At 32.2% G+C, this 48,259-nt stretch carries 33 protein-coding genes and 12 pseudogenes; 14 read left to right on the top strand and 31 right to left on the bottom strand.

Annotated elements, in window-relative coordinates:
• A pseudogene (locus AC1RYN_RS03690) lies at positions 1–686 on the top strand (nicotinate phosphoribosyltransferase); the annotation flags it as partial.
• 261 nt (positions 687–947) lie between these two features.
• Here AC1RYN_RS03690 and nadD read toward each other — a convergent pair.
• From nadD to AC1RYN_RS03665, 5 genes and pseudogenes are all read right to left on the bottom strand, one after another.
• Positions 948–1,531 (bottom strand): annotated as a pseudogene (nadD, locus tag AC1RYN_RS03685) (nicotinate (nicotinamide) nucleotide adenylyltransferase).
• A 118-nt stretch (positions 1,532–1,649) separates the two neighbouring features.
• Complete coding sequence (locus AC1RYN_RS03680) at positions 1,650–1,847, bottom strand: DoxX family protein (RefSeq protein WP_481805880.1); 198 nt, start codon at positions 1,845–1,847, stop codon at positions 1,650–1,652.
• Positions 1,848–2,107: 260 nt separating this feature from the next.
• Positions 2,108–2,712: pseudogene (gene gmk, locus AC1RYN_RS03675) on the bottom strand (guanylate kinase).
• A 17-nt stretch (positions 2,713–2,729) separates the two neighbouring features.
• Positions 2,730–3,648 (bottom strand): annotated as a pseudogene (locus tag AC1RYN_RS03670) (YicC/YloC family endoribonuclease).
• Positions 3,649–3,705: 57 nt separating this feature from the next.
• The gene (locus AC1RYN_RS03665) at positions 3,706–4,062 is read right to left on the bottom strand and encodes an arsenate reductase family protein (RefSeq protein ID WP_481805877.1); all 357 of its coding nucleotides are present in this window, start codon (positions 4,060–4,062) and stop codon (positions 3,706–3,708) included.
• Between the two features lie 73 nt (positions 4,063–4,135).
• Between AC1RYN_RS03665 and AC1RYN_RS03660 the strand changes: the two genes are divergently transcribed.
• On the top strand, positions 4,136–4,300 hold the full coding sequence (locus AC1RYN_RS03660) for a hypothetical protein (RefSeq protein ID WP_481805876.1): 165 nt from the start codon (positions 4,136–4,138) through the stop codon (positions 4,298–4,300).
• 284 nt (positions 4,301–4,584) lie between these two features.
• Here the strand turns inward: AC1RYN_RS03660 and AC1RYN_RS03655 are convergent.
• The 16 genes and pseudogenes from AC1RYN_RS03655 to AC1RYN_RS03580 form a co-directional block, all read right to left on the bottom strand.
• Positions 4,585–5,095: pseudogene (locus tag AC1RYN_RS03655) on the bottom strand (septal ring lytic transglycosylase RlpA family protein).
• A gap of 85 nt (positions 5,096–5,180) precedes the next feature.
• Positions 5,181–5,601: pseudogene (locus AC1RYN_RS03650) on the bottom strand (hypothetical protein).
• A gap of 672 nt (positions 5,602–6,273) precedes the next feature.
• A complete protein-coding gene (locus tag AC1RYN_RS03645; protein WP_481805875.1) occupies positions 6,274–6,501 on the bottom strand; it encodes a hypothetical protein in 228 nt (75 codons plus the stop codon).
• 751 nt (positions 6,502–7,252) lie between these two features.
• Positions 7,253–8,563 (bottom strand): annotated as a pseudogene (locus AC1RYN_RS03640) (TonB-dependent receptor); the annotation flags it as partial.
• Positions 8,564–8,885: 322 nt separating this feature from the next.
• Positions 8,886–10,529: a glucose-6-phosphate isomerase gene (gene pgi / locus AC1RYN_RS03635; RefSeq protein ID WP_481805874.1), complete on the bottom strand. Its 1,644-nt coding sequence runs from the start codon at positions 10,527–10,529 to the stop codon at positions 8,886–8,888.
• A gap of 118 nt (positions 10,530–10,647) precedes the next feature.
• Complete coding sequence (locus AC1RYN_RS03630; RefSeq protein ID WP_481805873.1) at positions 10,648–10,980, bottom strand: hypothetical protein; 333 nt, start codon at positions 10,978–10,980, stop codon at positions 10,648–10,650.
• A 45-nt stretch (positions 10,981–11,025) separates the two neighbouring features.
• Positions 11,026–11,646, bottom strand: a complete 621-nt coding sequence (locus AC1RYN_RS03625; RefSeq protein WP_481805872.1) for a hypothetical protein — start codon at positions 11,644–11,646, stop codon at positions 11,026–11,028.
• Positions 11,647–11,682: 36 nt separating this feature from the next.
• Entirely contained in the window at positions 11,683–12,903 is a 1,221-nt protein-coding gene (locus AC1RYN_RS03620) for a peptidoglycan DD-metalloendopeptidase family protein (protein WP_481805871.1), read from the bottom strand.
• 19 nt (positions 12,904–12,922) lie between these two features.
• The gene (locus tag AC1RYN_RS03615; RefSeq protein ID WP_481805870.1) at positions 12,923–13,864 is read right to left on the bottom strand and encodes a tryptophan 2,3-dioxygenase family protein; all 942 of its coding nucleotides are present in this window, start codon (positions 13,862–13,864) and stop codon (positions 12,923–12,925) included.
• Positions 13,864–14,631, bottom strand: coding sequence for a DUF3108 domain-containing protein (locus AC1RYN_RS03610; protein ID WP_481805869.1), 768 nt, complete (start codon positions 14,629–14,631; stop codon positions 13,864–13,866). The genes AC1RYN_RS03615 and AC1RYN_RS03610 overlap by 1 nt, the downstream gene beginning before the upstream one ends.
• Positions 14,632–14,924: 293 nt before the next feature.
• The gene (gene hppD, locus AC1RYN_RS03605; RefSeq protein WP_481805868.1) at positions 14,925–16,085 is read right to left on the bottom strand and encodes a 4-hydroxyphenylpyruvate dioxygenase; all 1,161 of its coding nucleotides are present in this window, start codon (positions 16,083–16,085) and stop codon (positions 14,925–14,927) included.
• Positions 16,086–16,261: 176 nt separating this feature from the next.
• On the bottom strand, positions 16,262–17,419 hold the full coding sequence (locus AC1RYN_RS03600; protein ID WP_481805867.1) for a homogentisate 1,2-dioxygenase: 1,158 nt from the start codon (positions 17,417–17,419) through the stop codon (positions 16,262–16,264).
• A gap of 252 nt (positions 17,420–17,671) precedes the next feature.
• A complete protein-coding gene (locus tag AC1RYN_RS03595; RefSeq protein WP_481805866.1) occupies positions 17,672–19,930 on the bottom strand; it encodes a patatin-like phospholipase family protein in 2,259 nt (752 codons plus the stop codon).
• Between the two features lie 189 nt (positions 19,931–20,119).
• On the bottom strand, positions 20,120–20,617 hold the full coding sequence (locus tag AC1RYN_RS03590; protein ID WP_481805865.1) for an XAC2610-related protein: 498 nt from the start codon (positions 20,615–20,617) through the stop codon (positions 20,120–20,122).
• A gap of 4 nt (positions 20,618–20,621) precedes the next feature.
• Positions 20,622–22,421: pseudogene (uvrC, locus tag AC1RYN_RS03585) on the bottom strand (excinuclease ABC subunit UvrC).
• Between the two features lie 95 nt (positions 22,422–22,516).
• Positions 22,517–23,056, bottom strand: coding sequence for a hypothetical protein (locus AC1RYN_RS03580; RefSeq protein ID WP_481805864.1), 540 nt, complete (start codon positions 23,054–23,056; stop codon positions 22,517–22,519).
• Positions 23,057–23,155: 99 nt separating this feature from the next.
• On the opposite strand from AC1RYN_RS03580, the gene AC1RYN_RS03575 reads away from it, so the two are divergent.
• Positions 23,156–24,136, top strand: coding sequence for a succinylglutamate desuccinylase/aspartoacylase family protein (locus AC1RYN_RS03575; protein WP_481805863.1), 981 nt, complete (start codon positions 23,156–23,158; stop codon positions 24,134–24,136).
• On the top strand, positions 24,126–24,692 hold the full coding sequence (locus AC1RYN_RS03570; RefSeq protein WP_481805862.1) for a 5-formyltetrahydrofolate cyclo-ligase: 567 nt from the start codon (positions 24,126–24,128) through the stop codon (positions 24,690–24,692). The genes AC1RYN_RS03575 and AC1RYN_RS03570 overlap by 11 nt, the downstream gene beginning before the upstream one ends.
• 192 nt (positions 24,693–24,884) lie before the next feature.
• Here the strand turns inward: AC1RYN_RS03570 and AC1RYN_RS03565 are convergent, their stop codons facing one another.
• The 8 genes and pseudogenes from AC1RYN_RS03565 to AC1RYN_RS03530 form a co-directional block, all read right to left on the bottom strand.
• Positions 24,885–25,634, bottom strand: a complete 750-nt coding sequence (locus tag AC1RYN_RS03565) for a tetratricopeptide repeat protein (RefSeq protein ID WP_481805879.1) — start codon at positions 25,632–25,634, stop codon at positions 24,885–24,887.
• Positions 25,635–25,724: 90 nt separating this feature from the next.
• On the bottom strand, positions 25,725–27,479 hold the full coding sequence (locus AC1RYN_RS03560; protein ID WP_481805861.1) for a BatD family protein: 1,755 nt from the start codon (positions 27,477–27,479) through the stop codon (positions 25,725–25,727).
• Positions 27,480–27,582: 103 nt separating this feature from the next.
• A pseudogene (locus AC1RYN_RS03555) lies at positions 27,583–28,360 on the bottom strand (tetratricopeptide repeat protein).
• Positions 28,361–28,411: 51 nt separating this feature from the next.
• Positions 28,412–29,446: a VWA domain-containing protein gene (locus AC1RYN_RS03550; protein ID WP_481805860.1), complete on the bottom strand. Its 1,035-nt coding sequence runs from the start codon at positions 29,444–29,446 to the stop codon at positions 28,412–28,414.
• 74 nt (positions 29,447–29,520) lie between these two features.
• Positions 29,521–30,522: a vWA domain-containing protein gene (locus AC1RYN_RS03545; RefSeq protein WP_129540547.1), complete on the bottom strand. Its 1,002-nt coding sequence runs from the start codon at positions 30,520–30,522 to the stop codon at positions 29,521–29,523.
• Entirely contained in the window at positions 30,522–32,153 is a 1,632-nt protein-coding gene (locus AC1RYN_RS03540) for a hypothetical protein (RefSeq protein ID WP_481805859.1), read from the bottom strand. The genes AC1RYN_RS03545 and AC1RYN_RS03540 overlap by 1 nt, the downstream gene beginning before the upstream one ends.
• A 147-nt stretch (positions 32,154–32,300) precedes the next feature.
• Positions 32,301–33,164, bottom strand: a complete 864-nt coding sequence (locus tag AC1RYN_RS03535; protein ID WP_481805858.1) for a DUF58 domain-containing protein — start codon at positions 33,162–33,164, stop codon at positions 32,301–32,303.
• A gap of 77 nt (positions 33,165–33,241) precedes the next feature.
• Positions 33,242–34,247, bottom strand: a pseudogene (locus AC1RYN_RS03530) (AAA family ATPase).
• Positions 34,248–34,459: 212 nt separating this feature from the next.
• On the opposite strand from AC1RYN_RS03530, the gene AC1RYN_RS03525 reads away from it, so the two are divergent.
• The 3 genes from AC1RYN_RS03525 to AC1RYN_RS03515 all read left to right on the top strand — a co-directional run bounded on the left by AC1RYN_RS03525 (position 34,460) and on the right by AC1RYN_RS03515 (position 37,468).
• Positions 34,460–35,332 (top strand): aldo/keto reductase, encoded by an 873-nt coding sequence (locus tag AC1RYN_RS03525; RefSeq protein WP_481805857.1) that lies wholly within the window; start codon positions 34,460–34,462, stop codon positions 35,330–35,332.
• 119 nt (positions 35,333–35,451) lie between these two features.
• Positions 35,452–36,204, top strand: coding sequence for an SDR family NAD(P)-dependent oxidoreductase (locus tag AC1RYN_RS03520; RefSeq protein WP_481805856.1), 753 nt, complete (start codon positions 35,452–35,454; stop codon positions 36,202–36,204).
• Between the two features lie 121 nt (positions 36,205–36,325).
• Complete coding sequence (locus AC1RYN_RS03515) at positions 36,326–37,468, top strand: DUF5929 domain-containing protein (RefSeq protein WP_481805855.1); 1,143 nt, start codon at positions 36,326–36,328, stop codon at positions 37,466–37,468.
• Between the two features lie 97 nt (positions 37,469–37,565).
• Here the strand turns inward: AC1RYN_RS03515 and AC1RYN_RS03510 are convergent, their stop codons facing one another.
• Entirely contained in the window at positions 37,566–38,309 is a 744-nt protein-coding gene (locus AC1RYN_RS03510; RefSeq protein ID WP_481805854.1) for a DUF3298 and DUF4163 domain-containing protein, read from the bottom strand.
• A gap of 186 nt (positions 38,310–38,495) precedes the next feature.
• Between AC1RYN_RS03510 and AC1RYN_RS03505 the strand changes: the two genes are divergently transcribed.
• Positions 38,496–39,638, top strand: a complete 1,143-nt coding sequence (locus AC1RYN_RS03505) for a cystathionine gamma-synthase (RefSeq protein ID WP_481805878.1) — start codon at positions 38,496–38,498, stop codon at positions 39,636–39,638.
• A gap of 70 nt (positions 39,639–39,708) precedes the next feature.
• On the opposite strand, the gene AC1RYN_RS03500 is transcribed toward AC1RYN_RS03505, so the two are convergent.
• On the bottom strand, positions 39,709–40,503 hold the full coding sequence (locus AC1RYN_RS03500) for a THC0290_0291 family protein (RefSeq protein ID WP_481805853.1): 795 nt from the start codon (positions 40,501–40,503) through the stop codon (positions 39,709–39,711).
• Positions 40,504–40,826: 323 nt separating this feature from the next.
• Between AC1RYN_RS03500 and gdhA the strand changes: the two genes are divergently transcribed.
• The 6 genes and pseudogenes from gdhA (at position 40,827) to AC1RYN_RS03470 (ending at position 48,138) form a co-directional block, all read left to right on the top strand.
• Positions 40,827–42,170 (top strand): NADP-specific glutamate dehydrogenase, encoded by a 1,344-nt coding sequence (gene gdhA, locus AC1RYN_RS03495; protein WP_481805852.1) that lies wholly within the window; start codon positions 40,827–40,829, stop codon positions 42,168–42,170.
• Positions 42,171–42,298: 128 nt separating this feature from the next.
• Positions 42,299–44,596: pseudogene (porZ, locus tag AC1RYN_RS03490) on the top strand (type IX secretion system anionic LPS delivery protein PorZ).
• A 75-nt stretch (positions 44,597–44,671) separates the two neighbouring features.
• Positions 44,672–45,386 (top strand): annotated as a pseudogene (gene recO / locus AC1RYN_RS03485) (DNA repair protein RecO).
• 124 nt (positions 45,387–45,510) lie between these two features.
• Entirely contained in the window at positions 45,511–47,403 is a 1,893-nt protein-coding gene (locus AC1RYN_RS03480; protein WP_481805851.1) for an outer membrane protein assembly factor BamB family protein, read from the top strand.
• Positions 47,404–47,722: 319 nt separating this feature from the next.
• A complete protein-coding gene (locus tag AC1RYN_RS03475) occupies positions 47,723–47,917 on the top strand; it encodes a hypothetical protein (protein WP_481805850.1) in 195 nt (64 codons plus the stop codon).
• 44 nt (positions 47,918–47,961) lie between these two features.
• Positions 47,962–48,138: a hypothetical protein gene (locus AC1RYN_RS03470; protein WP_481805849.1), complete on the top strand. Its 177-nt coding sequence runs from the start codon at positions 47,962–47,964 to the stop codon at positions 48,136–48,138.
• Positions 48,139–48,259 lie beyond the last annotated feature (121 nt).

Here is a 48,259-nt window from a genome sequence, read left to right as displayed (position 1 = left end):
TGTACCCTAAAGGGATCGTTTCTATAGTTGCAGATACTTGGGATTTGTGGAAGGTATTAACGGATTATTTGCCTCGATTAAAAGAAGAAATTATTTCGAGTAGAAGGAACAGAAAATTAGACCAGATAGTGGAGATCCTGTTGATATTATTTGTGGTAATCGAAACGGGAAACAGAAGAAGAAAAGAAAGGTGTTATTGAGTTAATCTGGGACGTTTTTGGAGGAACTACAAATAGCAAAGGATATAAAGAATTAGTACCTCAAATTGGGGCAATATACGGTGAAGAGCATCTACTGTAGCCAGAGCAACTCAAATTTGTGAAAGATTAAAATCTAAAGGCTTTGCTTCTACAAATGTGGTTCTAGGAATTGGTTCGTTTACGTATCAATACAATACTAGAGATACATTTGGATTTGCAATGAAAGCAACTTACGGTGAAGTAAACGGCGAAGGAAGAGCTATCTTTAAAGACCCAATTACAGATGACGGTACTAAGAAATCTGCCAAAGGATTAATGAAAATTGACTTAGTAGATGGCGTATATCAATTAACTGATAATGTTTCTTGGGAGGAAGAACGTAAAGGAGAATTAAAAGAAGTTTTTAGAGATGGTAAATTATTAATCGACCACTCATTATCAGAAATCAGAAATAACGTAAAAAAAGAAGAACTTACTATTAGCTAATCAATAAAGAAAAAGCCTAAATGAATTAACATTTAGGCTTTTTTCTATTTTATAATGGCGAGTTATATACAATTGTTTTTAACGCATAGAAACATAGTTTTTGTACTCTTAAAAATAGGCGTTTCACTTATTTTGAATGCACAGAGTTAGCTATGTGAGAGAAATATTTTTCTTTTTGCTTTCTTTTAACGACACATAAAATCTATGTTTCTATGTGTTAAATAAGATTTTTCGAATTATATATAAAACAAATTAATGTTATTACTTCTTGTAGAAATTATTGTGATCGATATATTCCCAGACTTTTTCTGGTAATAGTGGTTGAATATTTTTTCCTTCTTTAATATTGTTACGAATAAAAGTAGAAGATATTTCTACAATAGGCGCATCTATTAAATGAATTTTAGGATGGTTTTTTAACTCTAAATTCTCTACTTCAGATGAAATTAAAGGGTAAACATAAATGTCATAATTTTGAAGGAATTATTTTCATAGTTTTTCCATTTGTGAAGAGTCTTCAAGTTGTCTTCGCCCATAATCAATGAAAACTCATGATTAGGATATCTTTCTTGTAAATGAACTAATGTATTTACAGTATAATTAGGCTGAGAGAGTTTAAAGTCAATATCCGAAGGTTTTAATTTTTCAAAACTATCAGTAGCCAAATGAACCATTTGCAAGCGATGATAGTCATCGAGTAAAGTATTCTTCTTTTTAAGAGGGTTATGAGGTGTGACTACCATCGGTACTCTTACTAATTCGGCATGTTCTGCCATGTGATTGGCAATGATTAGATGCCCAACATGTATGGGATTGAAAGTTCCGAAATAAAGACCAATTTTCATAAAAAAGGTAATTTTTGTTTGATAGATTAAATAGCTTTAACTACAACAGTATTTAACTGGATGAGGTAGTTTTGTCTTTTTTCACTTTCAAATTGTTCTAAAATAATAGCGATTAAGCTTAAAAACGACTCTTTTTACTAATGAAATTGTCTATTGAGAATTTACCACTTCCAGTTACAAAAAGGAGTAAATAAAATAATAGATATAAAATAGCCATTTCTTTAACATCGATAGGGTCGGCTCCATGAATAACAAATACTGCAACTAACATTGTTATTATTAAAGGGATTGAAGCTAATCTTGTGCCTAATCCTATTGCGATAAGAAATGAACATACAACTTCTGCAAAAACAGCAAGGCCTAAAGAAAGCGTGTTTCCCTACTCCAAGAGGATCAGGAAATTGAATTTCACCTCCTGCTAAAAGTGTATTTAACTTTGGTAAACCATGGAAAATCATCAATGTTGCAATCGATAATCGGATTATAAGAATAATAAAATCTACGTTGTTTTCGTTTCTTTTTACTTGAAATAATCTATTCATAATAGTACTTTTTTCTTTTAAAATAATTTGGGTTTTATATTGCTTTTTGTAGCGTAGGAATGTTATCTTTATTAATGAATTCTTTTACCAGCTGGTACGCTTCTTCTTTGGCAGTATCTAAATCATAATTCTTGATAATCTTGTCAAATTGAGGAGCAGTTGCTAAATTGACAGATGCTTTTGCAATACGCATATTAATTTTATCTTCACTTTCGGTAGAACGTTTTTTCAAGCGAATTTTTAGTTCATCTATACTTGGAGGTTTTACAAAAACAGCAAGAGTTTCTTCTGGAAATTTATGTTTGATACGTAATCCCCCAGACAACATTCTCAATGTCAAAAATAACATTTTTACCTAATGCCCAAATGCGTTCGATTTCGCTTTTTAGTCCCGTAAAAATTATCACGGTATACTTCTTCCCATTCTAGGAAATCTTCAGCTTTGATGTGTTTTTTAAACTCTTCTAGGAAATAAAATAATAATCAGTTCCATGTACTTCTTCTCCACGAGGCTTCGCGAGAAGCTGCTGAAATAGAAAACTCTAAGTTTAAATCTTCTTTACTTAATAAATGTCTAACAATGGTTGTTTTTCCTGAACGAGAAGGTGCTGAGAATACGATTAATTTCCCTTTTTTCATTACTTATGCTTTTGACTTTAAGCATGATGCTTTAAGCTTATATTGATCATATCTTTTCTAGTTTCAGTTTTTACAAAACATTTAAAAACCTGTTCTTTGATTTTTTCTAATTCATCTTTCATCATCACAACCAATTTTTGCATTTGGGCATGATTAGATTTGGATCCCATGGTATTAATTTCACGGCCCATTTCTTGAGTGATAAAACCTAATTTTCTACCATTAGCTTCTGGTACCTTTTATAGTTTCCAGGAAATAATCAAGGTGATTGGTTAGGCGTACTTTTTCTTCAGTTATATCTAGTTTTTCAAGATAGATAGATTACTTTGTTCAAAACGATTTTCATCAACATTTACTTTAAGTTCTGAAATAGCAGTTTGTAAACGGCTTCTATTGCTTAACACGTTCCGGATCCAGAGCTAGGGCATCTGCTCATTGCTTGACGGATAATATTAGCTATTCTTAACTGGATTCTTTTTCAAGAGATTCGCCTTCATCTTTTCGTGAAGGCTTAAAGATATTTTGTAATGCCTCTTCAATTACAGTTTGAATTTGCTCCCAATCATTTTCATCAATTTCTTCGCGTTCTGTTTTTAATGTGTCTGGCATACGAATAGCCATTTTCATCAATTCAGTTTCGTCAGCTTCAGGATAAACCTCTTTTAATTGGTTGATATAAATTCTCACGATAGGAACATTTACTTTCGTAGATGTTTGTTCAGAAGTACTTTCGATAAAAATAGAAAAATCGACTTTACCTCTTTCTAGTTTTAATGCAATTTGATTGCGTAAACCCAACTCCATTTCTCTGTAAAGTGAAGGCATTCTAACATTGAGGTCTAAGCCTTTGCTGTTTAACGATTTTACTTCTACAGTAATTTTTTTTGTTGGTAATTGCAAAGAAGCTTTGCCAAACCCTGTCATGGATTGTATCATATAATTGGATATAAAGGGGCAAAGATAATGAAGATTTTGCTGTAATTCCGTTGAAGGTTATTTGGTTAAAACCTTCATTACCTGTAAGATATTTTGTTGCGAGTTGCCAATGTATATTTTTTCATCAATAATAAAGACAGGGCGACTTAAGAAAGTATAGTGTTCTAGTATATATTTTTTGAAATCAGCTTCGGTCAATGATTTATTTTTTAAATCCATTGATTTATACAATTGTGCTTTTTTGCTAAAAAGTGCTTCGTAACTGCCGAGAACAAGACGGTACATTTCTTCAAGTTCAGTTTCAGTAATTGGATTTTGCTTGATGTTATGAAGTACCAAATCTATATCTTTAGGTAGTCCTTTTATTATTTTGCGACAAGTATCGCAAGAGGCGAGGTAGTATATTTTATTCATAGTGTCGGAATTTTGAGTACAAAGAAAACTATTTTAATATTCAAAATGTTTATTTTTATAAAAAAACAAAATCATGAATCAAACATTTGAAACAATTATAGTCAGTAGAAAATTGACATCACAATTTTTAGAGAATTATTCATTAGAGCAATTAAATAAAATCCCAGAGGGTTTTAATAATAATAGAATTCTGGAATATTGCACATATTGTTGTTACACAACAACTTCTGGTTTATAAATTATCAGGGTTGCCAATGATGGTTTCAGATGAATTGGTGGAAAAATATAGAAAAGGAACCAAGCCTGAAGGAGATATATCGCAAGCAGAACTTGAGGGAATTAATCGTTACTTTTTGAAACTATAAATAAAACCGAGGAAGATTATAATGCTAAAGTATTTAAATCGTACAATGAATTCACGACAAGTCTTGGCTTTACTATTAAAGATATTGAGGATGCGTTATCTTTTAATAACTATCATGAAGCGTTACATGTTGGAATTATGGATGAGTATTCGAAAGTTTATTTAATTTTTTCTATTGTTTCAATAGTTACTTTCATTGCACCTGCACCTTTGTTTTTGGTAATATCCATAAAAGCACGTTTAGATAAATCGATATCACGTGTTTTTACAAATGGACCTCTGTCAGTGATTTCTACAATTACAGATTTTCCATTGGCTTCATTTGTTACTTTTACTTTGGTGCCAAAAGGGAGTTTTTTGTGAGCAGCAGTATATTTATTGTTATTGAAAGCGATTCCCGTTTGCAGTTTTTCGTCCATTAAAACGATCAGCATAGTAGGAAGCGTGAGCGGATTTTTTGTATATTTTTAATTTGGAATTTTTATCTATAGTTATAGAGTCTTTTTCTGTATTAGTAGGAGAGGCAACTGTTTTGTTCTTTGGATTTTTTAAGCTATCCTGTGTTATTTTAGGATCAATGGGTTTGGTTTGACTCGTAATATATGAAAAACCACAACTTAAAAAAGTAATGATAAGGATAGAAAGTATGATAGTTGTTTTATTACTCATAAATTTTATTTTTAAGGTGATGACGTACACAAATAATATGCCGAAAATAAAAAAAAGCCCTGTAATTAGGGCTTTACTTGTGTTTTTAGAACCATAAATTCCACGGTAATCTACTTAAAATCAGTAGTAATCCTAAGCCGAAAATTAAAATGTTTTGAATTTAGATTCACTTGTGATTAAATTTTTGTGTTTTGACCAACCAATAGTTATCAAAATGATTGCTATTATATTTATTAATGGGTGCTCTAATGAAGTAAGTCTAAGTTCTGCGTTTGACATTTGTCCAAAAGCAGCTTTACCAAGTGGAGAAATAAAATAAAGAATCAAACCTATTAATAATTGTGTATGAGTTGCAATTAAAGCAAAAAGACCAATCTTACGATCTGTAGATGTGAATTCTTTTTTTGAAGAAAAACCATCTTATGGCATTTACAACTGCAACTAATAGAAGGATTAAAGACAATATATGCCCATCCAGAGTGGAATTTTTGTATGAAATCGTACATAGAACTTGAGTTTTTTAAACAAATATAAACAAAATTATGACATAAAAAAACGGCATTAAGCTAAAAGCCAATGCCGTTTTTGATAATTATTTTGATTCTAAATATTAGAAATTATAACTTAATGTAAAGTTCCAAGTTCTTCCGAAACCAAAGAATACTTGGTTGGTAGTTGCAAGTCCGTCATAAACCATTCCATTAGAAGCGGTAAGTTCCTTTAGAACCTTCTGGCTGACCTGCAGCTACAGGTAAGTTATCGCTTGCGAAAGGATCAGTTCTAATATTCAGCAACGTAAACTTTGTCTAAAACGTTGTTTACGTTTAATCTAAAGTTCATTGATTTGTCTTTGTCTTTACCTAAAAGCATTTTCTGGTAAGAGAAACCAGCATCCAATATTCCGTAAGAAGGTAATTCTAAAGCTCCTTTATTGTCTGGAGAAGTAAAATCTACTGGGCTTAATCCTGCGTATAATTTGTCATTAAAATTGTAGTTTGCATCTAATGTTACTCTTGTTAGTACTTCGTAAGATGCACCTAAAGAAGCTGTTATTTGTGCAGCATCACCAACTTTTACTTTGTCAATGTAAACTGTAGTCCCTGTGAATTCTGGAATTGGAGTATTGTCTGCCTGTAAATAAGCATTTACAGTTGCATTTCCTTTGTATTCCCAAATCCCTAATAATATTGCATTATTTTTAATTTTTCAGTCAAATTTGAACTTCCTTCAAATTCAATTCCTGAGTGAACTTCATTAAGACCTACGTATTCTGTATAAGTAGTATTTGAAGGGTATTTGACACTAGTTGGAAGAGCTTTACCTTTTAAGTATCTATCATTCCAAGTTGTGTTATAAACGTTAACAGTAGCATTGAAGAAACGAGAACGAATCGTATCCAGCTTCAAAACCAATGATTTTTTCGTTAGTAAGGTTAGGGTTTACTGTAGATTCGTTATTTGGGTAAACTGCGTTGAAAAACGGTTGTTTTGAGTAGTAACCTGCATTCACATATACATTGTTTTTCTCATTAATGTTGTAATTTGCTCCACCTTTCACGTTTCCACCTACTATATTTTTGTAGTCTGTTGAAGCTAATTCAGGATTTACAGCTGGATCGTATAAGAAGTTATCTTCTCTTTTGTATCCTTGTTCTTATATTGTCCCAACAAATGCAGTTAAGTTATCTTTAGAATACTCAAGTTGAGTAAAAGCCCCGTACCATCTTACATTTCCAGTACTATTGAATGAAATTTTCTCATAGTCTACTTTTTTGAAAACATTCCATTGAACGTCTGTAGAGTACTCAGTTGTAAGGCGTCTACCTCCTGGCTGTAAGCTTTTGATTGATGTATCGTAAAATTCATCTCCACCTAATAGGTCATTTAATACAGTAAAATGATATCCTTTGTAAGTTCTAGCATCAACTCCAAAATCTAAAGTTAATGTGTTGCTTAATTTTTTATTTAAATTAATTACAGCACCAAACCAGTCATGTGAGTTGATAGATGCAGTTTGTGAGATTCCTGAAGTTCCTGAGCTTGCAGCACCAGGAGTGGTAGCACTTGATCCTGAAGAGAATGTGTTTTGGTAAACTTTACTACCATCAGCAAGTGTAACTTGAGCTCTAGTTTGAGGTCCAGTAAAGCCATTAATGAAAACTGGTTTTCCAGAGTTGTAAGCTACAATTTTATCGTAATCTACTAATCCATTAGCAGTTCTGAATGCTGTTGCATCACTGTAAGCTTTTCCTCTAATACCACCTGCTGCACTTGCTCCAGCACCACGACCCATTGAAGCGTACAATACACTAGAAAGTTTTGTAGTTTCGTTTATTTTGTAATCCCAGTTGATAGAAGCAATTGGTTTATGATAGTAGTTTTTTCTAATATTGTACGATTCTCCATCTAAATATCCTGCATCTGCATTATATCTTGTGTTTGGGTTGTCAACAGAACCATATTTTTGGTAAGTTTCAATTGATATGTTTGAAGATCTCTGGTTGTGCCATTGTGGTGCACCGGTTAGAGTAAATTGGAAATCATGTTTGTTGTTTTTTGTAGAATATCCTAAAGCTACATAATAATTAGTACCTTCAAATTCTGTTCCATTTACATATCCGTCTCCACGAGTTTGTGACAATAAAACAGAAGCAGAAAGACCGTTGTCTAATTTTCCAGTATTGTAAGAACCTTGTAGTTTTAAATAATTTGCATTACCAAATCCTGAAGAAAAAGATCCACCTTCTTTCATATCAGAAGATTTAGTTACAATGTTTATTGTTCCTCCTACAGAAGATACGGCAAGTTTAGATGAACCTAAACCTCTTTGTACTTGCATTGCTGAAGTTACATCTGAAAGTCCAGCCCAGTTACTCCAGTAAACAGTTCCGCCTTCCATGTCGTTAATTGGCATACCATTTACCATTACAGCAATATTCTTTTGGTCAAATCCACGAATGGTAATTCTTGAATCTCCGTATCCACCACTACCTTTTGTAGCGTATACTGAAGGTGTATTTCTCAAGATCTCAGGAAATTCTTGAGTTCCTAATTTTGCTTGAATTTCTGAAGCTTTTATAGTAGAAACAGCAACAGGAGTTTTTCTGTCCTTAGCAATATCAACTATAGTGCTTTTTACAACAATCTCATCTAATTGGTTAGAGTTTGAAGTTAAAATGATAGTTCCTAAATTAACAGTTCCTCCTTTAGAAAGAGAAAATTTAACTGTTTTAGAATCGTAACCTAGGTAAGAAATAACTACTTCTCCAGATGCTACTGAAGTTGTAATCGTAAATTTACCATCAAAATTGCTAGAACCAGCATCAGTTGACCCTTTAACAACAGCGTTAGCTCCTGGTAAAGAATTTGAACCATCGGTAATAATACCAGTGATTTTTCCTTGAGAAAATACGGTTGAAACTATCATGAACAATAGTCCTGTGAGTAACCAATTTTTCATTGTCTTCATTTGTTATTTAGTTAATTGTTTTTGGCAAAATTATAACAAATTAATCGGATTATGTTATCAAAACGTTAAGAAAATAATGTTTTGCGTAATCTCTTGAGTATTAAAACGATTTTATTGGTTTATAATAAGAAAATTAATGTTTTTTTGAATTTTTGACCTGATTATTTGTTAAAATGCTAATATGGTAAGGTAGGAAATTGGGAGCTGATGTTAAATTTAGATAAACAGAATATACTGAGGATTAGTATTATAAGAAAAAGCTTATTGATTACATATGAATCAATAAGCTTTTATGTATTGTGAACTATAATCTTTCTAGTGCTTACTTATTTTTCAAGAAATGATTTAGTAAGAAAGAAGTAGAGCTATCGTGATTCTTCACTGTTTTTGTATTGATTTCATCAAGTATAGAGTTAGCCAATTGCTTTCCTAATTCAACTCCCCATTGATCAAAGCTGAATATATTCCATATAACTCCTTGAACAAATATCTTGTGTTCATACAAGGCAATTAATGAACCTAAGGATTTTGGAGTTAATTTCTGGATCAATATTGTGTTTGTGGGTTTGTTACCTGTAAATACTTTAAAAGGTAGTAAAAATGCTGCTTTGTCTGCAGGAATACCTTGTTTGTCAAATTCGGCTTGAACTTGTGCTGCAGTTTTTCCATGTAATAAAGCCTCAGTTTGTGCAAAGAAGTTAGACATCAATTTATCATGGTGGTCTTCATTGCCGTATAATGGTTTTATGTATCCGATAAAATCTGTTGGGATTAATTTTGTTCCTTGGTGTATTAATTGGAAAAATGCATGTTGTGAGTTTGTTCCAGGCTCTCCCCAAATAATAGTTCCGGTTTGGTAGTTTACTGGTTTTCCGTCACGGCCAACACTTTTTCCGTTACTTTCCATAGTTGCTTGTTGTAAATAAGGAGCTAGTTTTTGTAAATATTGTGTATAAGGAATTAAAGCTTCACTTTCGGCTCCGAAAAAATTATTGTACCAAACGCTTAATAAAGCTAATATTACAGGAATATTTTGGTCAAATTCAGCTGATTTGAAATGTTCGTCCATTTCATAAGCACCATTTAATAATTCATCGTAGTTATCAAATCCAACAGCTAAGCTTATACTTAAACCAACTGCGCTCCATAGAGAAAAACGTCCTCCAACCCAATCCCACATTGGGAAAATGTTATCAGGATTAATTCCGAATTCGGTAACTTTTTCAATATTAGTTGATACAGCAACAAAATGCTTAGCAATATCTTCCTGACTAGCCGATTTTAAGAACCATTCTTTTATAGTTTCTGAATTGGTTAGCGTTTCTTGAGTAGTAAATGTTTTAGAAACAATTACAAATAATGTTGTTTCAGGGTTTAGTTTTTTGATAACTTCATTAACGTGATCACCATCTACATTTGAAACAAAATGGGTTGTTAAGTGATTTTTGTAGAATTGTAAAGCTTCAACAGCCATTACGGGGCCTAAATCAGATCCGCCAATACCAATGTTTACAATATCAGTAAAGTCTTTTCCTGTGTATCCTTTTCTAATGCCTGAAGTAACTTCTTGGGTAAATGCTTTTATTTTGTTCTTCACATTATAAACTTCAGGAATCACATTTTGTCCATCTGCTTTTATTACTGCTGATTGCTTGGCGCGTAAAGCAGTATGTAAAACAGCTCTGTTTTCAGTTTGATTAATGGTTTCTCCACCAAAATATTGAGAAATAGCATCTTTTAATCCAATTGAATTCGCTAATTCTAATAAAAGGGAGATAGTTTCCTGATTGATGTTATTTTTAGAATAATCTAGTAGAATGTCATTCCATTGTAAATTGAATTTTTCAACACGAGCAACATCTTGTTGAAATAATTCTTGTATCGTTGTTTCGCTAATTGCGTTATAGTGGTTTTGTAGATTTTTCCACGCTTCAGTCCCAGTTGGGTTTGTTGTGTTTAAAGCCATTTTTTTGTTTGAATTGAAAATTTGGTTATTAAACAACAAAAATACTGAAATTAGTTTCTAATAGAGTACCCCTTCACAATTATATAGCAATAAGTTACGAAAACGATTTATATGCTTATTAGTCTTTAATTCTTGCAGTTATTATGATGGCGCCAGCATTTTCTTTTTCATTATATATTATGCGGCTACTATTTTGGTTTAAGAATTCTAAATTTAGGATATCGGATTTCTTAAGAGGTAATAATATAGTATCTTGTTTTTTGTTGTATTCAAAAGGAATTCCATTTATTACAATCAAAGGAGATTTATCAATCTGATTTTCTTTAATAGCATGGTAGATTGATTCTGAAACAAAATATTTGTTTGCCTCGGTATCATTTAAAATAAAAGTTTGATGATTGGAACATCCTAATACAATTATAGAATAAACCACTAATAAAACTTGTTTCATTAATTAATATGATTTAGCGAATTGTTATTTTTTAGGTGTGAAGTTTTACCATATTTTCCACCAAGGTTTTTTATTTACCTCAATTGTTTTCTTAGTCATATCTATTTCTATTCTTTTTGGTGATTCTGTTTTGATTTTAGAATCATTAAAAAACATTTCACCAGTATCATCTATTCCAATTGGAGTTTTTGTTTTTTCTTTCCAGTCTTTAGTTTGTAGTTCTGGAATCAACAGATTGTTTCTTTTGTTAATAAAACTATCTCTTGCTTCTTCTGTAATTTCTTCTTCTAGGTTTGAAGATGAATTTTTAAAAAGCGTTAGTGAATTGTCAGGAATGTTTAAAAGAAAAATTTGCGTTTTGTCATCGATTGTCTGGATGTCTAATACTTTAAAATAAGCAATAGTGTCTAGTAGGAAATGCCCGATCTTTGCTGAATCGGAATTGAATATAGATAAGTCTTTCGCATGAGCACTTGCAATTATATATCTACAATTTCCAGAAAGTCCACCGCTTAAAGAGCTCATATCAGTAAATCCTTTTTCTTGAATTATTTGACCAACTTTATAATTTAAAATTAAGCTTTCAGGCAAGTCTGTATCTCTGTAAAATAGTTTTAAACCTGAAAAAGTTTCATTATAAATAGATTTAAGACGAGAATTTTTCATTGTTTCCTGTTTTAAAAGATGAGATTTTAATAAAAACTACAAATTCCCAATGCTATCCAGTTCTCTTTTTAGAGGTTCTATTTGGTTTAAAAAACGTTCTCTGTTTCTACCAGTCAATGATTCTCCTGTTGGTAGGTTTAATTTTAAAGCATCTACCTGTACACCGTTTTTCCAGAAACGATAACAAACATGAGGGCCAGTTGCTAAACCTGTGCTTCCTACTAGTCCAATAGTTTGGCCTTGTGTAACACGCTGTCCGCGTTTTACTAATATCCGGGACATGTGTAAATATTGAGTAGAGTAAGTGCCGTTGTGTTTTACTTTAACAAAATTTCCATTCCCAGCTGTATAGCCTGTAGTTTCTACAATACCAGCTGCTGTTGTAGATATAGGAGTCCCTGTAGGAGCTGCATAATCAGTTCCTTTGTGCGCTTTCCAAGTGTGTTGTACAGGGTGAAATCTATTGCTAGTAAATCTAGATGTGATTCGGCTGAATTTTATTGGTGTTTTTAGAAAAAGGTTTTTAAGAGTTTTTCCTTGGTCATCATAATATTCTATTTTTCCAGATGTTGTGTCTTGTTCAAAAGGGAAGGCGTAAACTATTTTTCCTTTATATTCAAAAAAAGCAGCTTCTAGTTCTTCTACACCATCATAAATAGAGTCGTTTATGAAGCGTTCTTTGAAAATTAGAGCATAGCGGTCTCCTTTTTTTAATTTGAAGAAGTCAATAGACCAAGCAAATATTTTAGTAATTCGACTTGCAAGTGCAGCTTCGACACTTTCATTCCCTAGAGTTTCTGATAAAGAACTTTTTAAAACGCCACCTATTGTTTTTCGTTTAAGTGTAACGGGTTTTATTTTTCTGTATGCTTTTGCAATACTATCTCGTAAATCAATTACATAATAAGTTAGTGCATCAGGTTGGTATATGAAAACTTGTAGATCATTTGTTTTATTCTTTGATCTAAGAAGTGTGTATGGTTTGTGGTATCTAATGTTTCTAACGTTAAATGAGTCTTTAATTTGTTCTACAATGTTGTATACTTGTTTGTAGCCAATGTTTTGTCCTTGTAGAATAGTTCCAAAGGTTTCCCCTTTTTCTATAGTGTCATTAACTACATTGTAGTCAGCATAATTAAATCCAAATTCAGTTTTTGGTGGTTTTGGTTTGGTAATTTTAGTTTCAATTTTATCCGTTGTTTTATTACATGATATTATTAAAAATAATAGTATTATAATTGCTGATACTTGTTTCAAACTCTTCCTTTTTTATTAATTAAACTTCTTTTTCATTTCCCCAGTTTGCTAACTCTTCTGGGGTCCATAATTCTGGAAAAAATATCCTGCGTTGGTATTTTGGATGCATGTATTTTTGCCAATCGCTTCCGCCAGTTGCTTCTCCATTTCCTTTTCCACTTTCAAGAATGTATTTTCTAGCAGTGTTTAAATGTTGCATTACCCATGTAATATTTACAGTATGGTCATAATGGCGCATTGCTTGAATTAATGCTGGTTTTTTTTTGTCTTCTTCAGGGAGTTGTTTGAATTTTTGCCAAATATTTTTGGTCTTGTATTCCTTCATTTGTGATAGAAATTGAGCCTTGTATTTTTTCTCAAATTCTTGTAGTAAATATGATTTTTGACCTGTTTGATAATCTTTTCCAGCTGCTTGCCAGTATAAATGTTCAAAGCTAGTTTCTAGATCGGTATTCGCATCAAAGCGATCTTTGTATCTGCGGTCTGTTAGATTAATTACATCTGTCGAAGAGAATTCAATTAATCGATATTGTGCACTCTGAAAACCGCTCGCAGGAGTTAAAGTATTTCTGAATTTCATATATTGCTCGACTTCCATGCCATTTTCCATAATGCTAAATGAGTTGGTTAGCATGTCAAAATACCGTGTAATTCTAGAAAGACGTTCGCTGAAAAAATCAGTTTTAATTTTTTCTACTTCTGAAATCTGTTCAATCTCCCAAAGAATCATTTTAAAAATTAATTCATTTACCTGATGATACATGATAAATACCATTTCGTCAGGGAGTGTTGTTCTTTGTATTTGTAGGTTTAAAAGAGCGTCAGTTTGAATGTAATCCCAATATGTAATAGGTTTTGACCAAAGCAGACCTTCTAATTGTACATCAGTTTTTTGGTTGATGGCATGGTATTTTTTATCAATTTCTTTTAAAATTGATTCTGAATTATCAGTGAGATTCATTATTTTTTTACTTTAATTGGATTCTTTAATCCTTTGAATGCATCCAAATCGGCTTTTATTGAGCCAACAGCAAGTTCAGCTTTTATTCGAACAGGTAATTTGTTGTTGTCGTCTGTTATCCAGAGTGTTACGCTTTCTTTTTCTTTAAAAACTCGCCCCGATTGTACTAATGGTTTAAAAATCATAGTTGGAACGGTTCCAAATTTAGTTGTAATATCTTCACGACCTACGAATTTTAACTTAAATTTTGTTGTTTCGTTGTCAAAAAACATATCAATCGTTATTGAGTCACCCGATTTTAGTTTGTCTATATTAGGATGATTCCTTAGATAATAAAATGCAGATATAATATCTTGTACATTTTTACCAACAGCGACTGTTTTTTCGGTTTTGTGCTTGTAATCTTTTACTAGAACTCGACCATCTTGACCAAAAAAACCTTCTTGATTCTTGGTGTATCCGCCTTCGTTTATTTTTCGTACAAATTGATATGGGTTTCCTGTTTCTTTGTCAAAGTAACTTTCGTATAAGTCATCTACTTTGAAAAAAAATCGGGACATACCAGTTGTGTATCCTTTACCTACTGCGTGAAATACCTTTTTATTGTTTACTGTAGCTTCTTTTACTTCGAGAGTTGCATATCCAGCATTTATAATACCATAATGTATTCTAAATTTGAACCATTCACCCACATCAAAGGCGTCTTCTTTTTGGGTATCGAAGCTAAGTGTGAGGATTACGAATATGGAGAGGATTAGTTTTTTCATAAGTTTCTTTGACAATTTATAAAAATAAATGCAAATTCTATTCCAAATGTATTAAAACAAAAAAACTCAGTCAAGGAATGACTGAGTTTTTATGCTATTAACTAACCAAAAAACTATAAATTATGAAATTTATATCAATTTAGGAAGGAAACCACCCCCTCCTGTTTTGCGAGTGCAAAGATAGATACAAACTCCTTAAAAATAATAGTAAAAAAGTTAGTTTAACATAACATTTGTAAAAAAAGCATCAGTTTAAAGGGAATTTTTTCGCATAATGCATAAAAAAAGCCTTTTTATAGTGTTCCTCGCAATTCTTGCTCTCTTTCAATTGACTCGAAAAGGGCTTTGAAGTTACCTGCGCCGAATCCTTTAGCACCCATTCTTTGAATTATTTCGAAAAATAGAGTAGGACGGTCTTGAACTGGCTTTGTAAATATTTGTAATAAGTATCCATCTTCGTCTGCATCGACCATAATGGCTAGTTTCTCAATTTCATTGATATCTTCTTTCATCATTTCCATATGAACACCTAATCTTTCAGGAATTGCTTGGTAATATGTGTGCGGTGGAGCAGATAAAAACTCTACGCCACGTGCTTTTAATTGTGATACTGTTTTTATTATATCATCGGTGGCGATGGCAATATGCTGAATTCCTGGCCCGCCATAGAAATCTAAATATTCTTCGATTTGAGATTTTTTCTTTCCTTCGGCTGGTTCATTGATTGGGAATTTAATTCTTCCGTTTCCGTTAGACATTACTTTACTCATTAAAGCAGAGTATTCTGTAGTGATTTGTTTGTCATCAAACGATAAAAAATTCACGAATCCCATAACGTCTTCGTAGAATTTTACCCATGTATTCATTTCGTTCCAGCCTACATTTCCTACCATGTGGTCGATATATTTTAACCCTGTTGGTTCTGGATTATAGTCTGATTTCCATTCTTTGTAACCAGGTAAGAAAACACCATTATAATTTTTTCTTTCTACAAAAATATGAACTGTTTCTCCGTAAGTGTAAATTCCGGAACGGACTACTTCTCCAAATTCATCTTTTTCGACAGTTGGTTCCATAAACGAACGTGCACCGCGTTTCATGGTTTCTTCATAAGCGCTTCTTGCATCTTCAACCCAAAGGGCAGCAACTTTTACACCATCACCATGTTTTTTAAGATGCTCATGAATAGGAGAGTCTTGTGTTAATGGGGTGGTTAAAACAATTCTGATTTTATCTTGTTTTAATACATATGATGCTTTGTCTCTTACTCCTGTTTCTAATCCTGCATAAGCTAATGATTGATAACCAAACGCTGTTTTGTAATAATGTGCCGATTGTTTTGCGTTTCCTACGTAGAATTCTACATAATCTGTTCCTAATAATGGAAGGAAGTCTTGTGCTCCTTCAAAGATTTTTTCTAATCCGTATTCTACTGGTTTTACTTCTTTACTCATTGTGTTTATTTGTTTAATCGGTTAATCGCTTATTAGGAAAAACCGAAGTGTTGTTTTTAAGTTTTATTTTTTTACCGCAAAAGGTGCTAAGTAAAAGACGCAAGGTTCGCAAAGTTTGTCATGGCGATCTTTGCGTAAAATTCTTGCGAACTTTGCGGTTAGATCTAATGGACTAATTATTCCGTCCAGGATTTGTAATACTGTCCATCGTCTAGTCCCATTGCTTCTTCGGTTACCATTAATGGGCGGAAAGTATCGACCATTACAGCTAATTCATGGGTTTCTTTATGACCAATACTACGCTCCATTGCTCCTGGTGCTGGACCATGAGGAATTCCTTTTGGGTGTAAAGTGATATGACCTTGTTCAATGTTATTACGGCTCATAAAATCACCATCTACATAATATAACACTTCATCAGAATCGATATTACTATGATTGTATGGAGCTGGAATTGCTTTTGGGTGATAATCGTAAAGCCTTGGACAGAACGAACAAACAACAAAAGTGGCTGTTTCGAAAGTTTGATGTACTGGTGGTGGTTGGTGTACACGCCCAGTTATAGGTTCAAAATTATGAATCGAGAATCCGTAAGGGAAATTATATCCGTCCCAACCCACAACATCAAAAGGATGTGTTGCATAAACCACTTCGTGAATCATGCCTTCTTTTTTGATTTTAATTAAAAAATCACCTTTTTCATCGTATGTTTCCAATTCATTTGGCAATATAAAATCACGTTCGCAAAAAGGAGAGTGTTCTAAATGCTGACCTGATTGGTTTTTGTAGCGTTTAGGAGTATAAAAAGGAGCGAACGATTCAACGTAAAAAAGTCGGTTTTCTTCTGTCTCGAATTCTATTTGGTAAATAATACCTCGAGGAATGATTAAATAATCACCATATTCAAAAGGAATATTTCCTAACATGGTTCTTAATTTTCCTTTTCCTTTATGGATGAAAAGCATTTCATCGGCATCGGCATTTTTATAGAAATACTTTGTCAGTGATTTTTTTGGAGCTGCCAATCCAATAATGCAGTCTTTATTGACTAGCATTGCTTTTCGGCTATCTAGAAAATCATTTTCTGGTTTTAATTCAAAACCTTTAAAAAGTAATGATTTTATGTTTTTGCCGATTGCAATTTTCGGTTCAACAGAGTAAGAGTTTAAAATTTCTTTAACTTGTGTTGGTCTGTGAACATGATAGGATAATGACGAATGCCCATGAAAACCTTCAGTTCCAAATAATTGTTCGTAATAAAGTCCACCGTTCGGTTTTTCGAACTGAGTATGTCTTTTTTGAGGAAAACTCCCTAGTTTATGATATAATGGCATGGCTTTTCAATTAGATAATTGATAAATTAGATAATTAGAAAATATGAATTGTGCGAACAGATAATTAGTATATTTCCTAATTGACCAATTACCCCAATTCGAAACCATTACTCAGGATTTCTCTTTATGAGGAATTGAAGATGTTCTAATAAACCTGTCCATTTTGTTTTCATTATGACAAATATCGTAATTTATATTAATAAAAATTACACATTATATTATTTATAACACAAATTATTTCTAAAATCTGAATTAGAATACAAATCCTATTTTAAACCAGGTGTAGCCTTTTGTGTTTTCTGGTGACCAAGAATATTTTACTTCTATAGGGCCTAACATTGTTTCTAGTCCATAACCTACAGCATAACCTGTATATTTTGGTACTGATATCCATTCGACACCCTCGAAAATATTGTTGCCAAGATTTGCAAAGTTTGCAGCAAAATTAATATGATTTTTTTTGAAAATTTCATAATCAAATGTTATGTCAGTCTTTATAAGGCTATTTCCTGAAACGCTTAAAAAGTCATATCCGTAGAAATAATTAAAATTATCTAACTTTTGATAGCCATATCCTCCTAATAGATAATTAAAAAAAGGTACGCTTGTTTGACCAAAAGTTAGCCCTGCATTGGCTTTAAGCACGATTGTAGCCCTATTAAATATGGTTTTTGCTAAACCAATTTCGGCTTTTGCAGTAGAGAAGGGTTCAAATGCTTGTGTGTAATTTGAAGAGAATAAATAAGATTGAATATTACCCGAAAAACCCCACCCTCTTTTAGGGAAGTCTTTATTGTCAAAATTGTCGTAATTCAAATATCCGAATAAACTAAAGTAGCTACTTTTGTCGATATTAGGATCTGTATTGACAGATGTATTAGAATTTATTTTTAAATATTTATATTCGACTCCTCCTCCTATTAAAAACTTCTGAACAAAAATACTTTGAAAATAAGCCTCATTCGTAATATCAAGAAAATCAACATTAACTAAGTTTGGGTCTATGCTTTTGTTAAGTGGATCGCTTAATTCACTCGATATGTTTCGATTAAATTGGGTTAATCTTGATTTGAATCCAAAACTAATATTAAAACCATTCTCGATGTAATAATCTAGATTATATCTAAAGTTATCTCCTAAAATTATATCTAATGAAGTAATGTCGTTTTTAAAGAGTGTTTTTTTGTGTGTTAGATTTACTAGTATTGCACTTTTATACAAGCCATCATAGTGTAAGCCAAATTTTAAATATGTTTTTGTTGGATTTTCTTTTAAAACTAAATTTAAGTCGTCGCGAGAATCATTAGAATCTAATGAATAGGAGATGGCGCTGAAGTTTTGAGTAGCGTTAATGTTGTTGACTCCTTTAATTAGATCTGCATAGGTTATTTTTGAACCAGCTTTAAAACGTAGTTTACTTGTTATGTATTCTTCAGTATAATTGTCTAAATGATTGTTGTTTATGTTTTTTATTTTTAGTGTGTCTGAAGCTACTTTTAATGCAGGTTTTTTATAATAGCCTTGTTTTTCGACTAATGCTTTAATTTTTTCATAAACCGAGAATGTAGCATCTTCTCCTCTGCGGATAATTTGTTCTCCTTTATCAAACGAGATTACGCCATATTCTTTAATATCTGGTTTGATATAAATATCGGTGTTTTTTACTTTTCTCTTCATTTTATCGATAGATTGAAGATTGGTAATTTGTACCAAAATACGAGTAGCATCTTTAAGTTTGTGTCGGTCTAATAAGTCATCTTGTACATCGACTCCTATGATAATATCCGCTCCTAAATTTCGAACTTCTTTTATTGGATAATTATTTACAACTCCTCCGTCTACAATAAGTTTTCCATCTATTTCTATAGGAGAAAACAAGGAAGGAAATGCGGCACTTGCAATCATGGCTTGAGCTAAATTACCTTTGTTTAGCAATATTTCTTCACCAGTTTCAATATTGGTTCCAATACACAAAAAAGGAGTAGGTAATTTATTGAAATCTCGAATGTGCCTTACGTTTCGAGTAAGACTGCTTAGTAAATTATAATTATACATCCCTTTTGAAAGTGCTTCGGGAATACCAATTTTAAAATTGCTGAATGGTAAAATTACAGCATATAATTCGTCGTTTCTTTTTTCGTAAAAGTTTTTAGATGATCTTGGGATATAATCATTTATTAAATCATCGAAATTGGTTCTTTTGAAAATAGAATCAATCTGAGCGGCGTTATATCCTGATGCGTATAAACCACCGATTATTGATCCCATGCTGGTACCGCCTATAAAATCTATTTTTACTCCAGCTTCTTCCAGTACTTTTAAAACTCCGATGTGTGCAAATCCTTTGGCGCCGCCGCCACTTAATACTAATCCTATTTTTGGTCTATAAGACTCATCTGTATTTGTTTTTTTTATGGTGTCTTGTGCAAATATGTTTTGAGTGAAGCCTAATGCTATTAAAATAACTAATGGTTTTATGCCCCAGATGGAAATGAAAAACTGCGAGTACATAAAAACTATTTTTTCTTGTAGAAAAAGAGCGACCCAAGAAGCTCCTTTTTTTACAATAGAAAAAAAGTTTTTTAATCGAGTATTTGTAATGGACAGCTGGATGAGGCTCATAGAAATAGCTGGTTTGTTTTGTAAAAGTCGGAAATATTATTGGACTTTCATATGTCAAATTTGTTTTAATAACATTATTTATTTTAATAGTATTAGGTTTTTGTTTTTGTCGAATTTCCAAACATCGGTATGCCATTGTGCACCACCTCGACAACTAGATTGGATTGTTTTCTTCTTTTTGTTTATTTGTATATCGCAAAATTCGTCGCATTCTGGCCCGAAGTTTCGGGGTATTTTCAATTGTTTAAATTGACTATTTATTGGTTCGTAAATGAAGAGTTGAAATATTGTATAAACTCCCATACCCTCGTCTAGATGGTAAGTAGCAAAATCTTGATAACCATCAAAATTGTAATCTTCAATTGCAAAATGCATTTCTCTGTCAGAGATTGATGTTTCAATGCTATCTATAACTTGTATTTTATTACTCTTAGAGGTAGTGATTTCTAATTTTTCGAAATCATTGACTGCTTTTATTTTTATTTGTGTATTGTCTTTTTGATTAATTTCAATATTTTTTTGACTATAACTATGGTATGAAAATAGTAGGAGAATGTTTAAAAGAGTTATTTTCATGGTATTATTCTGGGGTGTTGTTATTGTAAAATGTTGTTATTTTTTTGGCTTTGGATGGGCCTATAACATCTGATATTTCTTTTTCGGAAGCCAATTTTAATCGTTTAACACTTTTAAAATGCTGTATTAATGTTAACATGGTTTTTTCGCCTATTCCTGGAATATTTTCTATAGACGAATTTAATGCAGCTTTACTACGTTTGTCACGGTGAAATGTGATTCCGAATCGGTGTGCTTCATTCCGCAATTGTTGTATTATTTTTAATGTCTCGGATCTTTTATCTAGATATAACGGAACTGAATCTCAGGATAAAAGAGTTCTTCAAGGCGTTTGGCAATACCTATTATTGTGATTTTGCCACGTAATCCGAGTTCATCTATACTTTTTAAAGCCGCTGATAACTGTCCTTTTCCTCCGTCAATAATTATTAATTGTGGTAATGGTTCGTTTTCATCTAATAATCTTTTATAACGACGATAAACTATCTCGGTCATAGATGCAAAGTCATCTGGGCCTTCAACAGTTTTTACATTAAAGTGGCGGTAATCTTTTTTACTTGGTTTTCCATCTTTAAAAACCACACAGGCAGCAACAGGATTAGTTCCTTGTATGTTGGAGTTGTCAAAACATTCTATATGACGTGGTTCAACAGGCAAGCGTAAATCTTTTTGCATTTGTGCCATAATACGTTTGGTATGACGGTCTGGATCTACAATTTGTAATTGCTTGAGTTTGTTCGATTCGATAAAATTTAGCATTCCTAATTGATAAATCAAGAATTTGTTTTTTATCACCCAATTGGGGAACTGTAATTTTAATGTTTTCTCCCAAATCGACTTCAAAAGGCACAATTATTTCTTTGGAGAGTAATTGAAATCGTTCACGAAGTTCGATTATAGCCAGTTCGAGTAATTCGGCATCAGTTTCGTCTAGTTTCTTTTTTATTTCTAAAGTATGTGAACGAATAATTGAACCATGCGAAATTTGAAGAAAATTAACATATGCGGCACTTTCATCTGATATTATTGAAAACACATCAATATTGGTGATTTTCGGATTTATAATGGTTGATCGTGATTGATAATTTTCGAGAACTTCTATTTTCTCTTTTATTTTTTGAGCTTCTTCAAAACGTAAATCTTGTGCCAATTGGGTCATGAGGCGTTTAAAGTCCTTCATGCTTTCTTTGAAGTTTCCTTTTAGGATTTCGCGAATGGCATCGATTTGTTTTTGGTAATCTTCTAATGTTTCTAATCCTTCACATGGACCTTTACAATTTCCAATATGAAACTCTAAACATACTTTGAATTTTCCGCTATTGATATTAGATTGACTCAAATCGTAATTACAGGTTCTAAGAGGATAAAGTTCTTTAATAAGATCTAAAATTGTATGTACGGTTTTAAAGCTGGTATAAGGACCAAAATATTCTGAACCATCTTTGACCATTCTGCGTGTAGAAAAAATACGAGAAAAAGGTTCTTTTTTTATACAAATCCAAGGGTAGCTTTTGTCATCACGTAATAAGACATTATAGCGTGGCTGTAAGGTTTTTATAAGATTGTTTTCTAATAAAAGCGCATCTGTTTCTGTAGGAACTACAATGTGTTTTATTATTACAATTTTTTTTACCAAAACATTGGTCTTGGCTGTATCATGAATTTTGTTAAAATATGAGGAAACTCTCTTCTTTAAATTTTTGGCTTTGCCAACATATAATATTTTTCCGTCTTTATCATAATATTGATATACGCCAGGATTATCTGGTAATGTTTGAATTTGGAGTTCGAGAGGAGTCTGCATACAACAAATTTAAACTTTTGAGTTTGAATTTTATAATTCTTTTGAGTTTCTTCTAAAAAAAGAGCCCGTTTTTCATTGAAAAACGAGCTCTTTTTTTATTGTGTATTTTTATTTAATTGTAAAGTATTCGGTTTGTAGCAAATGCGTTTTTCATCAAATGAGAAGTCTACATATTTTGCATCATCTTTTTTGATAGAAACTTCTAAACTGCTTCTTCCAATTTCTTTTTTATCAGCATCAAAAGCTTTTAAAACTAGTTTTCCTTTAAAATCATTTTTAGCGATTAAGTAAATCGTTACTTTTTTTTGTTTATCGGTATCTGCTCCGTATATTTTTTCGGCTTTACATTCCTCAAAGTTTGTCCTAAAAGTTGGCTCAGAAATTATTTTGGAAGTGTTGATGCTTTCGCTCACCCCCGAATTTATTCCTTTTATCACATCTCCAATTCCTTTTGAAGCGCTTTTAGCAGCTTCTTTTCCTTGTTCTTGGAGGGCTTTTCCCGCACCTTCTATTAACTTAGATTTTACAGCGATTGCTTCATTTCCATCTGCTTCTGCTTCTTTCATTTTTTCTTCTTTACTCATACAGGAAATGAGTAAGGTTAATGCGCCAAATAAAACTGCTATTTTTTTCATTTTAAATTTTGTTGTGGTTAGTTGGTTAAGAATATAAGTGTTAAAGTCAAAGATATAAATTTAAAATATAATTTCTATATTTAGCTTTTATTATTGAATATGAGAAATAGTAAACCATTGGTGATTTTTGGGGAATCCATTTTACCAGGTGAGAGTAAAACCGTTAATGTCGAAATTGCCCGACTGCACACTACAACCAAATTAAATATTCCTGTTATTGTAAGACGTTCTAAGGTCGAAGGGCCTGTGGTACTTTTTTCGGCAGGAATTCATGGTGACGAGATTAATGGTGTTGAAATTGTTCGTCAGATAATAAGCAAGAAAATAAATCGGCCGCAAAAAGGAACTATCATTTGTATTCCAGTTATAAATATGTACGGTTTTGTAAATAAAGCACGAGAATTTCCAGATGGACGCGATTTAAATCGAGTTTTCCCAGGAAGTAAAAAAGGGTCTTTAGCAAGTCGTTTTGCCTATCATATAGTCACGGATGTTTTACCCATTGTAGATTATGCAGTCGATTTCCATGCTGGTGGTGCAAGCCGTTTTAATGCACCACAGATTAGGATTTCTGAAAACAATCATGACTTAAATATTTTGGCAGATGTATTTAGTGCGCCTTTTACGTTGTATTCTAAAAATATTGCTGGTTCTTTTAGGAGTATTAGCGAAAAATTAAAGGTAAAAATGTTGCTTTTTGAAGGGGGAAAATCATTAGATATTAATCATGAGATTGCAAATATCGGTATTGATGGGGTTAAGCGTTTGTTGGCTCATTTAGGAATGTTAGATTCTAATCATATTGTTGCAGCTCCAGAAGTACCGTCTATTTATATCGAAAAATCGGTATGGCTAAGAGCTAAATGTTCGGGGTTATTACATGATTATAATACAATTGGTAGGTTTGTGAAGAAAGGAACTATTCTGGCAATTATTACTGATCCATTTGGTAAGTTTGAAAGAAAGGTAAAAGCACCACATGATGGTTATATTATAAATGCTAATCATTCGCCAATTGTTTACGAAGGAGATGCTATTTACCATATGTCCAAAAACAATTTAGAGGAAGATGACAACTAAGAAAGAATTACGCTTACAAAAAAAAGGATTGAGGAAACAAATTACTGAAACTGATATTGATGAATTGAGTTTGGTTATTGCTAATAAAGTACTTTCATTACCAATTTGGGGGAAAACTTATTTTCATGTTTTCCTGCCAATTGTAGAGCATAAAGAAGTTAATACAGAATTTATCTTGCACTTGCTTGCAGGAAAAGACAGGGAAATTGTGATTTCTAAAAGCGATTTTGAAACTAGAGAGATGACACATTTTTTGCTTACAGACAATACCAAAATAAAAAAGAACGAATATAATATTCCTGAGCCTTTGGATGGTTTAGAAGTTCCATCGAGCAAAATTGATGTAGTCTTTGTTCCTCTTTTGGCTTTTGATACTTTTGGAAATAGAGTAGGATATGGGAAGGGATTTTATGATAAATTTCTATCTGAATGCAAGCCAGAAACTATAAAGATAGGATTGTCTTTCTTTGAAGCTGAAACTGAAATTATAGATGTTTTTGAAGGGGATGTAAAATTGGATTATTGTATCACGCCTAAGAAAATTTATAAGTTCTAGGTTTATTTATTGAAAAGTTTCTCGGTTTGGGACTTTTACCGCAAAGCTTTGAAATTCTCTGTTTGATATCATTTGAGTTTCCTGACATCAGAAAAGGCAGGATTGTGTCTGGTTCTATAAAAAAATAAGACTCATGAAGAGTCTTATTTTTGAAAATCTTATATTTTTTATTTAACTAATATGTTTAAAAAACTATTTTACCTCTTTAACAGCCGAGGATTCTATCCAGCCTTCAGTTCCATCAGTTAATTCTATTTTTTTCCAGTTTTGTAATGACTGTTTTACGTATACTTTTGCTCCTTCATGAAGTATAAAAATAGGTGAACCTGCTTTTTGAGGTTCGCTACGCACTTCGGCAATTTCTGCAAATACGATAGCGGGTCTTTCATTATCAAAATGACTTTTTTCTAAAAATCCTGCTGTTAAAGTTACAAGTAAAACTAGTAATATTAAAAACATACCAATAAAATACACTCTTTTAGCACGAGTACGTTGGGAGAAATAATACCCAATAAAGCAAAGCAAGAATGCTGATGCCATTCCTACAGAGATCCATGCCCAAGTATTGTAATGATATATTCCTGTAAAGTTTCGAATGAGTTTTGCAAAACCAACTTTAGGAACTTCCTTTATTTCGTCGATAGTTAGTTTCTTGGCAAATTTTAAATTATTTAAAGCCTCTGGATGATTAGGATTTAGAGCCAGAGCTTTTTCGTAATTGTATATTGCAGGAGCTACTTTATTAAGTTTGTAATAGCAATTACCTAAATTATAATATAATTCAGCCGATTGTTTTTTATCGACTTTTATAACGTTTTCATACTCTTGTGCTGCTTGTTCGTATTTAGATTCTTGGTATAAAGCATTCCCTTTATCAAAGCTATTTTGAGCAAAGAAAATTTGTGATAATAATAAGAATAGGTATAAAAGAATATTTTTCATTTTATCGATATGTAATAAGAGTTTCATTTTTTTGAATTTCAATTCAATAGTAATTAAAATTCTTAGCGGGCTTTGCGGTTAGAAACCATATTAAACAATTTGTTTTTCTAATTCTGAAATTATCAATACTGCTTTATCAAAATCTTGCTGGATAGAAGCACTAGATGCTGGTGCATACCTTGCAAACTCACAGTTTTCTGTCAAGTTAATGAAATTCTGAACTGATTCTGGATTTGCTTTTCTAGATAATAAAAGCTCTTTGATATTATCCTTACTCATTTCTGAAGTTTCAATATGTAATTTAGCTTTTAAGAAATTGTGCATTGCTTTTTCAAGTGCAATATAAAATGCCTCTTTATTATTGATTTGTTTTTTAGCTTGTGATAAATATTTCTTGGCTAATTTATTATTCATTCTAATTCTGTTTCCAGTAATATCACCATCAAGTGCTTCTTTTTTCTTCTTAGCTAAAACAATAATTGGTAAAATCAAGAATGGTAAAAATAATAATGTATAATATAAGTTAGAACCATAAAAATCATCTTTTATGACTGAGGTGAAATTACTTTTTAGTTTAATGTACTTGAATTGTTCACTAGCCGATATTTTGTTTTTTGCAGTTGGACCAGATGCTACATTAGCGTCTGATGGCGTTGGACCATCAAGAACATTCACCATTATTTCTGGAGAAGTAATTGTTTTGTAGCTTCCTGTATTCAAATCGAAATACGAGAATTGCATTGGTTTTATAGCATAATTCCCTTTGTATTGAGGAATAATAGTATAGGTATCAGAAACTTTTCCAGACATACCGCTAAGAGTTGTATTTACTTTTTCATCATGTACAGGGTCATACATTTCTAAAGCATTTGGTACAACAGGTTTAGGTAAAGTAAACAATTTCATGTTTCCGCTACCAGCGGCACTAACAACTAGTTCTAGACTTTCTCCATTTTTCAGAGTTGTTTTGGATGGAGTTACTTTAAAATCAAATCGGCCAACAGCCCCTGAAAATCCCTCTGGTTTATTAGTCTCAGGAAGTGCTTTTACGGAAATTGTTTTTGAACCAGCAGATACGCGCTTGCTACCTTCTGTGATTATTACCTGACCAAACATATTTCTTCGGTTGGTTGGTAATTGTACATCAATGTCTAAGGACAGAGGTTCAATTACTAATTTCCCTGATTTTTGAGGATATAATACAGTTTTTCTAAGTACTACATAACGATATCTTTCTCCTTTAAACATTCCTTCCTCGGCGACAAGTTGTTTTATATCGATGTTCTGACTCCAGAAATCATTGTATTTTGGTTTGTTTAATTCTCTCCAACTTGTGATACCAATATTGTGGCTGAAATATAATTTATATACCACTGTAATTGGTTCGTTTATATATGGTGTCGTTTTAGAAATGTCTGCAACTAGATATAAATTATCATCTGCAGATATCTGTTGCGGATCATTAGGATCTCTTTCTTGTGCCACAGCTGCTGTGACATTTATTTTTATTGGTGAAGTTTTGTAAATCTGACCATTATATTCTATTGCAGCCTGTCTTATGACAAGGCTTCCTTTTTGGTTTGGTAATAAAAAATAGGAATATACTTTTTCGAATGAACTTCTTCCGTTCACCCATGACTGGCTTACTTGTTGACTTGGTCCTGCAACAATTCGAAAACCATCAAATGAAGGCTGAACAAAGTTATCGCCATCAACGTTCATAATGAAGTCAATTCGAAGTCTTTCGTTTAGACCAAGCGTAGTTTTACTTACTCTGGCTTCAAATTGAACTTGAGCCATAAGCCCTTGGAAACTTAATAGTAATAGAATTAAATATCTTTTCATTACCTGTTTAATCGTTTTTTTTAAATCGTTTAACTGTTTAATCGTTTAACCGTTTGTTGTCTATCAAATAAACAAATTAACAGCTAAACGATTCAACTTTATTTTACCAGTCTTTTTCCGTTTTTTTAGGAGCTCCTTTTACTTTTTGGGCATTTACTTTATCCTGAATTTTCTTTTCCCTCATTATTTACAGCATCTAAAAGATTTTGTAAACGTTCTTTTGATATTCCGCCTGGAGTTGGTTTTGGTTCTCCTTTATTGTCATCTTTTTTAGGATCCCCTTTATCATCTTTTCCGTCCTTTTTATCCTTATTAGGATCGCCCTTGTCATCTTTTTTATCTTTGTCCTTGTCTCCTTTGTCGTCCTTTTTATCTTTATCGCCGTCTTTCTTGTCGTCTTTTTTATCCTTGTCCTTGTCTTTCTTTTTGTCTTTGTTTTTATCTTCTTTAGGAGGATTTTCTTTTAGCATTTTCTTTGCTAATGCATAGTTGTAACGGGTTTCATCGTCTGAAGGATTGTTACGTAATGCATTCTTATAGGCTTCAACCGCTTGGCCATAATCTTTCTCTTTCATAAAGACATTACCTAGGTTGTGAAAGGCTTTGTGTTTTTGAGATGGTGTTTTGGCATTCTTTATGGCTTTTGCATAAGCAAATTTAGCTTCGCTTGCTTGGTTTTGTTTATAAATAGCATTCCCTAAGTTATAAGGCGCAACAGTACGATTTGGAAATTTAGATTGCGAAATTCTATAATTAGCTTCGGCATCTACAAATTTATTCTGTGTATATTCTTCATTAGCTTTTGGCAACGCTTTATCCTTTTCTTGAGCCGAAACGGTCAAAGAAAGCGTTAATAAAATATATAGAAGTAAATTTCTCATTCTAATTTTTTTTTATTTTTATTTCAAACGATACGAACGATCTTGAAATAATTATTTTTTCTCGTTAAATAAATTCAACTCTTTTATCCAATTTGTTTTTCTTTCTAATAAGAATAGATCAATGAACAATAAGACAAAAGCAATACCAATAAACCATTGAAATTGTGATTGAAAATCGGCCATTTGTGTAGCTTCAAATTCTGTTTTTTGGATATTGTCTAAAGCATTTTTTACATAATCTAAAACCTCTTTGGTATTGCCACCATAAACATAACCACCTTTGGTTGCTTTTGCAATAGCTTTTAAACCTTCTTGATTTAGTTTTGTTATAACTATTTCGTTATTGTTATCTCTTTGGAAGCTCTCGACAAGACCATTTTTTTTCAATGGAATTGTAGCTCCTTTTTCAGTTCCAATACCGATAGTAATGATTTTCATTCCTAGTTTATTGGCCTCTTCAGCAGCAGCTTCAGCTCCTTCTGAATGATCTTCTCCATCAGAAATCAAAATTAGCAGCTTACTCGTCTTGCTTTTTTCGTCAAAATAAGTTGCGGATAGTTTTATAGCTTCGTCAAGAGATGTTCCTTGCGATGAAACCATATCTGGGCTCATACTTTGCAAGAACATTTTAGCAACGCTATAATCTGTGGTAATTGGTAAAACAGGGAATGCACTTCCTGCATAAGCTACTATTCCGATTCTATCATTTCCTAATTGGTTAACAATTTGGGAAACTAGTTGCTTGCTTTTTTCTAAACGGCTTGGTGCTACATCTTCTGCAAGCATACTTTTAGAAACGTCTACAGCAAACACAATATCGATTCCTTCTCGTTTTACGGTTTCCATTTTTGTTCCAATTTTCGGATTAACCAATCCTAAAATCAATGCAGCTAAAGTGAAAAGAATAACTCCTAACTTTAAAAATGGTTTAAAAACAGAATGTTCCGGAGTTAGTTTTTTTACTAATTCCAAATCTCCAAATTCGCGTTGTTTTTTTCTTTTCCAATACATATTGAAAAAGAAAATGCAAGCCAAAATGGGAAGCAGTATAAGAAGGTATAAATATTTTTTTTCGTCTAATTCCATTTTCTAATTCTAGTTTTCAGTTTCTAGTTTCAGCTTCCAGTTATTTACTGTGACTGTAACTGAATACCGAAATATTATATAAAGCTTCTGTAAACAGTATTTCGTAATCCAACTTCCAATAATAACAATAAACCTGCTAATATTACAAAAGGGCGGAATTTTTCATCGTAATCATAAAATTTTAGTTCTTCGATTTCGGTTGTTTCCAGCTTATTAATTTCATTATAGATAGAGGCAAGCTTTTCATTACTTGTGGCTCTAAAATATTTACCCCCTGTTTTGTTTGCAATGGTTTTCATCATTTGCTCATCAATTTCTACCTTCATCATTCTAAATAAAAATTGACCATTAGGAGCTATTGCATATGGAAATTCAGCCATTCCGTTGGTTCCAATTCCAATTGTATATACTTTGATTCCGTATTGTTTCGCTATATCTGCTGCAGTATCGGGTTCTATAAATCCAGCATTATTAACACCATCGGTCATTAATATAATTACCTTACTCTTGGCCTTACTGTCTTTGAGCCTGTTTACGGCAGTTGCTAATCCCATTCCTATTCCTGTTCCATCAACCAAAACATTATCGTATTTTATGCTTTTAATGGCTTCAAGGATAATTGCTTTGTCACTTGTTACAGGTATTTTTGTATAAGCTTCAGATGCGTATAAAACGATTCCAATTCTGTCATTTGGCCTTTCGTTTACAAACTCAGCAGCTAACTTTTTGAGGGCTTGCATACGATCTGGTTTTAAATCTCTTGCGAGCATACTCCCAGAAACGTCTATTGACATTACTATATCTATTCCTTTTGTAGTTTTAGTTTTGTTGCTCACATCTACTGTTCTAGGTCTTGCAAGTGCAATTATCAGAGAGCTTAAAGCTAGAATTCTAAATACGCCCAAAAAAGGTTTTAGTTTTGCTAATAATGATTCAGAAGATTTAAAACCTTGCAATGAACTCATTTTTAATGTTGCCGATTGCTGATTTCTTTTCCAGAATAACCAAGCAATTGCAATGGGAATCAAAAGAAACAACCAGAAAAACTCAGGGTTTAAAAAAGTTATTTTATCCATTAATTAGTTGCTTTTTTTAGTTCTACAGAGTTTAATATGCGGTCTGCAATATCATTTGCATAAGTATCTCCTTCTTCATGAAAAATCATTATTTGCTGTAATCCGCCTTCTTGGCTAAATAAAAGAATTTCGTAATACATTTTGGTACTTGATTTGGTGCCTTCGTTTATACTAGAGAAAGTTCCATATCCTTTAATTCCGCGAATTCCTTCTTTGGTTTCAAAATCTTCTTCTTTTACGATCATATTTCGAGCTCCTTGTGCTTCGATAGTTTTGATAGTAACTTCTAATGATTTTGATAAATCAATTTGAGTTTCTTGTTTATATTTTAAAGTAGAAATCATCAATGAGAAATTGTCAACCAAACTTCCGTATCCAAAAGACTGCATCTCTTTAATTAGTGCTAGACCTTCTTTAGGTAGGGTTTTGGTTAAATCCATTCGTTTAAGAACCTTAGGAGTTTCTATTAAGATGCCAGGATTTCCATATTCACTTTTCACCCATTCTCCCTCTAATAATTCTTTAGATGGATGTCCGATGATATTATCTTTTACATAAGTAAAACCTTTGGTAGCTATAAAATATCCAGTAACAACAATAATTAGGAATAAAACGGCTGCAATAGACAAAGCAATACGTTTGTTGCGTTTCTTTAATAATTGAAGTTTTATTTGTTTTTGTCTTTGAGCTTCGTTTAATAAAGTATCTTCTTCAGCGACTACTTCTACAGGAATTGCATTATCAAGAGTAAGAATTACCTTTTGTATTTTATTTCGGTCTTCGGTAATTTCAAAATCTAGTGGTTTAGATTTTGCAAATTTTACTAAATCGGCTTGTTTTAATACGCGTTCTAAGTTCTCGACAGTTTCTGGCGTTAGTGTCATTTTCTTTTTTACAGAAGCTGCTCTAATACCTTGGATTAGCTCAGATGTAGTGCTTTCCATTGCAGGAATTTCTATTGCTTCTTCGATATAATTCCTAGCAATATCTGTCAATTCACTATAATAAGCTTTGACTTCACCCTTTTGCCAAAGCTCTTTTTTCTCCAATGTATTAAGCAAGCTAGTTGCTTTTTCGATAGGAGTTTTATAAATTTCTTCTTCTATTTTTTTCTGTTGTCTTTTTTTAATCAGCCAATATATTAAAGCGCCAATTCCTAAAATTAAAACGAGAGCCAAGAGGTATTTCCACCAATCGCCAATCTGATCTTCAACTTTAGTAATGTCTTTAATATCATACATCTTTTGTTGCAATGTATCTACTTTCACATTAGCAACTTCTACTCGAATTGAATCGGTTAGATATGGTTTTTTATCGATAAGAATTTGAATGCTTGGAATGGTATATCTTCCAGAATCAAATTGTGTTAAACCATATTTTTTAATCAATTCATAACGGTCGTCTTTTTTGACTGTATCAATTGGATACGATTTAATTACCTCAAGAGGTCCGATATTTTTAAGTTTAGGGAAAACTACTTTCGATTTAGAATCGACCGTAGTTTTAAGTATTAACTTAAACTCAGCTCCAATTTTATTTTTAGTAGTATCTATGCTAGTCTCAATTTGTTTTTGTTGCCCAAAAACAGTTGCAGATAGCAAGAATAAAAATATGTAAAGTTTTAATTTCATTTGATTAATGATTTCAGATTTTAGTCTAAAATGAATGCTTAAAAAGGAACATTGAAGGTACAGATTTAAGCGAATTTTATTTTTTAATTTATGTCTTCAGATTTTGTTTAAATCCAATAATCTAAGAAGTCTAATAATCTAATTTCTTTATCTCGATTTAAAATAGCCTAATAATTTGGTTACGTAACTTTCATCGACACGAGTGTTCACAACACCAGCTCCTGATTTGCTAAAAGTTTCTTTAAAATAAGCTACTTTGCTGTGATAGTGCTTTTCGTAATTCGCGCGTATTGTTTTAGAACCAGTATTAATTAATTGTGTTTTACCAGTTTCGGCATCAAGCATAGAAACCATTCCGATATTTGGTATTTTTTCTTCTCGAATATCATATACTCTGATACCTGTAATATCATGTTTCTTGGATGCGATTTTCAATGTATGCTCATAATCATCTGACATGAAATCGGAGATTACAAAAACGATAGCTTTCTTTTTTTGTGTACCTGATAAAAACTTTAATGCTTGAGCGACATCAGTTTTATTGCTTTTAGGTTCAAATTCGATTAATTCACGAATGATACGTAATACGTGAGATCTTCCTTTTTTAGGAGGAATATACAATTCGATTATGTCCGAAAATAAAATCAACCCTATTTTGTCATTATTTTGGGTTGCAGAGAAAGCCATTGTTGCAGCAATTTCGGTAACAATATCTTTTTTGAACTGACTTTTTGAACCAAAATTTTCAGAACCCGAAATATCTACCATAAGAACCATGGTAAGTTCGCGTTCTTCTTCAAAAACCTTTACATGAGCTTCATTATAACGTGCTGTTACATTCCAATCAATAGCACGAATGTCATCGCCATATTGATATTGACGTACTTCGCTAAAAGTCATTCCTCGCCCTTTAAATGAAGAATGATATTCTCCCGAAAAGATATGATTACTCAATCTTTTGGTTTTTATTTCTATTTTACGTACTTTTTTTAAGAGGTCTTTTGTATCCATTTTATTTGTTTAAAGTTTAAAAGTTTCAGGTTTCAGGTTAGTTATCCCAACATGAAACTTGAAACATTAAACAAATTTTAAGGTACTTCAATTTCGTTTACAATTTTATTGATGATGTCTACAGAAGTTATATTTTCTGCTTCTGCTTCGTAAGTAATACCTACTCTATGACGTAATACATCATGTACAACAGCACGAACGTCTTCTGGTATTACATATCCACGACGTTTAATAAAAGCGTAACATTTAGCAGCATTGGCTAAGTTGATACTTCCACGTGGAGATGCTCCAAAACTGATAAGTGGTTTTAAGTCGGCTAATTTATATTTTTCAGGGTAACGTGTTGCGAAAATAATATCTAGAATGTATTTCTCTATTTTTTCATCCATATAAACCTCACGAACAGCTTCTTGTGCGCGTAAAATTTGATCTACAGAAACAACAGCATTTACTTTTTCGTAACTTCCTTTTAGATTTCTGGCGAATTACTAAGCGTTCTTCATCCATTTTAGGATAATCAATTACCGTTTTAAGCATAAAACGATCGACTTGCGCTTCTGGAAGCTGGTATGTTCCTTCTTGTTCAACAGGGTTTTGAGTTGCAAGTACTAAAAATGGACGATCTAGTTTAAAAGTAGTGTCTCCAATAGTTACTTGCTTTTCTTGCATCGCCTCCAAAAGGGCCGATTGTACTTTGGCTGGAGCACGGTTAATTTCATCGGCAAGGACGAAATTAGCGAATATTGGTCCTTTTTTGATAGAAAATTCATTTTGCTTTATGTTGTAAATCATCGTACCAACAACGTCAGCAGGTAATAAGTCAGGTGTAAATTGAATACGGCTGAATGAACCTTGCACTGCTTGTGACAGCGTATTTATTGCAAGTGTCTTTGCTAATCCAGGAACTCCTTCTAACAAAATATGACCTTGACCTAGAAGTCCAATCAATAAACGTTCGACCATATGTTTCTGGCCCACAATAACTTTGTTCATTTCCATTGTAAGAAGGTCTATAAAAGCACTTTCTCTTTCAATTTTTTCATTGATCGCTCTAATGTCTAAAGTCGTTGTATTTTCTTCCATATAAATATTTTTAAAACCTTGAATTTAATGCCTTACTTTTGAGAGTGCAAATTGAATATTTTTTGAGAAGTAAGATGTTAAAGAATGGTTAAAACTTCGAGCAAAGATCTAATTTTAAGGATGAATTGTGAATCTATTTTTATATTTTTAAGAACTTTGATGATTATGCTTTAGAAAGCAAGATTTATTACTACAAATAATGTTATATTACCATGAGCAAAACACTATTATCGCCTATAATTGTGGGCACTATGAATTGGGGAGTTTGGGATAAAAATCTAACTCCCAACGAAATGGAAAACCTTATCCAAATATGTTTAGAGAATAAAATAAGCACTTTTGATCTTGCTGATATTTACGGCTCTTATACTACTGAGGCTGATTTTGGAAAAGCATTCGCAGCAAGTAAGATTTCAAGAGAGAAATTACAACTGATTTCGAAGTGTGGAATTCAGATGATTGCCGAAAACAGAAAAAATACAATTAAACATTATGACTATTCGAAAGAATATATCATCTGGTCTGTAGAGAATTCTTTAAAGAAGCTAAAGACAGATTATTTAGATGTTTTTTTATTACATAGACCTAGCCCCTTAATGCAAGCTGATGAAATTGCTGAAGCTGTCGAAAAGCTTAGAACGGAAGGGAAAATTATTGATTTTGGATTGTCAAATTTTACAACTTCGCAGACAGAATTAATTCGTCAAAAAATTGATGTTAGTTATAATCAAGTACAATTTTCAGCGACAAATTATGAGCCAATGGTTGATGGTAGTTTTGATTATATGCAAATGCATGGAATTCGACCAATGTCATGGAACCCGTTAGGAACTATTTTTAGAGAAGATGATAAAAAAACAAGAAGATTAAAGAAATTATTAGCAACATTGGTTTCTAAATATAGTTTAGGCTCAGATACTATTTTATTAAGTTGGATTTTAAGCCATCCTGCAAAAGCTATTCCTATTGCTGGAACAGTAAATGTAGCTAGAATTCAAGCGTTGATGAAAGCGGTAGAATTACAATTAGAAAAAGAAGATTGGTTTGCTATTTGGACAGAAAGTATGGGAGATGATGTGCCTTAATTTTTAGTGTTTAGTTTACAGTTTTTAGTATTCAGCTAAATCGATTAAAAAAATATTTGTCAGAGATTATAAGAAATAATTTTAATCTTCTGATCTGTGGCAATAAAATAAAAACAAGAATGAGAAAAACAGTTTTAATTACTGGAGCCACAAGTGGTATAGGTAAAGCCACAGCACAATTAATGGCAAAAAACAACTACAAAGTGGTGCTTTGCGGACGACGTATTGATCGATTGACGGAATTGGAAAAAGAGCTTTCGCAATATACTGAAGTACATATATTAGCATTTGATGTTCGTGATAAAAAAGCTGTTTCAGAATCTATTGGTTCCTTGCCAGAATCATTTTCTGCTATCGATATACTTATTAATAATGCAGGAAATGCGCACGGATTGGATCCAATTCAAACAGGTGATTTAGACGATTGGGATGCTATGCTTGATATAAATGTAAAGGGACTTTTGTATGTTTCTAAAGCAATTATACCGCAAATGACTGAAAGGAAATCGGGACATATTATTAATATTGGTTCAACAGCTGCGAAAGAAGTTTATCCTAATGGGAATGTGTATTGTGGTACAAAACATGCTGTTGATGCGATTAGTCAGGGAATGCGGATCGATCTAAATCCATTCGGAATTAGAGTAGGTGCAATTCATCCAGGAATGGTTGAGACTGAATTTAGTGAAGTGCGTTTTAAAGGTGATACCGATAGAGCTTCAAATGTTTATAAAGGGTTTACTCCTTTGCAAGCAGAAGATATTGCTGATATTATTCATTTTGTGGTTTCAAGATCTTATCATGTAAATATTGCTGATTTGGTTGTTTTGAGTACCGCTCAAGCTTCATCAACAATAGTTAAAAGAAATTAATTTAGTTAGACTTCTTAGATTTTTGGATAATTAGACTTATAGATGTCTAGATTAATAAATATTACAACAGTCTGAAAATCTAAGAAGTTTAAAAGTTTAAAAATCTAAGAAGTCGATATAAATGATAAATAAACGCCTTTTAATAAAAAATCTACTCGCGCATAATGATGAGAGTAGTTTTTATGATAAAAAAAGGCAATTAAATTTGCATTCTCGCGAGGGGAAGGCGAAGTTTTTAAAACATATATGTGCGTTATCTAATTCTAACCCAACTAATAATTCTTATATAGTAGTAGGAGTTGAAGATCAGGATAATGAGATTGTAGGAGACGATTTTTTTGACGATAGTCGGATTCAAAATTTGGTCAATGCTTTTCTTGAAAATCCACCAAAAATTCAATATGAAAATGTTCCTTTTCCAAATCTTCCAAAAGATAAAGTGATAGGATTGGTTACAATTAAACCGAAAAGCAAAATATCATATTTCAAAAAAGGAATTCACACTATTATTGCCAATAGTGTTTTTATTAGGCGAGGAAGTAATTCGGTTCCAGTTGAAGAAAGAGAAGTTGAGAAAAATTATCAGAATACCGAAACAGTAATCGGGATCGAAAATAATTCACGTAATAGTATAGAATATACACTAGATGGTGTAATTGATTTTATGAATTTTCGACATAAAGATATGTCGCCAAAATATAAAGTTTTTAAGGAGTTATTTGTGATTTGTTGGGCAGGAGTTCCGAATAAGTCTCGTGACAAAACATTTTTATCTCGAGTTGATATTGAGCTAATAAATGAACAAATTAAGTTGTTTTATTCGGCTCAGGATGTGGTTACGATTACTTATGATGAAGATAGTTTTACTATTTTAGAATACGTCCCACTAGGACTAAATGACAAAACAAGTTATTACCCGTTAGAACAGCAAACAATTCATTTTTTTGATAATGGTTACTATAAAATTGATAGAGAAATACTTTTTCAGCCACCAGAATTTAATAGAAAAATGCTATTTCATATATACAATTCCAATATTGCTTTACTCACCAAATTACAAAAAGGACTTGTTTTATCTAATCGGGAAATGATTGATTTAGAGAACTTGCCTTCTACTTTTATGATTTGCTATCTCAATGGTTTTGAAGATGCCAAACAAAAATTAATAGATGCCAAATTGCTTTTAAAGTCTTTCACGCAAGTGTATTTGTCCTTTAAGGAAGCTTTACGAATTTTACGAAAGATGAAATATGATGTTCAGTGAGAAATAAGACTGAGGTTCTAAAAGGCAAAGGTTACTGTAGAGACGCACCGCAGTGTGTCTAACTTATAGGGACCTAATTTTAAAATTCAAACAAGAATTATTTAAAAACTAAATAATTATTTACCTTTTCATAAGGTAGTATTAATTCTTTTGGGCCATCGGCATATGAAGCAACTTCATAAGAGTTATAATAAAGTAGTAATCCGTCTTTTGTGTAAAAAATATTCAAAGGAAGATTAAATTTTTCATTCTCAAACATTAAACCCGTTGCATTGATACTTCCAGTGGCAGGAATTTTATATTTGTTTCTGAATTCTTTTTCGGCGAAAGCCTTAAAGTCTTTTTCGCTTTTAAATAATTGATTGTTTGTAATTGTCTTTCCAGTTTTAGGATTAAACAATAAAGAACGATATCCTTGATAACCGTGAGCACCACCAGTAAAGGTGTAATGGTTTATTTTTATATTTAAAATACTATCTGACTGGTGTTCTACATTGCCCTCAATTTTGGCTTCCCAGCCGAATGTGTCATCAGGGAATTTTTTATGCATTTCTTCATAAGAGTCAATAAAAGAAGTGGTTAAGTTGTTGTAGTCAGTTGATTCAAAAGGTTTTTCTCCAAAATAAATGATTTCCTTTAGAACAGAAAACACTTTTTTATTGATGCTATCTGCTACAATTGGAGCATTTTGAGCAATCGGTATTTTTAAGCTAATTTGTGGACAATTGCTTTTACAAGGTAAAGTCGATTTCTTTTCATACGTTTCTTCTTTGAACGAAAGTTCTCTAGTACAACTTGTTAAAACAAAAAGGGTTACGAGTAAAAAAATATAATGTCTCATCTTTAAAATGTTAATTAATTACAAAGGTATTAACTTGTATCTTGATTAAAATAAATTAAAGGGTAAATTTGTAAAACATTTTAGAGTTACAAAAATATAAAGATATGAAATTGCCAAGATTCCAAACATAAACGGGAATTAAGAATGACAATACATATTTCATTAAAAAACAAATATTATCTAGATATGAAATTCAATACAAAAGTTATACATGGTGGGCAACATCATGATCCAAGTACAGGAGCAGTAATGCCTCCAGTGTATCAAACATCGACATTTATACAGACAAGTCCAGGACAGCCCCTTGGAGATTATGAATATAGTAGAGCATCAAATCCTACTAGAACAGCTCTTGAAAATGCCTTGGCTAGTATAGAAAACGGAACACGTGGATTGGCTTTTTCATCAGGATTAGCGGCAACTGATTGTGTTTTACGTTCGTTTAAAGCAGGTGATGAAATCATTGCTATGGATGATTTATACGGAGGGACTTATCGTATGTTTACTCGTATTTATAAAGATTCAGGAATAAAATTCCATTTTGTAGATATGAACGATATCGCAAAATTTGAATCTTTAATAAACGAAAATACAAAGTTGGTTTGGGTAGAAACACCGACAAACCCGTTGATGAAATTGGCTGACATTCAGGAAATCGCCAAAATCACTAAAGATAAAAAAATATTATTTGCAGTAGATAATACTTTTGCAACACCATATTTACAGAAACCTCTTGATTTAGGAGCTGATATTGTAATGCACTCTGCAACCAAATATTTAGGAGGGCATTCGGATGTTATAGCAGGAGCTTTAATTGTAAAAGATGAAGCATTAGGAGAGCAATTGCATTTTCAGCAATTTGCTACAGGAGCAACTCTAGGGCCGATGGATAGTTTTTTGGTTTTGAGAGGAATTAAAACACTTCATTTACGAGTACAAAGACATTGCGAGAATGGAGAAAAAGTGGTTGAGTTTTTAAACAATCACCCTAAAATAGCAACCGTTTATTATCCAGGTTTACCTAATCACCCATTTCATGAAATTGCTAAAAAGCAAATGAAAGCTTTTGGAGGAATGGTTTCTTTTACCTTTGTTTCAGGTAAAAAAGAAGATTCAATTACTTTCTTAGAAAAATTGAAAGTGTTTACTCTGGCAGAATCTTTAGGTGGAGTAGAATCTTTAGCAAATCACCCTGCATTAATGACTCATGCTTCAATTCCTGCAGATAAGAGAGCTGAAGTAGGAATCACAGATGATTTAGTTCGATTAAGTGTTGGTATCGAGGATGCAGAAGATTTAATTGCTGATTTGAAACAAGCTTTAGAATAACAAAAAATATTTATAAGTATAAAACCCCAGCATTTACTAATTGCTGGGGTTTTCTTATATATAACAAGTTTTAAAAATCTAAATAATATACATATCCAAAATTAAACCAGATCTGATTGTCGTTGGATTTGTTTTCTTTATAAATATCCTTGTTAGGGTTTAATCCATCAATCCAATCTGAGTTGTAATATTGAAATCTTGCCTCAAATAATAAATCATGTAAAGGAGATAATTTGTAATGTACCCCAGCCCCATAAGTGACAGATAGAACGGTTCCTCTCTGACTAGAAAATCCGTATCGATGTCCATCTGAAGGGCTTAAATATTTAGGGAAAGTAGTTGCAGTATTGCCTAAAGGGCCTAATGTTGAACTTACTTTGGTATTGTAATAGCTAAATTGAGCACCAATGCTTATATAAGGGCTAAATCCTCCAACGGTATTCTCATATGCATGTATTCTCATAAATGGAGAATATTCTAATTGAAAACCAATATTAGCCAAGGTTGATTTGCTGCTCATGGCCTTAAGCTGTTTCACGCCAATGCTTTTAGGATTGCGATCTACAGTTGTTCCGAAATGCTCTAAATTAGTTTTGTTGAATGATATTTCAGAACGAACTTTAAAGTGTTCATTGAAATAATTTTCGCGTCTAGAATTATATGAAAAGTTTAAAAAATGAACAAGCCCAATACCGAATCCCGTGTTTCCAATATTAGTTGAAAAATCATCTCTTTGTCCATAGTCAGATTTGAATGAAACAGGTCCAGCAATAATACCGATTTCATGAGCTAGCCTAGATTGTGCCTTTGAATTGTGTGAAAAAATAAACGAAATTAATAATGATATTATTGTGTTTTTGAACATTAGGTTTAATTTTCTTATCGCAACAAAGATATAAATATCTCTAAAAATATTTAAAATTTTGTAAAAAAAGATAATTAGTAAGGAGTATGACTTTTTGGCTTTAATACTATAACGTTTTCGTGTAAGACATTGCGTTAAAAATATGTATTTTAAAAAATTGGTATTAATAATATAATTCTACTCATAAATTGTGAAATATTAAGCCCAATTTCTTTATTAGGCGTATATTTGTGGAAAATAACAAAAGATGACTTTTATGTGACTTTTTTTGTTATTTGGTTGAGTAAATAATATGATTAATTTATTTGATAATTTTTTATAAAATGAAACAAAAAATAAATGAATTTATGGCTCTTGTAGAGTCAAAAAATCCAAATGAACCTGAATTCATTCAAGCAGTTAGAGAATTTGCTGAAACAGTAATTCCATTCATTGCTGAACAAAAAAAATACGATGGTAAGAATTTACTTCTTAGAATTGCTGAGCCAGAGCGTTCTATAATTTTTAGAGTGCCATGGGTTGATGATAAAGGAGAAATTATAGTTAATAGAGGATTTAGAATTCAGATGAATTCAGCAATCGGACCATATAAAGGAGGAATTAGATTTCATCATACAGTAAATTTATCAGTTTTAAAATTTTTGGCTTTTGAACAAGTTTTCAAAAACAGTTTAACGACACTTCCTATGGGAGGTGGAAAAGGTGGTTCTGATTTTGATCCTGAAGGAAAATCTGATGGAGAAATTATGCGTTTCTGCCAATCATTTATGACAGAATTATGTCGTCACATTGGACCAGACCTAGACGTTCCTGCTGGAGATATTGGAGTTGGAGCTAGAGAAATAGGATACTTATTTGGCCAATACAAAAGAATCAAGAATGAGTTTACAGGAGTTTTAACTGGTAAAGGAATTGCTTACGGTGGTTCATTGATCAGACCAGAAGCTACTGGATATGGGGTTGTGTATTTCACAGACCAAATGTTACGTACTATCGGACATGAGATTAAAGGAAAAAGAGTTGCGATTTCTGGTTTCGGAAACGTTGCTTGGGGTGTAGCCTTAAAAATAAATGAATTAGGAGGGAAGTTGGTAACAATTTCAGGTCCTGATGGATATATTTATGATGAAGACGGAATCTCTGGAGAGAAAATCGAGCATATGGTAGAAATGAGAGCAAGTGGAAATAACAGAGCAGAAATGTATGTTAAGAAATATCCAAATGCTCAATTCCATAAAGGAAAAAGCCCGTGGGAAGTAAAAGTGGATATCGCTATTCCTTGTGCTACTCAAAATGAATTGAACGAAGAAGATGCTAAAAAATTAATTGCAAATGGCGTTTTATGTGTTACTGAAGCAGCAAATATGCCATGTACACTTGATGCTATAAAACAATTTGTAGGCAAGAAAGTTCTTTTTGCTCCAGGAAAAGCTGCAAATGCCGGTGGAGTTGCTGCATCTGGATTAGAGATGACACAAAATTCAATTCGTTTGAACTGGACTAGTGAAGAAGTAGATCTTAGATTAAAAGATATAATGGTAGGAATTCATAACCAATGTAAAAAATACGGTATTGGTGAAGATGGTTACGTAAATTATGTGAAAGGTGCTAATATTGCTGGTTTTGTAAAAGTAGCAGATGCTATGCTTGCTCAGGGAGTAGTATAGTTTTTAAATACAATTAAAGTGCCTCCATTCGAGTTTCGAATCGGAGGCATTTTTTATTTATGCCATAACGAAATCCAAATACTCTCGTTTGTATTATATTTGTGATACCAATTGTTAGGTAATAAATAATGGAAAAAAAGATTCTTTACGTTTTGGTTTTGTTGCTAATGCAATCTGGTTTTGCGCAAAATAAACTTTTATGGCAAGGGTATTTTTCTTATAATCATATTAAAGATATCTCAGATTCACCTGTAGCAATTTATGCCGCAACTGATAACGCGTTGTTCTCTAAAAATACTGCGACAAATATTATTAAGACTATAAATACTGTAGACGGTCTTTCGGGGCAAACAATTTCATCGTTATATCATAGTGAGTTATTTCGTAAAACACTTATTGGATATGAAAATGGATTGATGACAGTTGTTAATGAAGCTGATGGGAGTATCTTAAAAGTGGTCGATATCATTAATAAACAACTTCCTGCCAATCTTAAAAAAATCAATCATTTTGTTGAGCATAACGGAATAGTGTATGTTTCGTGTGATTTTGGAATTGTTCAGTTTAATTTGAAAACCTTGCAATTTGGAGATACTTATTTTATTGGAGATAATGGAGCGCAGATTAATGTAAGACAGGCTACGATTTATAACGGATTTATTTATGCGGCTACTAATAGTGGTCTTAGAAGAGCTAGTATTACAAATGCTAACCTAGTAGATTATAATCAGTGGACTGTTGTTACTGGCGGAGATTGGTCAAGTATTGAAACAAACGATACAAAACTTGTAGCAATCAATACATCAGGTTATGTTAATAATTATGATCCAGTTTCGGGTACTTTTGTTGGTTTTACGTCACTTCCAGAATCAGCGAAGGATATGAGGGCAAAAAATCACAATTTATTTATAACAACAGCAAGTACAGTTTATATATATGACAATCAAATGGTTTTGCAGCGTCAAATAAGAAATAGTGATGTGGCAACAATAGCATTAAGTTTTACCTGTGCAACTACTGTGGGGGATAATGTATACATAGGTACAGATGAAAATGGACTTTATGTTTCTAAGCTTTTAGGAGTTTCAGGTTTTGAGAATATGATGCCAATAGGGCCATCAAGGAACGATATTTTTGCTATCAATGTTACACCAAATGTACTTTGGGCTGTTTATGGAAATTATAATGGTAGCTATAACCCATACCCTTTAGATAGTTATGGAGTTAGTAAATTTAATAGTACAGGATGGTTGAATGTACCATATGAAAAAGTGCTTCAGGCTAAATCAATGACAAGAATTATTGTTAATCCTAATAATGAGAATCAAGTATATGCAAGTTCATTTTTTTCAGGATTATTGAAAATAGAAAATGATATTCCTTCAGTTTTATACAATCAATCGAATAGCGGATTGGAGAGCCTTACATTTCTAGGGCCTGGTTATATAGATGTTAGAATAAATGGAACTGCTTTTGATAAATTAGGGAATTTATGGGTAACCAATAGTTTGATTAAAAATGGACTAAAGGTTTTAAGGACCAATGGACAGTGGCAAACTTTTCCTATTAGTACCGTTCTGGCTAAGGCTGAAGATACTAATTTTGGGAATATGACTATTGATAAAAATAGCACAAAATGGTTTGGACAAAATATTGATAGTGTGATTGGACTTAACGAAAATACAAATACAATTAAGAAAATTACACAAGGTTTAGATACAGGTAATTTGCCAATTTCCAAGGGAATTACAAAGTAGTCATGCTAATAGATGCTAAAGATCGGCTTTTGGATGGGTCCCAACAAAGAGAACTTCCGTTTTGGACCAATGCAAATAACTTTCGTAGAAAATCAATTAAAAGCCAATCCGATAATTATTATGGATGATGGTTTGGCTCAGGAGTTACTTTATGAACAATTTATTACTGCAATTGCTGTTGATGGGGCTAATAATAAATGGATAGGAACTGCAGATTCAGGAGTGTTTTACGTTTCACCAAACGGACAGGAAACCAAATATCATTTCACTATAAATAATTCTCCATTGCCAAGTAATCTAATCAATGATATTGGAATAAACAGTGCTACGGGAGAAGTTTATATAGCAACAAATAAAGGAATGATTTCGTTTAAAGGGATTGCAACCCAAGCCAATGAAGATTTGAATAATGTATATGTATATCCAAATCCTGTACGTCCCGAATTTTCAGGAACAGTAAAAATTGCAGGATTACTTGATAAAGCCAATATTAAAATTACAGATATTGAAGGTAATCTGGTGTATGAAACAACTTCAGAAGGAGGAACAATTGAATGGGATACAACAGCATTTGGGAAATATAGAGTGGCTTCTGGAGTATATATGATTATTATTTCGGCACAAGACGGAGGTGAAACCAAAGTTAAGAAAGTGATGATTATAAGATAGTTTTTAGTATCAGTAATCAGTGTTGAATTTTTAAGTTCTAGTATTCAGCTTCTAATAATCTAAATTAATCCAATTTTGCAAGTAAAAACCAAAGCAATTGTCATTTCGGCGATCAAATTTCAAGAAAAAAGCTTGATTGCTAAGTGCTTTACGCTTTCTCATGGATTGAAAACTTATTTCGTTAGAGATGCTTTTTCAACTCGTAAATCCAGTCAAAAAATTGCCTATTTCCAGCCATTAACTATTCTTGAAATTGAAGCTGTACATAAAAATAAGGGCACATTAGAAAATTTCAAGGAGATAAAAATTGGCACCCCTTTTCAAACCATTCATACTGACATTGTAAAAAGTACGATTGTAATGTTCTTATCCGAGATTTTACATCACTCTATTCAGGAAGAAGAAAAAAATGAATCGCTTTTTGTTTTCTTAGAAACAGCTTTGTTTTGGCTGGATCAACATGATGAAATTACTAATTTTCATCTGATTTTGATGTTGGAAACCACTAAATATTTAGGTTTTTATCCCGATGTTTCGGATGCCCGATCTGCCCTTTTTTGAAATCAACGAAGGTGTTTTTACTCTTTTTCATGGATTAAGTGCTTTGACGGAACATGAAACTAATTTATTTAAAAAGCTAATAAATTTAAAGTTTGATAACGACCAAAAGGTCTTCCATGTTATTGAGCGACAACTACTCTTGAAAATTTTAATTGACTATTATAGTTTCCATCTAGATGGTTTTAAAAGGCCTAAATCACTAGAGGTTTTGAAAGAAATATTTTCTTAAAAACCGAATCCTATTTTTATATATTTGCGCAGTAATTTTTATAAAATTTTGAGGTTTTCAATCTTTTATAATTAATCTCAAGAGCATTATTCATTCTTAACTATAAAATTTTAAAAAACCAAACATGAAGAAAATTACTTTTTCGATTATTCTACTTTTATTAGTGAGCATTTCGGCTTTTTCCCAAAGGAAATATGACGAAATAATTAAAACAGAAAACGCTGTACAAGATATGGTACAGAATGAAATTACAGGAATCGTTGTTTTTAAAGAAGGCGGTACTGTAAAAGGTTTGGATCCGGAAACCAAACAAATCGTTTGGACTTTGACTAAAGATGATTTTGGGTCAACTTCAGCGGGTGATATCCTGACTGATCCTGATTTCGGGAAACTTTTTAAAGAAAAAAGTGATTTGTCAAGTGTTGCCGGAAGCCCTTATGTAGAGGCTTATATCAATAGTAAATATATTATCATTAACACAGATAGTGGTAAAGTAGTTTATAATTCTTCAAAAGAATCTTTTTGGGTGATGCAATCAGATTTTATTCCTGAAACAGATGAGTATTTGCTTACTTTGAAAAAAGATGGAGATATGGCAATTGCTTTATTGGATATGAAAACGGGAGAGTTAAAATGGAATACTACTGTAGATAAAGCAAAATCATTATTTAGTTTCTCATTAAAAGAGTCAGCAAATACCAATAAAGCTACTGTACACGGATCAATAATTTATTATTTATTGTATGGAAAACTGTATTCATTTGACAGAAATTCAGGAAAATTAAACTGGAAAGCGGAAGAGGATTATTCAAGATTCTTTTTGACTCAAAATGATAAAAATATTGTAGTAGTAAACAGTAAAGGTTTGTTTGCAGCTAAAGAATATTTAAATGTTTTGAATACAGAAAACGGAAAAAGTATCTGGAAAGAATCTATTAAAACAAAACGTGTTGTTTATTTAGAAGACTGGGGAACAAAATTACTAATTGCTCATTATAGCGGTTTTAATTTTTTTGACTTAAAAACAGGAGAAAAAATATGGAAAAAAGATGCTCGTGGAGATGGATTGAAAAGAGTAATTCCAATTGATCAAGATTTCTTATATGTTGCTGAGAATGAAATGATGCTGATCAACAAAGACGGAGAAAAACTTTGGAAAAAATTCATTGAAATTTCAGACGACAAAGAAGATCCAATTTATTACTTAGGAAAAGTAGGTGAAAAAGTAATGTATCTTACAGGGACTTACGGAAATATGGTTGATTATAAAACTGGAGCTAAACTTTGGAAACGTAACATCGGTTTTGATAAAAATAGACCAGTTTTACCAACTTACGATGAAGCTACAAATTCGTACTTAGTATATAATGACGAAAAGTTATACAAATTTGATCCGAGTATTAAGGATAAACCAGAGCCATTTGCTAAAGTAAATATCAAAAAAGAAAAAGAATTAAATAGTATCGAATTATTCCCTTGGGGAGTTGTGCTTTCTGGACCGGTTGAGGTAATGGGAGTTAATATGGATGGAACTATAAAATACCACCTTACTTATACACAACCTGGTGAAGGAACAAGACGTTTACTTAAAAGTGCTGCAATTGCGGGAAGTATTGGTTTAGGGGTTGGGTCAGCAGTAAGTGCTGCACAAGCTTCTGAGTTAACGATGACTTATCGTGATTCTAGCGGGAATATGAGATCTACTGTTATTAAAGAAGAAGATAAATCAAAAATGAATCAGGCTAAGAATATGGCAGGGGCTTCAGCGGCTCTTGGTATTGTAGCTGCTAAATTTAATTCTCGTTTTAATGCGATAAAGCAAAATAGAGATTTTTCTTATATTTTCGCAAAAGCAGATAGTGGAGAAAAAGTTTTAGTGAAAGTTAGTAAAGTAAATGGGATAGAAGTTGATAAAATTATTTTCAATAACACAAAACCAGTTTACGAAGTAGATCCTGCGACACAAAATATTTTCTATGTGTCTGATAAATCTATTCAAATTTTTAATAAGAAATAAAAACCTCAAAGCCATCAGGATTTACTTCTGATGGCTTTTTTTTGCCTATGAAAAAAACATTACTCTTGCTACTTTTTTTGGCATTCTTAGGAATTCAGGCACAAGAAAAAGTAAGCTATAAAAAAAGAAATTCTTTATCCCTTCTATTGTTTATTCAAAATATCCAATTCTTGACAATGTAATATCTCAAACGTCTTTTTATCAGATAGATAAGGGGTTAGTTAGGCAAGAGCATAATTTAAAGAAAAAATATTCTGATATAGATGGGTATATAAAAGACCCTGCGAATGGGAAGCTCAAGATTTATGTAACTATTGCGATGCCAAAATTTACAGCAACCAAGATTGATAGTATCTATGATAAAAAAAATAGAGTATGGTTGTATCAGCCATCATCACGATTTGATGTAAAGGTTAATATAGAAGTAAAATGTGCCGATAAACTTATTCTTACGGAAGTATTTGTTACTTCTGAAGCATTTAATCTGCAAGCGACATACAAAAGTCAGATTTAAAACAGATAGTAACGGAAAACAATAAAAAACTTCGAGATGCAGATTTGAAAGAAGAATACGGTGATGATTCGGGAGTTGAAGATGTGATATATTATTCAATGGATAAAGCCCAAAATTTTCTAAATTATAAATTACGATATTATAAAATAGTGAGCCAAGAAAAATTTGAGGTTTATGACATCCAAAGGGCATCCAGAATACAAACAGATGTTGGATTTTAGAATGAAATAACAACTCAACTTCAAAAAGTAACTCTTGAAAAAGGGCTTGATGAAAAGTTATTAGCACCACATTTAAGGTGCTGCCTCCCTAACAACAAAGCATTAACCTTAGCGAATGCGT

Source organism: Flavobacterium sp. TC780, from assembly GCF_056783245.1.
The sequence above is the reverse complement of the archived record's forward strand: the minus strand, read 5'-3'. Positions and strand labels throughout refer to the sequence as shown.

Bases quoted from the DNA above. Each gene is read 5' to 3' on its own strand.
- AC1RYN_RS03510 (WP_481805854.1), bottom strand. From the start codon at position 38,309: ATGAGACATTATATTTTTTTACTCGTAACCCTTTTTGTTTTAACAAGT.
- AC1RYN_RS03550 (WP_481805860.1), bottom strand. From the start codon at position 29,446: ATGGAATTAGACGAAAAAAAATATTTATACCTTCTTATACTGCTTCCC.
- AC1RYN_RS03630 (WP_481805873.1), bottom strand. From the start codon at position 10,980: ATGAAACAAGTTTTATTAGTGGTTTATTCTATAATTGTATTAGGATGT.
- pgi (WP_481805874.1), bottom strand. From the start codon at position 10,529: ATGGCTTTAAACACAACAAACCCAACTGGGACTGAAGCGTGGAAAAAT.
- AC1RYN_RS03600 (WP_481805867.1), bottom strand. From the start codon at position 17,419: ATGCCATTATATCATAAACTAGGGAGTTTTCCTCAAAAAAGACATACT.
- AC1RYN_RS03565 (WP_481805879.1), bottom strand. From the start codon at position 25,634: ATGAAAAATATTCTTTTATACCTATTCTTATTATTATCACAAATTTTC.
- AC1RYN_RS03575 (WP_481805863.1), top strand. From the start codon at position 23,156: ATGAGAAATAGTAAACCATTGGTGATTTTTGGGGAATCCATTTTACCA.
- AC1RYN_RS03665 (WP_481805877.1), bottom strand. From the start codon at position 4,062: ATGAATAAAATATACTACCTCGCCTCTTGCGATACTTGTCGCAAAATA.
- hppD (WP_481805868.1), bottom strand. From the start codon at position 16,085: ATGAGTAAAGAAGTAAAACCAGTAGAATACGGATTAGAAAAAATCTTT.
- AC1RYN_RS03540 (WP_481805859.1), bottom strand. From the start codon at position 32,153: ATGAAATTAAAACTTTACATATTTTTATTCTTGCTATCTGCAACTGTT.
- AC1RYN_RS03590 (WP_481805865.1), bottom strand. From the start codon at position 20,617: ATGAAAATAACTCTTTTAAACATTCTCCTACTATTTTCATACCATAGT.
- AC1RYN_RS03480 (WP_481805851.1), top strand. From the start codon at position 45,511: ATGAAGAAAATTACTTTTTCGATTATTCTACTTTTATTAGTGAGCATT.
- gdhA (WP_481805852.1), top strand. From the start codon at position 40,827: ATGAAACAAAAAATAAATGAATTTATGGCTCTTGTAGAGTCAAAAAAT.
- AC1RYN_RS03570 (WP_481805862.1), top strand. From the start codon at position 24,126: ATGACAACTAAGAAAGAATTACGCTTACAAAAAAAAGGATTGAGGAAA.
- AC1RYN_RS03535 (WP_481805858.1), bottom strand. From the start codon at position 33,164: ATGGATACAAAAGACCTCTTAAAAAAAGTACGTAAAATAGAAATAAAA.
- AC1RYN_RS03515 (WP_481805855.1), top strand. From the start codon at position 36,326: ATGATAAATAAACGCCTTTTAATAAAAAATCTACTCGCGCATAATGAT.
- AC1RYN_RS03505 (WP_481805878.1), top strand. From the start codon at position 38,496: ATGAAATTCAATACAAAAGTTATACATGGTGGGCAACATCATGATCCA.
- AC1RYN_RS03520 (WP_481805856.1), top strand. From the start codon at position 35,452: ATGAGAAAAACAGTTTTAATTACTGGAGCCACAAGTGGTATAGGTAAA.
- AC1RYN_RS03525 (WP_481805857.1), top strand. From the start codon at position 34,460: ATGAGCAAAACACTATTATCGCCTATAATTGTGGGCACTATGAATTGG.
- AC1RYN_RS03595 (WP_481805866.1), bottom strand. From the start codon at position 19,930: ATGTACTCGCAGTTTTTCATTTCCATCTGGGGCATAAAACCATTAGTT.
- AC1RYN_RS03660 (WP_481805876.1), top strand. From the start codon at position 4,136: ATGAATCAAACATTTGAAACAATTATAGTCAGTAGAAAATTGACATCA.
- AC1RYN_RS03615 (WP_481805870.1), bottom strand. From the start codon at position 13,864: ATGAATCTCACTGATAATTCAGAATCAATTTTAAAAGAAATTGATAAA.
- AC1RYN_RS03475 (WP_481805850.1), top strand. From the start codon at position 47,723: ATGCCAAAATTTACAGCAACCAAGATTGATAGTATCTATGATAAAAAA.
- AC1RYN_RS03500 (WP_481805853.1), bottom strand. From the start codon at position 40,503: ATGTTCAAAAACACAATAATATCATTATTAATTTCGTTTATTTTTTCA.
- AC1RYN_RS03610 (WP_481805869.1), bottom strand. From the start codon at position 14,631: ATGAAAAAACTAATCCTCTCCATATTCGTAATCCTCACACTTAGCTTC.
- AC1RYN_RS03625 (WP_481805872.1), bottom strand. From the start codon at position 11,646: ATGAAAAATTCTCGTCTTAAATCTATTTATAATGAAACTTTTTCAGGT.
- AC1RYN_RS03560 (WP_481805861.1), bottom strand. From the start codon at position 27,479: ATGAAAAGATATTTAATTCTATTACTATTAAGTTTCCAAGGGCTTATG.
- AC1RYN_RS03580 (WP_481805864.1), bottom strand. From the start codon at position 23,056: ATGAAAAAAATAGCAGTTTTATTTGGCGCATTAACCTTACTCATTTCC.
- AC1RYN_RS03545 (WP_129540547.1), bottom strand. From the start codon at position 30,522: ATGGATAAAATAACTTTTTTAAACCCTGAGTTTTTCTGGTTGTTTCTT.